Below are 57,671 nucleotides of genomic sequence, written 5' to 3'. Positions count from 1 at the left end.
CTGCTTCGCCGCGAAATTCCCGAACGCGACATATCCGATCAGCACCGCGATCACCGCGATGCTCATGACGACCCACACCGCGCTGACGGTAATCAGCAGCCACAGCGGCCGCGGCGGCGCGTGTCCAGTTTCGGGATCGCGCAGGACGGCGCGCCGCCTGCGTTCCAGCCGTATGAGCGCGGCGGCAATGACCGCCACCAGCAGGAACGTCACCAGGCAGTTCATCGCGATGGCGGTGCTCAGGCTGGCGTTCAGCGAAACGGGCAGGCGGTCCAGCACCCACACGACGACGATCAGGGGCCCCAGCACATGCGGGAACCAGCGCATTTTCCGCGCGATCGCATCCGGAATGTCCGGCAGCCGCCAGGAGGGCCGGGACGGGGATATCAGCGCCAGGCCCAGGCCGGTGACATAGCCTCCCATGCACAGGATGCCGGCAAAGCCGGAAACCAGCGATTGCGTGGAGTCCGACAATTGCCCTTGCCAATCCAGGCCGATATATAAAAGCTGTCCGATCGCGCCCGGCACCACTGTCGCGACCAGGACGACGATCAAGGCATGAAAAGAGCGGCGCAGGCGGCCCGCCGGCACACGGGACGCCGTAAACCGCCGCACCACGCGCGCGATCGCCACCGATATCGCGACGACCGTGGCCGCCAGCGCCAGCAGCAGCGCCCACACCCATGCCGGCGTTCCGCTCAGCGCGGCGGCCACTTCGTCGCGCAGGCTGGCGAAACGGCTCAGGTCGCGCGGCAGGTCGTCCTTGAGGTCGTCGCGGAATTGGGCGCCCAATATCGAGGGCCGGCGCTCCCCGAGCCTGGCCTGGAACTGCGCGCGCCGCATGGTCGACACCATTTCGGCCGTCTGCACGCCTTCCACGGACAACAGCCGGGCCAGCTTGATCTGCGCATCCAGCGTCGACCGGGCTTTTTCCAGGTCGGCGCGTTGGGCCGCGACGTCGCGTGCCTCCTTGCCGGTATCGGCGGCCGGTCCGAGTTCAGTCAGGCGCGCCTGCACCGAGGCAAGTATCGGCGTGAGCTTGTCGGCGATGGCATCGGCGCGGGACTGGATATCCATGGCCGCGGCGCGCCGGCGCAGCAGTTCCGCGTCATCCGTCTGCTCGGCCAGGTTTTTGCGCAAGGCCTCCATTTCCTTGCGCGCGGTATCCAGCGACTTGTCGATTTCCTGCTGCGGAGCCGGCGCCTGGGCATGGCTCCACACCGGTGCCATGGCGAGGAACAGCGCCAAAAACAGGCGGATGGCCAACACGTGCAAAACGCCGGCGCCGATCTGGCGCGGCTGGACGAGCAACGGCCGGGGGATCGCGGCGCGGCGATGGACAAAGGGGGAGAAAGAAGTGAGACGCATCGGGGCCATGCAAGTCAAGGACGCGGGAGCATACCGCGCGGCAGAGTGCACGGCTGCAACAAATTATGCGGCGCGCTCGCGGTGGCGTCAGGGTTTGTCCCGCTTCATCCGGCAAATATATTTAGGATATCTTGTGGGTTTGTATCGAACACGATACAGGCGTGCGCGCGTCCTTGCGCCGCGCGACGGACCAACCAGGGGAATGCGCCATGCAGCGCCGCGAGTTTCTGAAAAAGTCGGCCGTGACGGCCGTGGGTATGTCGGCGGCCGGGCGCCTCTCGCTGGCGGCCGCACAGTCTTCCGGCACGTTGGCGATGATGACCTGGGGCGGCCTGTGGGGCAACGGCATGGCGCAGTACGTGGATGCGCCGTTCGCCAAAAGCACCGGCTACGCCATCACGCAGGATCGCGGCCCCTCGCCGGTCGAGCGCGTGACCAAGCTGAAGATCAATCTGTCCAGCCAACCCTACGACCTGGTGCAGCTGCACGATGGCGTCGTACCGCTGGCCGAGGCGCAGGGCGTACTCGAACCGCTGGATCCCGCGTCGCCCAATCTCTCGTTCCTGAAGGATATTCCGGCGCGATTCAAGCGTCCCGGCTGGGTCGCGATGATCTATTCGGCGCTGGGCATCGTCTACAACCCCAAGGAAGTGAAGAATCCACCGCGCAGTTACGCGGACCTCTGGCGTCCGGAATTCCAGGGCCGCATCGTCCTGCCCGAGATCACGCACTCCATCGGCCCTTACATCATTCCGATCGGCGCGATGGCGGCCGGCAAGGATCCCAAGGACGAAAAGGCCGGCTTCGACATGCTGCGCAAGATGGTCAAGCTGGACCCGATCTGGGCCAAGGACACGGATACCATCATGAGTTCCCTGCAGACGGGCGAGGCCGTCGTCGGGCTGCTCTATAAATCGCAGACCTACACCGTGCGCGAAAAGGGCGGCCAGGCGGAATGGGTCTTCCCCGCCGAGGGCGCGATATCCTATCTGGCGGGCACCGGCATCGCGAAGGGGACGAAGCACAAGGCGCTGGCCGAGCAATACGTCAATATGACGCTGAACCCGGAATACCAGACGTGGGTCGCGAAGGTATTCAATTACGCCGGCTCCAACCCCGCCATGATCAAGCTGCTATCGCCAGAGCTGCAGCAGCGCGTCCAGTTCTCCGACGCGGAAGTATCCCGCATCATCGACCTGGACCAGGCTTTCATTTCGGGGCGTCGCGGCGACTGGACCGATCAATGGAACCGCGTCATCAGCGGCGCCTGAGGCCTGCCGGCATCTGAAGGAGTTTGCATGGCGTCCCGGCTTTCCTGGTCGCGGCACGGCGATACCCTGGGCATCGCCGTGCTCGCGCACCGCGCCTGCGCGCGCGGTCATGCCATCCGTCTCACGCCGGACGGCTACGCGGGGCCGGACGCGCTCGCGCCGGCCGCGCGTCGCGCGGGCCTGCCCGGCGCGGCGATCGCCGATGGCGCGGTATCGCCGGCCAGGGACGAATCCGCCATCGCCTTGCCCCGCATCGTGCTGTATTGCGGCGCTGCCATCGGCTATCCCTACTACGCGTATTACTCGCACTGCCTGTGGAGTCTCGGCCTGCCGTATCGGCGCGCCAGCGCGGCCGATATCGCCGGCGGTATTCTGGACGACGCGGACGTCCTTATCCTGCCGGGCGGTTTCGCTACCTGGGGGTTGGACCGCATCGAAGGCCAGGCCGGTGTCGACGACGCGATCCGCGGCTTCCTGGCGCGCGGCGGGGCGGGCATCGGCTCCTGTGGCGGGGCCTATTATTTTTCGCAGGGGCGCCCGCACTGGCTGGGCGTGCTCGACGCCAAGCCGCGCTATACCCACGAGTACCTGTATACCGGCGCCGGGCTGCTGAACGTCCGGCTGGACGATGCCGCGCTGCGCCGCGATCTCCCGGAAACGATGGAGCTGGCGTACTACCACGGGCCTGTTTACGAGCCCGGCCAGCGCCGCGCCCGCGTCGGCGGCCGTTTCGAAAGCCACATCATGTCCACGCGGCTCTTCATCGATAACCCGCTGGACGCCGACCGTTTCGACCGCGTGATGCGGGACCGCGTGGCCATCCTGTCGAGCGATGGGGGCGATGCTCGCGTGGTGGGCTTTTCGCCGCATCCCGAAATGGGCGAATTCCTGCGCAAGGCCATGGCGCTGGACGGCTACGTGCGCCACTATCTGCCGATCCGCGGTCGCAAGACCATGGACGAAACCTTGCGGTTCTATGCCCGCGAAGACTGCCTGAGTTTCCGGCTCGTCCTTAACGCGGCCTTGATGCTGGGCGCGTTCGATGGCGACGGCCGTCCGGCCGCCACCGCGGCGGCGACGCCGGCGCGGTCGCTGGAGGCCGACCTGCGGCACGCGCGGCAGGCCTGGGGCACCGCCGCGCAGGCACTGGCCGGCCGGCTGGGCGGGGAAGAGCCCGCCTTGGCCGACCTTATGGGTGCGATGCTGCGCGACCTTACCGACGAATGGGAACACCTGTCGGCATCGCCTGACCTGCCCGGCCTGGACGGCGCGCTGGCGGACGAGCTGGGACAGGTGCTGGAGGACGCGGTGCTCGCCCTGCAAGGCCCGCCGCGGCGGGCCGTCGAGACGATGGTGCTGCTGGAGCTGCCGGTGCGCCTGCTGGCGGCCGTGGCGCGTATTGCGCGGTTCGACCGCGTCATCAAGGAGTCGATGTGAGTGTGGTGGCAAGCGCGGCGACCGATCGCCCCGCACGGACGGCGGATTCCGTTTCCCTGGACGTGCGCTTCGATGGCGTGGAAAAGCGGTTCGGCCAGACCGTCGCGCTGCATCGGCTGGATCTCGATATCGAACGGGGGACTTTCTTTTCCCTGTTGGGCCCCAGCGGCTGCGGCAAGACGACCACGCTGCGCCTGATCGCGGGCTTCGAACAGCCGACCCGTGGCGATATCCATATCCGCGGCAAGCGGGTGACGGGCGTGCCGGCCCACAAGCGGAACTTCGGCATGGTGTTCCAGAGCTTCGCCCTGTTTCCGCATCTGACGGTGGCCGAGAACGTCGCCTTCGGCCTGAAGATGCGCCGCGTCGATAAGTCCGATATCGCCCGCCGTGTGGCCGGCGCGCTGGAGATGGTGGCGCTGGGCGGTTTCGGGCAGCGTTACCCCAGGCAGTTGTCCGGCGGGCAGCAGCAACGCGTGGCGCTGGCCCGCGCCATCGTATTCGAGCCCGATGTCCTGCTGCTCGACGAGCCCTTGTCCGCCCTCGACAAACTGCTGCGGGAACAGATGCAGGTCGAATTGCGGCAGTTGCAACGGCGCCTCGGCACTACGACCGTGTTCGTCACGCACGACCAGGAAGAAGCCCTGACCATGTCCGACCGCGTGGCCGTCATGAAGGACGGCCGCATCCAGCAGGCCGGCGCGCCGCGCGACATTTATGAACGACCCGGCACCGAGTTCGTCGCGACCTTCCTCGGGGCCAGCAATATCCTGCGCGGCGAAGTGCGCGGCCATGACGGCGACAAGCTGATGGTCGGCGTGGCGGGTACCTGCGTGACGGTGGATCCGCCCGCGGCGTCGGCGGGCCCGCGCCATGCCGTCGGCGACGCCATCGACCTGGCGCTGCGTCCCGAAAAACTGCGGCTGGATCCACACGGCCGCCTTGCGGCCACGTTGAGGGAAGTGGTTTACCGCGGCGCGCAAACCCATCTGCTCATGGAAACCGAAAGCGGGCCGGTGGCGGCCCATCTGCCGAATGACGGCGTCGGCGCCGTCAGCCTGGCGCCGGGATCGGTCGTCCGTCTTGCCTGGGACGACGCCAGTGTCGTGGCGCTGGCCGCCACGCCCGGCGATATGGACCTGCAAGGCCGTGGCGCCGGCCTCTTCGATGCGGCCTCATCGGCGTCGGGCGGGCGCGCCACCGGTCGCGCACCGGCCGGGACGCCGATGTCCGGCGGGAACGGGCAAGCATGAGCCGCGCCCTCGCCACGCCACGCGCGGGCCGCCTGGATGGCGACCCCACGCCGCGCCGCCTGCTGCCGCGCACCGGATTGATGTGGGCGGTCGCGGCGCCGCCGGTGCTGCTGTTGCTGGTCTTCTTCGTCCTGCCGCTGGCATATCTGCTGTTCGTCAGCTTCATGACGAACTCGCAGACCTCGCTGTACGAACTGGAGCCGACGCTGCGCAACTATGTGGAGGTTGCCACCGATCCCTTTTACCTGCTGATCATCCAACGCACGCTGCTGGCCACGGGCGTGGTGCTGATCGCCTGCCTGCTGCTGGGCTATCCCGTCGCGCTGTACGCATCCCGCCTGTCCCCGCGCGGCCGCATGGTCATGCTTCTGTTGATGATGTTCCCGCTGATGGTCAGCAACGTCGTGCGCGCCTATGGCTGGGTCAGCATCCTGGGGCGCACGGGCATACTCAGCGTGACCTTGCGCGAAGCGGGCCTGACGGACCGGCCGATCCAGTTCCTGTACTCATTCGAGGCGGTGGCGATAGGGCTGCTGACCATTCTGCTGCCCTTCATGGTCGTGTCCATCACGAATTCCCTCACGGCGATCGACCAGCGCTATACCGAGGCCGCCCAATCCCTGGGCGCCGGGCCGTGGCAGACGTTCTTCCGTGTCACGCTGCCGCTGTCCAGTCCGGGCGTGACGTCGGGGCTGATGCTGGTCACCTTCCTGATGCTTAGCGCCTACGTCACCATCGCGCTATTGGGCGGCCCGCGCTTCAAGCTGCTGGTGAGCCTGGTATTCGATAGCGCGGCGACGTTCCGCTGGCCTCGCGCGGCGGCCCTGTCCTTCGTGCTGCTGGCTATCGCGCTGGCCATCGCGGTCGTCATCCAGATCCTGATGCGACCGCAAAGAGTGCAGGGGAAGGGCGCATGAGTGCCGGCCGATTCCTGTTGCGCCTCGTCACCGGTATCGCGCTGGTACTGATCCTCGGGCCGATCCTCGTCATCTTCCTGTTCGCTTTCAGCGCGGCCGATACGCTGGTATTTCCCCCGCCCGGCTTTTCCCTGCGCTGGTTCCAGGCATTCTTCACCATCCCCGAAATGCGCCAGGCTTTCGGCCTGAGCCTATGGCTGGCCTTCGTTTCCGCCACGCTGGCGGGCCTGCTCGGCTTGCTGGCCGCGATCTATGCGTCGCGTCGCCGCGGCTGGCTGCCCAATCTGCTGCAGATGCTTTTCATGGCGCCGCTGGTGTTTCCCACCATCATCCTGGGCCTGGCCCTGCTGCTTTTGTATCGCACCCTGGGGGTTTCCATACTGCCAGGGTTGCTGATCGCCCATGTGGTCGTATGCCTGCCCTATGCGTTCCGAACCATCGTCGCGGCGCTGCAGGCATTCGATACCGCGCTGGAGGAAGCCGGCCAAAGCCTGGGAGCCGGCCCGGTCAAGTCCTTCCTGCTGATCACCATGCCTATTATCTGGCCGGCGCTCCTATCGGGCTGGCTGTTCGCTTTCATCGTCTCGTTCGGTGAATTGAACGCCGCGCTGTTTCTTACCGGACCCGGCATCGTCACGCTGCCCATCGAGATATTCAGCTATCTTCAATTCCAGGGCAGCCAGCTGGTTGTGGCCGCCGCATCCGCGCTGCAGGTCATTATGATCATCCTGATCCTGGTGCTGGCCGAGCGCATCGTCGGCGCGCGGCGTATCGTCCAGCGCTGACGGCGCGCGGGCGGGCGCGCCGGTTCCCTCCTGGCGACGGGTACAGCGTTTGCTAAGCGTCGTCTTTCCCGTTGGAGATGCATCGATGGCACCTTACGACCTTTGGTATTGGGACGGCATTCCGGGACGCGGCGAGTTCGTGCGTCTGGCGCTGGAAGCTGCCGGCATTCCGTATCGGGACAGGGCGCGCGAACCCGGCGGCGATGCGGCCATCGTACGGGACATGAAGACTCGCGATCACCATCCGCCTTTCGCGCCGCCTTACCTGGTCGGGGAAGGCATATCCGTGGGCCAGACGGCCAACATCCTGCTTTTCCTGGGCGAAAAGCATGGCCTGGCGCCGCAAGACCTGGCCGGCCGCCTTTGGGTGCACCAGATACAGCTCACCATCGCCGACCTCGTCGCCGAGGCGCACGATGTACACCATCCCATCGCCAACAGCCTCTATTACGAGGATCAGAAAAAAGAGGCCGCGCGCCGCGCGAAGCATTTCCGCGAGGAGCGTATTCCCAAGTTCCTGGCCTGGTTCGAACGCGTTCTGGTGCACGAAGGCTTATGGCTGGCGGGCGGTGAAAAATGGACCTATGCCGACCTGTCGCTATTCCAGCTGATCGATGGGTTGCGCTTCGCCTTCCCCAAGCGCATGGCCACCCTGGCGGGCCAGTACCCGAAGGTCCGGCGCCTGTACGAGCGGGTGGCCGCGCTGCCGGAGTTGCAGGGCTATCTGTCCAGCGATCGCCGCCTGCCCTATGGCGACGGAATATTCCGCCACTATCCGGAGCTCGATGCGGCCTAGGGACGGTGGACGCCGGAGTCGCCCCGCCCAGGGCGCGGGCAACACGGCGATCGTCGCGCCACGCTTGCCCGCGTGCGGCGCGAGCCCGGGGCGGTTGCCGCGCCGGGAGGCGTTATGAACGCGCGTTCACGGACTTCGCTCCCTGAGCAGTTCCGACCGCGAGATTTCCAGTTCGTCATGCATCCACGTCCGTAACGCCTGCAGCGGCGGCCAGTCGCGCAAGGCGGGGGGATACACCAGGTGATAGGCGCGCGCGCCTTCGTAGTCCACCGAGATGGGTGACAGCCGAACCAGGTGCCCATCCCGCAACGCATCGGCGGCCAGGAGTTCGCGTACCACGGCAAGCCCCAGCCCTTGCTCCACCGCCGAAAGCAACAGACCCGCATCGTTGAACACCGCCACCGGCGTCACCTTGCGGCGCAGCCCGGCGGCCGCCAGCCAGTGCTCCCATAAGGCGCTTTCGCCCAGCAATGGCTCATCCAGGTAGGCCTCCGGCGACGCGCCGGCCAGCCTGCGCGCCGCGGCTGGGTTCCCAACCAGAATCATGGACATCGATCCATCGAACAGGCGTTCGGCCGCCAGTCCGGGCCAATTGCCCAGGCCCTGCCGCAGTGCCGCATGAAAACCCTCGCGTTGCAGATCCGCCACCTGTTGCGAGGTTTCGATTTCCAGGGCCAGGTCGGGGTGCTTTTCGCGCCATCGCCCCATGCGCGGCAGCAGCCAGCGTTGCGCAAAGGAGGGCAGCACGCTGATACGCAGTCTCTGCGCCGACGACCCCGCCGCCGCGGCGGCTGCCTGGACGCCTTCGTCCAGCAGCGCCAGGGCGCCCTGGACACTGCGCAGCAGGGCCGCGCCTGACGAGTTGAGGACGACCCGCCGTCCGCGCCGGTCGAACAAGGCATGGCCCAGCCGGGTCTCCAGCAAACGGATCTGCTGGCTGACGGCGCTATGCGTCAGGTGCAGCGCATCGGCGGCGGCACGCAGGTTCTGGGTTTCCGCGACAGCGCGGAAGACCGGCAGCGTATTCAAGGGCAAGCGGGCCATGGGTGCGTAGCTGGTTAGAAAAACCGACCAGAATGACCAAAAAATATGGATTCCTGTCGCCATACTGGTTCGATATTCTAACCACCGTCGCGCGAGGCGCGATCACGGCTTATCCCCCGGCAGGGCAGACCGCCGGGCGAGAGTGCCATGCGCGTTGCGCCGGCCGGGCAGGCGCCCGTCTGATCGCGGCAAAAGAAATCGGCCCGCGGTGGAGGCATCGATTCGACGACGGGATCGCAAGGGGGCGATCTCCGGAATCGAGCACGGATAGCGGCATCTCTTCCTGCGTTGGGATGCCCGGGCTTGCCGGTTATTCAGTCCGGTTGAGCTTGCGCCATCTGCCCCTGACGGAACCGGCGCGCGTGCGGAGGGTACTTCCAGCCGCTTGTTGCCCGACGGTTTCAACGACACCCCTTTGTGTTCTTATTCAGGAGCCCTTCAATGTCCGATATCTCTACCCCCGTGGCCGCCGCTTCCCCCGTTGCCGCGGAATGCCCTGGGGTCTGGCGTACGCTCGGTGGCCTGCTGGCGTTGCCGTTCGTAGCGCTGTGGAAGAGCTGGTCCGCGCCGAACACCGTTCTGGATCTGCGTCAGTACAGCAGTGCAGAACTGCTAGATATGGGGGCGTCGCCGGAGATGCTGGCCGAAGCCGAGGCGCTGAGGGAATTCGAACTAAGCCGGGCCAACGCGCTCATGCTCTATTACTGGTAAGTGGAAGGCTGTGCGCGGTTCGCGCCGCGCACAGCGGCCGGCGTTTGCGTTTGCGTTCGCGGCCCGGCCGGGTTCCCGCCATTCAGCCCAATTCGGCGGGTGTCCCTTCCGGTGGCTGGATATCGAAAGCGCCCAGCGTCATGGCGATCAAGGTGTAGTAGCCGGCGATGCTCACAAGGTCGATAACGCCGGATTCTCCCAGCACATGCACGATGCGGTCATACAGTTCCTGCGGGGTCCGGCGGGTTTCGTGCAGAACCTTCAGGAATTCGTGGACCAGCGCTTCGTCGGCATGCGTGTATTCGATGGGCGTGCCGTCGCGCAAGGCAGCGATCATCGTTTCGCTCACACCGGCCTTGATGGCCCGGGGCTTGTGGGCCCACCACTCGTACTCCGATCCCCAGTGGCGCGCCATGATCAGGATCGCCCATTCCGACAGCCGCGTGGGCAGGCTGGTTTCATAGCGGCAGTACTGGCCCAGGGCCTGCGCATGCTCCGCCATCGCGGGACGGTGCAGCCAGACACCCAGCGGCCCGCGCACCTGTCCGCGAGGTCCGGCAGTGATCACATCATGGATGCGCTTCTGTTCGGGACTCATCTGCGCGGGTTCCAGCAAGGGAACGCGGGGCAAACGGGGGGTGCTCATGCAGGTCTCCAGGTCTGTCCCATACAGATATATCGCGCCGGCTCAGGGAGTGCGCCGCGAAAGGAACAGCGGGTCTATCGGATCGATATTGTGGCGGGTGCGCGCCTACATCGATCTGAAACGGGCCAATCTCCGTTCGTGTGCGGATCCACGCGCCTTTTGCACTCCGCCCCATTGCACGCGTCGACGCCGTGGGATAGCGCGCGGGAACGGCGTTTCTCCGGGGCAGGCTTCTTTGTCGGGTTGACCATACAAGCGTAAGCCTTTCCACGCACGTGCATCCCATGCGATCTTGCTCCGCCCGGTCTTCCGTGCCGGCTCTTCCATGCTGGACGTTGCATGCAGAATCTTGGATGCCGAATCTTCCGCGCCAAGTCCGCAATGCGGGAGCCATAGCCGTGCACCCCGGCACCATCACGCGTGTGCTATAGTCGCGCCCCTTCGCTGTTCGCGAACCGGTCACGACACCGGCGACGCGGAAGCACCACGGTGGTGGTTCTCAACGGACTGCCGGCGCGGGTGATTCCGGTGCCGCTTTGGGAGTCGCGGTGGACGATAAGTGAAGGCGGGAAAGTGAAGTCAGGTTGTCGAGTGCGCGGGTGTGAAGTCGAAGCGAGCTTGATTTGACAGCCCAAAAAAATGTCTTCATAATCTCGTTTCTCTGCTGCTGGCACAGCAAACGACGCGAAGCAAAACGGTGGAAACACCGGGTGGAAACACCAGCGACGCGGCAGGCGAAGTCAGCGGGGGTTGCAAGACCTCCCGGGTAGCGAGCCCACCTGTTCTTTAAAAACTAAACAACCGATAAGTGTGGGCGCTTGATGGATGGCGGCGCACTCGTCCGGGATCGGCACGCAAGTGCAGGGTCTTGGATGGGGCCGAAGAAATCAAGTGCTCATATAAGTAAGTGTCAGGAATCAGGCGAAGTCAAATTCGTCTGGGTCCTCACTTCCTTTGAGAGCGCTAGCGAAAGACAGTCCCGTGTCGGAAGACGCGTGGGCTGTACGAAACAGAGATTGAACTGAAGAGTTTGATCCTGGCTCAGATTGAACGCTGGCGGGATGCCTTACACATGCAAGTCGAACGGCAGCGCGGACTTCGGTCTGGCGGCGAGTGGCGAACGGGTGAGTAATGTATCGGAACGTGCCCAGTAGCGGGGGATAACTACGCGAAAGCGTAGCTAATACCGCATACGCCCTAAGGGGGAAAGCGGGGGATCTTCGGACCTCGCACTATTGGAGCGGCCGATATCGGATTAGCTAGTTGGTGGGGTAACGGCTCACCAAGGCGACGATCCGTAGCTGGTTTGAGAGGACGACCAGCCACACTGGGACTGAGACACGGCCCAGACTCCTACGGGAGGCAGCAGTGGGGAATTTTGGACAATGGGGGCAACCCTGATCCAGCCATCCCGCGTGTGCGATGAAGGCCTTCGGGTTGTAAAGCACTTTTGGCAGGAAAGAAACGGCGCCGGCTAATACCTGGCGTAACTGACGGTACCTGCAGAATAAGCACCGGCTAACTACGTGCCAGCAGCCGCGGTAATACGTAGGGTGCAAGCGTTAATCGGAATTACTGGGCGTAAAGCGTGCGCAGGCGGTTCGGAAAGAAAGATGTGAAATCCCAGGGCTTAACCTTGGAACTGCATTTTTAACTACCGGGCTAGAGTGTGTCAGAGGGGGGTGGAATTCCACGTGTAGCAGTGAAATGCGTAGATATGTGGAGGAACACCGATGGCGAAGGCAGCCCCCTGGGATAACACTGACGCTCATGCACGAAAGCGTGGGGAGCAAACAGGATTAGATACCCTGGTAGTCCACGCCCTAAACGATGTCAACTAGCTGTTGGGGCCTTCGGGCCTTGGTAGCGCAGCTAACGCGTGAAGTTGACCGCCTGGGGAGTACGGTCGCAAGATTAAAACTCAAAGGAATTGACGGGGACCCGCACAAGCGGTGGATGATGTGGATTAATTCGATGCAACGCGAAAAACCTTACCTACCCTTGACATGTCTGGAATCCCGAAGAGATTTGGGAGTGCTCGCAAGAGAACCGGAACACAGGTGCTGCATGGCTGTCGTCAGCTCGTGTCGTGAGATGTTGGGTTAAGTCCCGCAACGAGCGCAACCCTTGTCATTAGTTGCTACGAAAGGGCACTCTAATGAGACTGCCGGTGACAAACCGGAGGAAGGTGGGGATGACGTCAAGTCCTCATGGCCCTTATGGGTAGGGCTTCACACGTCATACAATGGTCGGGACAGAGGGTCGCCAACCCGCGAGGGGGAGCCAATCCCAGAAACCCGATCGTAGTCCGGATCGCAGTCTGCAACTCGACTGCGTGAAGTCGGAATCGCTAGTAATCGCGGATCAGCATGTCGCGGTGAATACGTTCCCGGGTCTTGTACACACCGCCCGTCACACCATGGGAGTGGGTTTTACCAGAAGTAGTTAGCCTAACCGCAAGGAGGGCGATTACCACGGTAGGATTCATGACTGGGGTGAAGTCGTAACAAGGTAGCCGTATCGGAAGGTGCGGCTGGATCACCTCCTTTCAGAGCAAGTGCTGTTGTCTGTTAAGCGGCCACACTTATCGGTTGTTGAAAAAGACTGGATCGATAGCGGATCCGATGCGAATTGGGTCTGTAGCTCAGTCGGTTAGAGCACCGTCTTGATAAGGCGGGGGTCGTTGGTTCGAATCCAACCAGACCCACCACAGTTTATCTGGGGGTGTAGCTCAGCTGGGAGAGCGCCTGCTTTGCAAGCAGGATGTCATCGGTTCGATCCCGTTCACCTCCACCAGTTTCGTTTGGTGGTGCTGTGCTTGGCGCCCGACTCGGGGGCTGGGGCGGCGTGAGGCCGGGTCCGCGAGAAAAGAGAGTTCAACGGTCAGTGTCTGCCGGTGTTTGTTCCGTGAAGCGGGGCGAGCGGCCGGGGTATTGAGCGTTGAGTTTTTGGCTCGACAGTTTTATTCGTTCTTTAACAATCTGGAAGAAGCACAACGAGAAGTATTGGCGGTGCATTGATATTTGATGCGCCGTTGGATACGGGTTGTGATTGCATGATAGTTCAAACTCAAGTGTATTGAGGATTTGAACGGCACAAACGCGAAGTAATCATGTCAGAAGCAAGACGGTTGCTTGAAGAGGTTTTATAGCCATTAGCGTTATAGGATCAAGCGACTAAGTGCATATGGTGGATGCCTTGGCGATCACAGGCGATGAAGGACGTTGTAGCCTGCGAAAAGCTGCGGGGAGCTGGCAAACAAGCATTGATCCGCAGATATCCGAATGGGGAAACCCACCGCCGCAAGGCGGTATCCTGGGCTGAATACATAGGTTCCAGGAAGCGAACCGGGTGAACTGAAACATCTCAGTAACTCGAGGAACAGAAATCAACCGAGATTCCGAAAGTAGTGGCGAGCGAAATCGGAAGAGCCTTTACGATTTAGCGCGTTGTATAGTCGAACGGGATGGAAAGCCCGGCCGTAGCAGGTGATAGCCCTGTAGGCGAAATGCAATGCGTGGAACTAGGCGTAAGAGAAGTAGGGCGGGACACGTGAAATCCTGTTTGAAGATGGGGGGACCATCCTCCAAGGCTAAATACTCGTGATCGACCGATAGTGAACCAGTACCGTGAGGGAAAGGCGAAAAGAACCCCGGAAGGGGAGTGAAATAGATCCTGAAACCGTATGCATACAAACAGTCGGAGCCTCCTTGTGGGGTGACGGCGTACCTTTTGTATAATGGGTCAGCGACTTACATTCAGTGGCAAGCTTAACCGGATAGGGAAGGCGTAGCGAAAGCGAGTCCGAATAGGGCGTTCAGTCGCTGGGTGTAGACCCGAAACCAGATGATCTATCCATGGCCAGGTTGAAGGCACGGTAACACGTGCTGGAGGACCGAACCCACTAGTGTTGAAAAACTAGGGGATGAGCTGTGGATAGGGGTGAAAGGCTAAACAAATCTGGAAATAGCTGGTTCTCTCCGAAAACTATTTAGGTAGTGCCTCAAGTATGACTGCGGGGGGTAGAGCACTGTTATGGCTAGGGGGTCATGGCGACTTACCAAACCATGGCAAACTCCGAATACCCGCAAGTCCAGCTTGGGAGACAGAGCACCGGGTGCTAACGTCCGGACTCAAGAGGGAAACAACCCAGACCGCCAGCTAAGGTCCCCAATTATCGCTAAGTGGGAAACGAAGTGGGAAGGCTTAGACAGTCAGGAGGTTGGCTTAGAAGCAGCCATCCTTTAAAGAAAGCGTAATAGCTCACTGATCGAGTCGTCCTGCGCGGAAGATGTAACGGGGCTAAGCGATAAACCGAAGCTGCGGGTGTGCAGGTCAAACTGCACGCGGTAGGAGAGCGTTCTGTAAGCCTGTGAAGGTGACTCGTAAGGGTTGCTGGAGGTATCAGAAGTGCGAATGCTGACATGAGTAGCGATAAAGGGGGTGAAAAGCCCCCTCGCCGTAAGTCCAAGGTTTCCTGCGCAACGTTCATCGGCGCAGGGTGAGTCGGCCCCTAAGGCGAGGCAGAGATGCGTAGCTGATGGGAAGCTGGTTAATATTCCAGCACCGTCGTACAGTGCGATGGGGGGACGGATCGCGGAAGATCATCAGGGTGTTGGAAGTCCCTGTTGCTGCATTAGAGAGGGCGCTTAGGCAAATCCGGGCGCGTGACTCAAGGGTGTGGCACGAGCGAGCATGTCTCGCGAAGTGATTGGAAGTGGTTCCAAGAAAAGCCTCTAAGCTTCAGCTGTACGAGACCGTACCGCAAACCGACACAGGTGGACGGGATGAATATTCCAAGGCGCTTGAGAGAACTCGGGAGAAGGAACTCGGCAAATTGATACCGTAACTTCGGGAGAAGGTATGCCCCGGTAGTGTGAGGCGCCTGCGCGCTGAGCATGATGGGGTCGCAGAGAATCGGTGGCTGCGACTGTTTATTAAAAACACAGCACTCTGCAAAGACGAAAGTCGACGTATAGGGTGTGACGCCTGCCCGGTGCCGGAAGGTTAAGTGATGGGGTGCAAGCTCTTGATCGAAGCCCCGGTAAACGGCGGCCGTAACTATAACGGTCCTAAGGTAGCGAAATTCCTTGTCGGGTAAGTTCCGACCTGCACGAATGGCGTAACGATGGCCACACTGTCTCCTCCCGAGACTCAGCGAAGTTGAAGTGTTTGTGATGATGCAATCTACCCGCGGCTAGACGGAAAGACCCCATGAACCTTTACTGTAGCTTTGCATTGGACTGTGAACCGGCCTGTGTAGGATAGGTGGGAGGCGCGGAAACCGAGTCGCCAGATTCGGTGGAGCCAACCTTGAAATACCACCCTGGTCTGTTTGCGGTTCTAACCTTGGCCCGTTATCCGGGTTGGGGACAGTGCATGGTGGGCAGTTTGACTGGGGCGGTCTCCTCCCAAAGCGTAACGGAGGAGTTCGAAGGTACGCTAGGTACGGTCGGAAATCGTGCTGATAGTGCAATGGCATAAGCGTGCTTGACTGTGAGACTGACAAGTCGAACAGGTGCGAAAGCAGGACATAGTGATCCGGTGGTTCTGAATGGAAGGGCCATCGCTCAACGGATAAAAGGTACTCTGGGGATAACAGGCTGATACCGCCCAAGAGTTCATATCGACGGCGGTGTTTGGCACCTCGATGTCGGCTCATCTCATCCTGGGGCTGTAGCCGGTCCCAAGGGTATGGCTGTTCGCCATTTAAAGAGGTACGTGAGCTGGGTTTAAAACGTCGTGAGACAGTTTGGTCCCTATCTGCCGTGGGCGTTGGATACTTGACGGAGCCTGCTCCTAGTACGAGAGGACCGGAGTGGACGTACCTCTGGTGTACCGGTTGTCATGCCAATGGCATTGCCGGGTAGCTATGTACGGAAGAGATAACCGCTGAAGGCATCTAAGCGGGAAACTCGTCTGAAGATTAGGTATCCCGGGGCCTCGAGCCCCCTGAAGGGTCGTTCAAGACCAGGACGTTGATAGGTCGGGTGTGGAAGCGCAGTAATGCGTTAAGCTAACCGATACTAATTGCCCGTGCGGCTTGATCCTATAACCCTGATGGTTAGACCCCCATCGAACAACCCTTGCAGCTGACCGCAAGCCGGCGCCTGTTGCCTCGCGCAACCTGCCCCGTGACTTGCCCTGATTGCTTGGCGTAGACGTGCCAATGCGGATCGCTTGCGATCCGCCACGCAGTCCCAACCCGAATCCTGTGCCCAGCCCCCCGCGCGAAAGCGCCAGGCTGGCCACCCCAATACCCTCGCCCGGACCTCACCGCCCGGCGTGCTTCATCCAGATTGGCGTGACGCGCAGCGTCCTTACCGGACCGCGCGCGGCGCGCAACCCTTTACGCCTGACGACCATAGCAAGGTGGTACCACTCCTTCCCATCCCGAACAGGACAGTGAAACGCCTTCGCGCCGATGATAGTGGACGGACGTCTGTGAAAGTAGGTCATCGTCAGGCTCTTATCCCCAAAACCCCGCTGGGCTCCCCAGCGGGGTTTTGCTTTTGCGGCCAGCGGCGGCTGCTTCCAGGGTGAAGCAACTTCCGGAGTTTTGCGGCCCGCTTGCGCGCGACGAAGGAGGGTTCGGACCGCTGCGATGCGACTGCGAGGACCGGTCGCTAGCGTTGGTCCCCGTCGACGTACAGCCAACGGCCGTTTTCCCGGACGAAGCGGCTGGTTTCGTGCATGCGTTGGCCTTTGCCATGCAAACGGCTGCGCGCGACGAACTCCACCTCCGCGTGTTCTTCGTCCTTGACCGTGTGGTGCTTTACCTGCAGACCCAGCCATTTCAAACCGGGCGGGTTGGGCTCCATATGCGTCGGCCGCGTGGCCGGATGCCAGGTGTCGCGTATATAGTCGAGCAGATCGAGCACATAGGCGCTGTATCGCGAGCGCATCAGGGCTTCGGCGGTCGGGGCCTGTAAATGATGCGGTCCCTCGTGCCATTTGCCGCAGCAGGCGGGATAGGTTCGGCCTGTGCCGCAGGGACAAGTCATGGCGGAATCGGTCAAGGTCGTGCTACCTGGTCGGGTCTACGCTAATGCTTCTGTCAACGGTCGGTTTGCCCGTTAACGCCGCCGCCGATGTATTGGCGCGATCGGCCACGCATTATGCCAATGCGTCGGCCTGGCCCTTAACGCTTACCCGGGAATGAGCCCGTTTAACCGTCAACGCTTATGCCAACGCAGGCCGGTCCCGCGCGACAGAGCCTATGCCAGCAGGTCGGCGTATTCCGGGTGGCGTTGGAAGTACGCGGCGGCGTAGGCGCACTGGGGCGCAATCTTCAAGGCATGCGAACGTGCGTATTCGATCGCCGCGACGGTCAGATGGCCCGCAATGCCGCGGCCGCCGACCTCGGGTGGAACGATGGTGTGGAGAATCGCCATGACGCCATCCCGCAATGCGTACTCCAGGTGGCTTTCATGCTGGTCCACGATGGCCTTGAAGCGGTGCGATGCAGGGTCGTGGGTAACCGAAATATCCATCCGGGAGTCTCCTGGCAGGCGTTTCCGGAACGGAAACGTGTCGCTCACTTTAACGCTTCGCGCCGTCCGTATGTATATACCGCCATACCAACGCGGTGCCGATTCCGTATAGCGTTCCCATGGTGCCGAAGGCCAGGACCAGGGAAATATGCCAATCCGCATAGGCGTGCAGGATAGTCCCCATGACGGCCACGCCGACCAGTACGCCGATCTGCCGGTTGGCATTCAGGCACGCGGCCGCGATATTGGCGTGGGACTGCCCGGAGATCTGCATGACCACCGCGGTCATCGCCGGAACGGCAATGCCGACGCCCAGGTTGATCAACGAGACGATAGCGGCGAACAGCCAGTAATCCGTTTCGGGACGGAGTATCCAGGCCGTCGCCGCACTGGCCGTCGCGCACAAGGTCATGCTGCCCATCAGGGCCGCGCGCGGGCCGAAGCGCACCACGAGGCGAGGGGCCGACAGGTTGCCGAGCGTGAACAGCATCATGGTGGGCAGCAGTTGCATGCCGGCCGTCAGGGGCGTGGCGCCGCGTGCTTCCTGCAGGAAGAGGCTTAGCAGGAACAACTGTCCATAGCCGCCGAAATTGATCAGGAAGCCCAGCATATTGGCGGCGGGGAACCGCGCTGTCCTGAAAAGCTCCCGCGGTAGCAGGGGCGTGGCAATACTGCGTTCGCGCTGGACGAAGGCCGCGGCCGCGACCAGCATGACGGAAGCTCCGCAAAGAATGGGAAGCGACGTCCAGCCGTGCACCGGCCCTTCGATCAGCGTGAAACTCAATCCTGCCAACGCCGTGACGCCCAGCAGATGGCTGGGCGCATTCAATGCGCGGGAGTGGCGCACGGATCGCGGGATGATGTTTTGCGCCATTGCCAGCCCGATCAATCCGATGGGAAGGTTGACCAGGAAGATGCTGCGCCAGCCAAACCGGTCGATCAATATGCCGCCCACGAGCGGCCCGGAAACGCCGGCGACCGATACGATGGCCGACCATAGCCCCAGCATGCGGGCACGCACCCGGTCGTCGGGATAGGCGCGAGTCAGCAGGCTCAAGGAGCTGGGCATGAACAGCGCGGCCCCCAAGCCCTGGAGGAAACGTGCGATGACCAGCGTCGTGCCGTTGGCGGCCGCCCCGCACAGCAGAGAGGCCAGGACGAAGACCGCCAGGCCGGTCTGGTAGACGTTCTTCGCGCCGAAGCGGTCTGCCAGGCCGCCGCCGACCAGCAGCATCGCGGCGAAAGTGAGCGTATAGCCGTCCACCACCCAGACCAGGCCCGACAACGGCACTTGCAATTGACCGGCGATATTGGACAGGGCGACGTTGACGACCGTGACGTCCAGGGTGGCCATGACGAACCCCATGGCCAGGGTGATCAAGGGCAGATAGCGGACACGCGGCTCGGGCGCGACGGAAACGGAGGAAGTCAGTTCGGGCATGGGCGGGTATGGGACAGCCGGCGTGTCGGCCAGTGTCTTGGGCGCGGCTTGGGCACGCATTTCTCCTTAGGCGCGAATCATATCTTCTGTCTGCTGATGCAAAAATACGTAGAATTGCGTTTGGGCAATGCAAATTTGCATCGGCATGGACTGGGACGACGCGCGAATACTCCTGGCGATCTATCGTGGCGGCACGCTGCGCGCCGCGGCGGCCTTGTTGCACGTGGACCAGGCCACCGTCGGCAGGCGACTGCGTGCGCTGGAGCAAGCGCTGCACGCCCGCTTGTTCCTGCATACGCCGCGCGGGTACGTGCCGACGCGCGCCGCCGAGCTGGCGTTGCCGGCGGCCGAGGCCATGGAAAGCGCGGCCGATCAATTGGAACGCCTGACGCAAGGCACCGATGAAAGGGTATCCGGGACAGTGCGGGTGACCACGTCCGACACTATTGCCCGCGCGTTCATGATGCCGGCCATCCAGAAGTTGCGCGACGCCCATCCGGATCTGCGCATTGTGCTGACGGCATCCACGCAACTGAGCAACCTGACGCGGCGCGAGGCCGACATCGCGGTTCGAAACGTGCGGCCCGACAGTCCCGATCTGATATCCCGGCGATTGGGCAGGCGCGAGCTCGGCTTGTATGCCAGCAAGCGATACCTGAAGCAGCACGGCGAACCGCGGCGGGGCACGGCTTTCGAGGGCCATTCGGTCGTGGTTTACCAGCGCGCGGTTTTTGGGGCACGTGCGGACACCCTCTGTGGCGAGCCGTTCGGCAACGCGCGCGTGGCGTTGGAGGTGAATTCAGGCTTGATGATGCTGGAAGCCGCCAATCGCGGCTTGGGCGTGGCGGAGCTGTCCACCTACCTGGCCCAGGACGCCTCCAGCCTGGTACGCATCTGGCCGGATTGCGCGCAGTTCTATGACCTGTGGCTGGTCATGCATGGAGACCTGCACCGGACCGCCCGTGTGCGAGCCGTGGCCGATGCCATCGTGGAGGTTTTCGAGCAGGGCCAGGAACAGCAGGCGACGACCGCCCGCTCGAAGAAAGCCTAGCACCGGGCCGGGGAAGCCAGGCACCCGATCGGAGCAAGCCCGGCCGCGGTCTTTGGAAAGCCAGTGCCCCGCGTCTTATCCACAAGGCGGCCGCTTCGCGCGATGTAGCCAAATCTGTCCACATTTACTGTGGACAACCATTTGGACATGTCACGGACAAAACCAAAATTCGCTGTAATCTCAATGAGATAAGGTTCGGGGATCACAAAGCACGCAACCCCGTCCCTTCACAATCTTTACAGGTTGTCCAGCTTTACTTCAAAGCCTCGGCGTGTGGCGGGACGTGCCATCATCGTCTCGTACCAGCGCTTGACATTGGGAAAGTCAACCAGGTCGACCTGATGCCGTTCGTGGCGCCATGCCCAGCCAACGATGGCGAAGTCGGCGATCGAAATATCGCCGGCGACGAACTCCACCTTGTTCAGCCGGCGATCGAGCACGCCGTAAAGGCGGCGGGTTTCGTCCACGTAGCGCTTGGCGCCGTAGCGCTTGTCGTCTTCGTTTTGCAGGCCGAGGAAATGATGCGCCTGTCCAGGCATCGGGCCGAATCCACCCATCTGCCACATCAGCCATTCCAGTACCGGAACGCGCGCGCCCAGCCCCGCGGGCAGGAATTTGCCCGTCTTTTCACCCAGGTACAGCAGGATGGCCCCGGATTCGAACACGCTGATCGGCGCGGCATCGGGCCCTTGCGGATCGACGATGGCCGGGATCCGGTTGTTGGGGCTGATGCGCAGGAAGTCCGGCTTGTGCTGTTCGCCATTGCGGATATCGACGGGATGTACCGTATAGGGCAAGCCCATTTCTTCCAGTGCGACGCTGATCTTGCGGCCGTTCGGCGTATTCCAGGTGTGGAGTTCTATGGTCATGATGGTGGTTGTCGGGTGATAGGTGCGGGAAACGGATACGGGATAGGGAAAAGCCCGTCGTCGACGGGCTTTCGGGGGATCAGGTCAATGCCGGTGCGATGTGGCGCTGGAAAGCCGGACGGCGCTTCAAGCCGTCGTACCAGGCCTGCAGATGCGGTGTATCGGGCCGCCGGATGCCGTCCAGGCCGATGAAACGCCGGCAATACGCGCCCAGCACGATGTCCGCCAGGGTAAAGGCCTGGCCTTCCAGGAATTCGCGTCCTTGCAGATGGAGATCCACCATCTGCCATAGCCTGCCGGCCTCGTCCGCGGATTTCTGGATGGCCGCCATGTCGCGCTTTTCCGGGGGCGTGCGTACCATGCCCCAGAACACGTTGCGCTCGACCGGCTGCAGCGTCGAAAGCACCCAGTCCATCCAGCGGTCGATCGAAGCGCGCAGGCGCGGCGCTTCCGGATACAGCCCGCTTTGCGCTCCGTATTGCATGGCAAGGTAGCGGATGATGGAGTTGGATTCCCACAGCACGAAATCGCCGTCTTCCAGCGTCGGAACCTTGCCATTGGGGTTCATCCCCAGGTATTCCGGCTCGTTGTTGCGGCCGAACTGCAGTCCGGCGTCGATGCGGTCATAGGGCAGCGACAGCTCGTCGCAACACCACAGCACCTTTTGCACGTTGACGGAGTTGACGCGACCCCAGATCTTGATCATGGCTATGTCCTATTGTCGGCACGTCTGCCGTGGATGCGAAGCGGTAAACGGACGAACCGTGCGGGCATTCAGTGGCGCAGTAGCAGGAGTGTCCATACGGTGATCATGGCAAGCAGGCCGACCCAGCATCCCGCCCACAGGCCCATGATCGGCCATTTGATTTCCATGGGGACATGGGCAGGATCGACGTGGGCGAGGTTGCGGTTGGCCTGTCCGAACAGTCCCTTGCGGGCACGCGGGAACATCAGGCGCAGGAAATAGTCCAGGAAGATACCCGCCTGGATGGCGCGCGGGAATTGGCGGAAAGGCCGGTGCTGCAGCAGCGGGTGCCGCAGCACGTCGTTGATGCGATCCAGCTTGAAAAACCAGATCGCCACGAGCGAGACAGCCGCCACGAAAAAGCAGGCGACGAAGATATTGAAGGCGGCGGTAAGCGCGACAATGTAAATGGATTCGTTCATGCCCGTAAGCATAACCTCGATGCGGATAGGGGCCGTCGTGCCCGATGGCGCGCCGGTGCGCGCCATCGAGGGGCTGCGTCCGTGCGGTCCGTCCGCGCAAACGCCGCAGCCCGCGTCGGCGCGGACCCGCTTACGTGGTCGGCCCTAAATGACGTACAGATCCACGTACTCGTGGACCGGCATGGCTTCCAGCTTCTTCTGGTCGAGCGATACGTCCAGGATGCGGTTTTGCTGCCGCGCCGGGAACTGCCGAGCCAGATTGGTGCGGAACTTGGCCTCCAGCAACGGGATGCCGTCCTGGCGGCGGCGCCGGTGCCCGATGGGATACTCGCACACCACTTCGCCCAGCGTGCTGCCGTCGTTGAACTCGATGGTCAGCGCGTTGGCGATCGAGCGTTTGTCCGGATCGTGATAGTCCCGCGTGAACGCAGGGTCCTCCACGCATTCGATTTTCTCGCGCAGCGCGTCGATGCGGGGATCGCGGGCGAACTCATCCTCGTAATCCGCCGCCGTCAGGTGGCCGAAGATCAGCGGCACAGCCACCATGTACTGGATGCAGTGATCGCGGTCCGCCGGGTTGTTCAGCGGGCCTTTCTTGTCGATGATGCGGATGCAGGCTTCGTGCGTGCGGATGGTGATCTTCTTGATGTCCTTGGCCTGCTTGCCCTGCGCGGCCATCTGCTGGTGCAGCTGCATCGCGCATTCCACCGCGGTCTGCGAATGGAATTCGGCGGGATAGGAAATCTTGAACAGCACGTTCTCCATCACGTAGCTGCCGTACGGGCGCTGGAACTTGAACGGCTGGCCCTTGAAAGAGACGTCGTAAAAGCCCCAGGTCTTGGCGGTCAGCACGGACGGATAGCCCATCTCGCCGGTGCGGGCGATCAGGGCCAGGCGCACGGCGCGGCTGGTGGCATCGCCCGCCGCCCAGCTCTTGCGGCTGCCCGCGTTCGGGGCGTGCCGATAGGTGCGCAGGCTTTGGCCATCGACCCAGGCCAGTGACACCGCATTGATGATCTCTTCGCGGCTCAGGCCCAGCATTTCGGCGACCACGGCCGTGGAGGCCACCTTGACCAGTACGACGTGGTCCAGCCCGACCTTGTTGAACGAGTTCTCCAGCGCGATGCAACCCTGGATTTCGTGGGCCTTGATCATGCCCGTCAGCACGGTGCGCATGCTCAGGGCGGGCTTGCCCGCGGCGACCGCGTTGCGCGACAGCCAGTCCGCCGTGGCCAGGATGCCGCCCAGGTTGTCCGACGGATGGCCCCACTCGGCGGCCAGCCAGGTGTCGTTGAAGTCCAGCCAGCGGATCATGGCGCCGATGTTGAACGCCGCCTGTACCGGATCGAGCTGGAACTGCGTGCCGGGCACCTTCGCCCCATTGGGCACCACCGTGCCGGGAACGATGGGCCCCAGCAGCTTGCGGCAGGCCGGATATTCCAGCGCTTCCAGCCCGCAGCCCAGCGTGTCGATCAGGCAGTTGCGCGCGGTCTCGTAGGCCAGCTCGCTCTTGATTTCATAGTTCAGGACGTAGTCGGCGATGTCGACCAGGACCTGGTCCGGCTGCGGCCGGACATTGGAGATATGCGAGGACATGATGTTGCCTTCCCGTTGCGTGAGGCGGATTACTTGCGCTTTTCCAGGGGGACGAATTTGCGGTCTTCCGGCCCCACGTAGTTGGCCGTGGGCCGGATGATCTTGTTGTCCACGCGCTGTTCGATGATGTGCGCGGCCCAGCCCGCCGTGCGGGCGATCACAAAGAGCGGCGTGAACATCGCCGTGGGCACGCCCATCTTGTGGTAGCTGACCGCGGAATACCAGTCCAGGTTGGCGAACATCTTCTTGGCGTCCCACATCACGCTTTCGATGCGTTCGGCGATGTTGTACAGATGCATGCTGCCGCTGTGCTTGGACAGCTTGTGCGAGATCGCCTTGATGACTTTGTTGCGCGGGTCAGAGACCGTATAGACCGGATGCCCGAAGCCGATGACCACTTCCTTGTTCTCCACGCGGCGGCGGATGTCCGCTTCGGCCTCGTCCGGCGTCTCGTAGCGGCTTTGCACTTCGAAGGCGACCTCGTTGGCCCCGCCGTGCTTGGGACCGCGCAGCGCGCCGATGCCGGCGGAGATCGCCGAATACATATCCGAACCGGTCCCCGCGACGACCCGGCAGGTGAAGGTCGAGGCATTGAACTCGTGCTCCGCGTACAGGATCAGCGAGCTGTGCATGGCCTTGACCCAGTCATCGCTGGGCTGCTCGCCGTGCAGCAGGTGCAGGAAATGGCCGCCAATACTGTCGTCGTCGGTCTCGACGTCGATGATGCGCCCATTGTGGCTGTAGTGATACCAATACAGCAGCGCCGAGCCCAGGCTGGCCATGAGGCGGTCGGCGATATCGCGCGCGCCCGGCTGATTGTGATCGTCCTTCTCCGGCAGGATGCAGCCGAGCACCGACACGGCCGTGCGCATCACGTCCATGGGATGGCTGGACGCGGGCAGGGCCTCCAGCGCAACCTGCAACTGCGCCGGCAGGCCGCGCAGCGCCCGCAGTTTGCGCTTGTAGGCTTGCAGTTCGGCTTTATTCGGCAGCTTGCCGTGGACCAGCAGGTGGGCGATCTCCTCGAACTCGCTGGTGTCGGCGATGTCCAGGATGTCGTAGCCCCGGTAGTGCAGGTCGTTGCCGCTGCGGCCCACCGTGCACAACGCCGTGTTGCCGGCCACCACGCCCGATAGCGCGACCGATTTCTTCGGCTTGAATCCGGGTTTTTGCTGTTCTTGTTCGGAAGTGCTCATGTCTGCTCCTTTCCTTTCCTGAGGGGACCTATCGCGCCGCTTCGTGGGCGACGCCATGTCGTTTCGATGCGTACCTGCCGCGTGGGACGTCCGCCCGGCGGCGGCTCGAAGCCGGGTGTATCGAACCGGGAAAAGCGACTGTCCTGCCCCAAACCGGCCAAAAAAAGGCCCGCACGGTACGGGCCTTTTCTTTGGCGCTGGCGGGTTACTTCAGCAAGTCTTTCACGCCGTCGCGTTCTTCGAGCAGTTCCTTCAGCGTCAGGTCCATGCGCTCGCGCGAGAAAGCGTCGATTTCCAGCCCGGTGACACGGGTGTACTTGCCGTTCTCGGTGGTGACCGGCACGCCGTAGATGATGCCTTCCGGGATGCCGTAGGAGCCGTCGGACGGAATGCCCATGGTGACCCACTTGCCGTTGCTGCCCAGGACCCAGTCGCGCACGTGGTCGATGGCGGCGTTGGCGGCCGAAGCGGCCGACGACAGGCCGCGCGCATCGATGATGGCGGCGCCGCGCTTGCCCACGGTCGGGATGAAGACGTCGCGGTTCCACGCGTCGTCGTTGATCAGCTTGGCCAGGCTTTGGCCGCCGACGGTGGCGAAACGGATGTCCGGATACATCGTGGGCGAATGGTTGCCCCAGACGATGAGTTTTTCGATGTCGGCCACGGCCTTGCCCGACTTGGCGGCCAGTTGCGACAGGGCGCGGTTGTGATCCAGGCGCAGCATGGCGGTGAAATTCGCGGCCGGCAGATCCGGCGCGGACTTCATGGCGATGTAGGCGTTGGTGTTGGCGGGGTTGCCGACCACCAGGACCTTGACGTCGCGCTTGGCGACTTCGTTCAGCGCGCGGCCCTGGGCCGTGAAGATCTGCGCGTTGACCGTCAGCAGATCCTTGCGCTCCATGCCGGGGCCGCGGGGACGGGCGCCCACCAGCAGGGCGACGTCGGCATCCTTGAACGCGGTGCGCGGATCGCTGTGCGCGGTCATTTCCTGCAGCAGCGGGAAGGCGCAGTCATCCAGTTCCATCATGACGCCCTTCAGCGCCTTTTGGGCCTTCTCGTCCGGGATTTCGAGCAGTTGCAGGATGACAGGCTGGTCTTTGCCGAGCATTTCGCCGGAAGCGATGCGAAACAGCAGGGCGTAGCCGATTTGACCGGCGGCGCCGGTCACGGCGACGCGCAAAGCGGGCTTGGACATGAACATTCTCCGTAATGGTCGTCGAGAAAAATCTCGCCGGATAGTGTAATCGCTGCGTGCGCGGCTAGCGATGAGCGGCGCCGTAAACGGCCCCCATGCTAGGTCGACTTGACGTTAACGTCAATTGCCCATCGGGATAAAGGATGTATGGGTTTGGTTACCTTAGATTGCTCTAGCGGAGTGGCGGCAAGGGCTTATCTTGGCATCGACCGGGCAGCGTAAACGCCTGCAGCCGAACGTGACCCGGCAACCCTGGGCAAAACTACTGCGCCGCGGGCGCCAAGCGGACATGGAGGAAATCATCGTGAAAAGGCTTCGGACCTGGCTTGCGGTATCTGTTCTATTTTTGCCGTTATGGATGTGGGCGAGCAACGCCGTGGCATCCAAGGACTATACGGTGGTCATCGAAAATAATACCGACCTTACGACGACGCTGGCCAAAACCGCGTCGCACTGCATGTACGCGGACGGACCAAGCACTATTTCGGTGGATCCGAAACAGTCGAAGCAATTCCCGATGACGGACGACGACCAGCCACTTAGCGAGTGCTGGAGCGCGCCCAAGACCGTGACGTGGAAATTCGCGGATCCCCCCGAGGGCGGGCAGTTCTACTTCGATCACTCCAAGACCGGAAGCTGGTCGACCGCGTTTTGGCCGGAGGTCGCTGGATTGATGGCCATGACCGTATGGTGCGGCACCAAGGAGAATCCCAAGGCCGCGCAATGTTTCGGTCATGCCGTGAGCGGCGATTTTGACTATTTCACGATCTCGTATGCCCCGAAGGGGGCTGACGTGGTTGGAATGAGGTTTGTGCAGGGCGCCGAGGGCGACCTGACGCTCAAAAGGCTGAACAGCGTCAATATGGCGGATAACGGTCGCCCGGAAGCCACCTTCGCAAAGGAGGAGGATTTTTATATCCAGAAGGCCGCGGTCAAAACGGATTCCATCGTCAAATGGCAAGTATCCAATAGCAGGGGTTCAACGGTTTTGCATTACGTGAATTCATTTAGCGACAACAAGTGGCACACACAAATCCTGGTGGATTCCAATCCCCCATCGAATGCGCCCGAAGTCGAGACCGCGCTGTGCGACGGCAAAAACTGCCTGAGCAAAAGCGTTCCATACATCCCCAAGGCACTCTCCATCGAGTTCGGGGTGGCGGACTGAATCCACATAGCGTTATCGGCGCAGGGCAGAGCCGATAAGCGGGCGGGCGGGGAGGTCGGCTGTCGCGATGTCCCTGCGGGATTACGCGCTCCCGGTATGGGCGCGCGGGCTCGTCAGGGCGGCCTGGCGTGCCGGGACGCGAGGGCACGATCCAGGTATCGCCGCCGTGCCACTCTTCACTCTTATATAAGATATTGGACAGTGCTGGTTCGCTGTGCGACAATTTCGCGCTAAGTTCCCGCGCCGTTCGACTTCCGGCCACGTCGGCTTGCGCCGCTCACGACGTGGCTTTATCCGTACCCCATGGCAGACCCCCGGCCCGAAACCTCTTCGCGCACCAAAGGCGCCGCCGGTCCCGGCGGCGCGAGCGCCGCTTTCAGTCCGCTGTACCGCCAGATCAAGCAACTGCTGGTGCAAAGCCTGGACCGTGGCGAGTGGAAGCCGGGCGAACCGATCCCCAGCGAGATCGACCTGGCGGCGCGTTTCCAGGTCAGCCAGGGTACTGTGCGCAAGGCCATCGACGAGCTGGCCGCCGAACACGTGCTGTTGCGCCGGCAGGGCAAGGGGACTTTCGTCGCCACCCACCATGAGGCCCGAGTCCGGTTCCGCTTCCTGCGGCTGGCCAGCGACGAGGGCGCCGAGGGCGACACCGCCGAAAGCCGCATTCTGGAATGCCGCCGCGTGCGTGCTTCAGCGGAAGTGGCGCGGGCCCTGGAATTGCGGGCGGGCGAAACCGTGGTCGCGATCCGTCGGCTGTTGACCTTCGGCGGCGTACCCACGGTGCTGGACGATATTTACCTGCCCGGTTCCATCTTCCGCCGCCTGACGCTTGAGCTCTTGATCGCCAACAAGGCGCCCCTGTACGGCTTCCTGGAATCCGAGTTCGGCGTGAGCATGATCCGCGCCGACGAAAAACTGCGCGCGGTGGCCGCGACGCCGGAGGCGGCCGCCGCCCTCAACGTCGCGCCTGGCTCGCCGCTGCTGCAAGTGGATCGTACTTCCTACACCTATGGCGACCGGCCGATGGAGATCCGCCGCGGCTTGTACCTGACCGATCGCTACTACTACCGTAATAGTTTGAATTGATGGACTTTTTCTCGCGATTTGATAGCAACCCGTTACATGGGCGAAAATAATACGTTTTTCCCGCAAGGGCCAGGCACTCCCGCCGTTACGATTTTCTAGTTCCGAAACCCCGAGGCCGTCATGTCCGACTCAGCTGCCAAGCCGCGTCCGCAGTTTCGCAATATCAGCGTTGCGCAGATCCTAAGCTACCGCCTGCCGCTACCCGGCAAGGTATCGATCCTTCACCGCGCCAGCGGTGCGCTGCTGTTCCTCTGTCTTCCCTTGGTCCTGCTGCCGCTGCTCGCGGCCAGCCTGGCCTCGCAGGAAAGCTTTGCGAACGTCGCCGCGATCACCGGCAATCCCATCGTCAAGCTGATCCTGCTGGCTTTGATCTGGGGCTATCTGCATCACTTCTGTGCGGGCATCCGCTATCTGCTGCTGGACCTGCACAAGGGCGTCGACAAGGCGCCCGCGCAGCGCAGCGCCGGTGTGGTGCTGGGGGTCAGCCTGGCGCTGACCGTGGTGTTCGGTCTCAAACTGTTCGGAGCCTGGTAAGCATGGCTGTCACCAAGAATTATGGCGCCAAGCGCCTGGTCGTAGGCGCGCACTACGGCACCATGGATTTCATCGCCCAACGCATTACCGCGGTCATCCTGGCCCTGTACACCATCGTTCTGCTGGTGGGCATCCTGGTCATGCCGGGCTTCACCTACGAGAGCTGGAAGGCGCTGTTTTCCTTCCACGTGTTCGCCTTGCCGCTGGGCCAGGTGCTGGCCACGCTGGCCTTTGTCTCGCTGATCTGGCATGCCTGGATCGGCGTGCGGGATATCTGGATGGACTACGTCAAGCCGGTGGGCGTGCGCCTGCTGCTGCAAGTGCTGACCATCCTGTGGCTGGTGGGCTCCCTCGCTTACTTCGCGCAAATCATCTGGAGGCTCTAAGCCGTGGTCGCTGTCATGAATTCCTTGCCGCGCCGCCAATTCGATGTGGTGGTCGTCGGCGCCGGCGGTGCCGGCATGCGCTGTTCCCTGCAATTGGCCCAGGCGGGCCTGTCGGTGGCGGTGCTGTCCAAAGTGTTTCCCACCCGCTCGCACACCGTCGCCGCGCAGGGCGGCGTCAGTGCCTCGCTGGGCAACATGAGCGAGGACAACTGGTACTGGCACATGTACGACACCGTGAAGGGCTCGGACTGGCTGGGTGACCAGGACGCCATCGAGTTCATGTGCCGCGAGGCGCCGAGCGCGGTGTACGAGATGGAACACTTCGGCATGCCGTTCGACCGCAACCCGGACGGCACTATCTACCAGCGGCCCTTCGGCGGCCACACCGCCAACTTCGGCGAAAAGCCGGTGCAGCGGGCCTGTGCCGCCGCGGACCGTACCGGACACGCGCTGCTGCATACGCTGTACCAGCGCAACGTCGCGGCGCGCACGCAGTTCTTCGTCGAATGGATGGCGCTGGACCTGCTGCGCAACGAGAACGGCGACGTCGTCGGCGTGACCGCGCTGGAAATGGAAACCGGCGAAATCTACATCCTTGAAGCCAAGGCGACCGTGCTGGCCACCGGCGGCGCCGGCCGCATCTGGGCGGCTTCGACCAACGCCTTCATCAATACCGGCGACGGCCTGGGCATGGCCGCGCGTGCCGGCATCGCGCTGCAGGACATGGAGTTCTGGCAATTCCACCCGACCGGCGTGGCCGGCGCGGGCGTGCTGATCACCGAGGGCGTGCGCGGCGAGGGCGGGATCCTGCTGAACAAGGACGGCGAGCGTTTCATGGAACGCTATGCGCCCACGCTGAAAGACCTGGCGCCGCGCGACTTCGTGTCCCGTTCGATGGACCAGGAAATCAAGGAGGGCCGCGGTTGCGGTCCGGACGGCAGCTACGTGGTGCTGAAGCTGGACCATCTGGGCGCCGAAACGATCAACAAGCGTCTGCCCTCGATCCGCGAAATCGCGATCAAGTTCGGCAACGTCGATCCGATCAAGGAACCGATCCCCGTCGTGCCGACCATTCATTACCAGATGGGCGGCATCCCGGCGAACTACCACGGCCAGGTCGTGTCGTGGCAGAACGGCGAAAGCAAGATCGTCAACGGCCTGTACGCCATCGGCGAATGCGCCGCGGTGTCGGTGCACGGCGCCAACCGCCTGGGTACCAACTCGCTGCTGGACCTGATCGTGTTCGGCCGCGCCACCGGCAACCATATCGTCGGCGAGCATCTCGAACGCCAGCACACCTTCCAGACGGTGTCGCAGTCCTCCGTGGATTATTCGCTGGACCGCGTCAACAAGCTGGAATCGCGCACTTCGGGCGAAAAGACCCAGGACGTCGCCAACTCCATCCGCATGTCCATGCAGCGCCACTGCGGCGTGTTCCGTACCTTGCAGCTGCTGAACGAAGGCGTGGGACAGATCGAGGAACTGGCCAAGCAGGCGGATCACATCGCCTTCAAGGACAAGTCCAAGGTGTTCAATACGGCACGCGTGGAAGCGCTGGAACTGGCCAACATGACCGAAGTGGCGCGCGCCACCATCAAGTCGGCCGCCAATCGTACCGAAAGCCGCGGCGCGCACGCGCTGAACGACCACCCCACCCGCGACGACGAGAACTGGCTGAAGCACACCCTCTGGTATTCCGAGGGTAGCCGCCTGGACTACAAGCCCGTACAGATGCAGCCGCTGACGGTCGAGTCGTTCCCGCCCAAAGCGCGTACTTTCTAAGCAGGATGCCGGCATGAGCACCAAGCGAATCGTGAAATTCGAGATCTACCGCTACGATCCCGACAAGGACGAGCGTCCCTATATGCAGAAGCTGGAGGTCGAACTCCAGCCGACGGACAAAATGCTGCTGGACGCGCTCGTCCGCATCAAGAACGACGTCGACGACAGCCTCGCCCTGCGCCGTTCCTGCCGCGAAGGCGTGTGCGGTTCGGATGCGATGAACATCAATGGGAAGAACGGGCTTGCCTGTGTCACGAACCTGCGCGAACTGAAGGAACCCATCGTCCTGAAGCCGCTGCCCGGCCTGCCCGTGATCCGCGATCTGATCGTGGATATGACGCACTTCTTCAACCAGTACCACTCGATCAAGCCTTACCTGATCAACGACACGCCGCCGCCCGAACGCGAGCGCCTGCAGTCGCCGGAGGCGCGCGAAGAGCTGGATGGCCTGTACGAGTGCATCCTGTGCGCATGCTGCTCGACGTCGTGTCCGTCTTTCTGGTGGAATCCGGACAAATTCGTCGGCCCGGCCGGCCTGCTGCAGGCCTATCGCTTCATCGCGGACAGCCGCGACGAAGCCACCGGCGACCGCCTGGACAACCTCGAGGATCCGTACCGGCTCTTCCGTTGCCACACCATCATGAATTGCGTGGACGTCTGTCCCAAGGGTCTGAATCCGACGAAGGCTATCGGCAAGATCCGGGAACTGATGGTCCGTCGGACGGTCTAGTGATGAGTACGCGCGCGCCCTCGGTCCCGGTGCATGTCGCAAATCGGCGGCTGGGGGAGTAACGTGGTCGGACTTTCCGAACTGGAGCGTGCCCGCCTGCGTTGGCGGGCGCGCCGGGGTCTGCTCGAGAATGACCTCATCATTACGAAGTACCTGGATGCGTACGAGTCGCAACTGACCGACGCCGATGTAACGGCGCTGACGCAGCTGTTCGAACTGGGCGACAACGACCTGCTCGACCTGCTATTGGCGCGAAGTGAACCTGAAGGTGAGCTGGATACGCCGAGGCTACGCGGAATCATCGCCAAGATGCGCGAGCTGTAACTTTGAGAGGAATGCACGATGAAACAGTCAGACAAAAAAGCCACCCTAACGTTCTCGGACGGCAGCGCTCCGATTGAGTTCCCGATTTACCAGGGTACGGTAGGTCCGGACGTTATCGACATTCGCAAGCTCTACGGCCAGTCGGGCATGTTCACGTACGATCCGGGCTTTATGTCGACGGCGGCCTGCTCTTCGGCGATCACCTATATCGACGGCGACAAGGGCGAACTGCTGTATCGCGGCTATCCCATCGAGCAACTCGCGGTGAACTGCGATTTCCTGGATGTCTGCTACCTGATCCTGAACGGCGAACTGCCCACGCCCGAGCAGAAGAAAGACTTCGATTCCCAGGTGACGCATCACACCATGGTGAACGAGCAGTTGCATTTCTTCCTGCGTGGCTTCCGCCGCGACGCGCACCCGATGGCGGTGCTGACCGGGCTGGTGGGCGCGCTGTCGGCGTTCTATCACGACTCGCTGGACATCACGAATCCGCAGCATCGCCACATTTCGGCGATCCGCCTGATCGCCAAGATGCCGACCCTGGTCGCCATGGCGTACAAATATTCGCAAGGGCAGCCTTTCATCTATCCGCAGAACGACCTGTCGTACACCGGCAACTTCCTGCGCATGATGTTCGCGACGCCTTGCGAGGACTACAAGGTGAACGAAGTCGTCGAGCGCGCGCTGGACCGCATCTTCATCCTGCATGCCGATCACGAGCAGAATGCGTCGACGTCCACCGTGCGCCTGTGCGGCTCGTCGGGTACCAATCCCTTCGCCGCCATTGCCGCCGGCGTGGCCTGCCTGTGGGGCCCTGCCCACGGCGGAGCGAACGAAGCCTGCCTGCAGATGCTGGAAGAACTGCAGGCCAACGGCGGCGTCGCCAAGGTCGGCGAGTTCATGGAGAAGGTCAAGGACAAGAACTCGGGCGTTCGCCTGATGGGCTTCGGCCATCGCGTGTACAAGAACTACGACCCGCGCGCCAAGCTGATGCAGCAGACGTGCAAGGAAGTCCTGGCCGCGCTGAACCTGGAAAACGATCCGCTGTTCAAGCTGGCCATGGAGCTGGAACGCATCGCGCTGGAAGACTCCTACTTCGTGGATCGCAAGCTGTACCCGAACGTGGACTTCTATTCGGGCATCGTGCAGCGCGCCATCGGCGTGCCGACCGCGCTGTTCACGGCCAACTTCGCCCTGGCTCGCACCGTGGGCTGGATCGCCCAGTGGAATGAAATGCTGACCGATCCCGATTACAAGATCGGCCGTCCCCGCCAGCTGTTCACGGGTTCGCCCGCGCGCGACATCAAGCGCAAGAAGTAAGCAATCCGAGGGCGCCGGCCGCGAGGCGGGTGGCGGCCCTTATGGGGTGAATGCGGGGCCGCGCTAGCGCGGCCCTTGTTCTTTCCGGGCGTCGCGCCACGCGGGAAAAAGGGCGCCGCCGCGCGGCTCGCCATTCGTCCGCAATCCAGGCCAGGGGATGGAGAAGAGGGGCGGCATGAAGGCAGCTCCGTTCAAGTTCGTGCGTGGGACTGGCGTGTCGCGATTGCGAGGGACCCCGGCGATCTCCGTGTGCGTTGCCTCGCGGATGGATCATGCCCACGCCGACGGGGGCAGGGATGCTTGCGCGGTGTGCGCCGAGAGTTGGACGATACTGCCGTCCGTGCCGGCCACCCATCGGCTGGTGAATGCAATGAGGGGTACCAGGATCGCCCAACCGTGATAAGGATCCCGCAGCGCCACGGTATGCGCTTTCAGGTCGATCGCATCCACAATGACGAGATGGTTTCCGATCTCGCAGTTGACGGAAACGACAGCCGGACCGTGCTTGTCCAGTTGCTCCGCCAGCGCTTCGACGGTGCCGGGGCGCGATGTGACGGGGATATAGTCCGTGGCACCTTCGAGGTGCCGCAGGACTTGATCCGGATCCGCCGGGCTGTGGCGCCATGGCCTGTCCGTGTTTATCTTGCCGCCGTGGTCCGCGCTTAACATGGCGGAAACGCCGGCCGGGCAGGCGAACCGGCCTTGTTGCTGGATAACCGACCTGCCGTCCTCCAGGTAGCCGATGATCACTCCGCCCACGCTATCGATGCGTTGAACAGGGAAAATGTCCAGGATCTCTCTATCGTGGAAGAAATCCACCTTGTCCTCGCGAAGGACGGCGTTGCCGCGCCGGGTGTCCGCTGGGGAGGCGGGGGCATAGGATCGGATCAGCTTGCCGTTGACCCGGCTGCCTATGGAGCTGTCCATGACGGCGCGATCGATATTCGTGCCGCGTATGTGCGTGCCCCGCATATCCGTATGCAGGAAATCGCAGTGCTGCAGATCGAGGCCGTCGAGGTCGGCACAATATAGGTTTAGAAAACGCAGATCGAGACCGGCAAGCGCGGTCAATCCGGAAAGTGACCTTGCCGTCAGGTCGGCGGCATAGAGGGCATTCTCCCTGGCCCACGTGGGCAGGCTTTCATACGGGATGGCGTGGCAGGGAAGGTCCAGGGTCGTGAAGGCGGACATGCCCTGCGGAAAGCCCTGCAAGGGCTTCGGTAAAGGCGACTCCATGCACTGGGACCCCGCGCCGGGATAGCACTGCATTGCCGTTGCCAGGGCGACTTGCCTGGACTCCCCAGCGCGCAAGAGCAGTTGATAAAGGTGCTCCTGCGCATGCGCGGTATCGATGGGAAGGATGATGTCCCAGCCGGGGACATGCCGGATATGCGGGTCCCTGGCCTGCGTGGCGGCATAGGAAAGCCAGCACGTCCATTGCAGCAGGGCCCGGGTTCCCTTGGTACCGAGCCCGCACTTGCTGGCAAGCGATTGCAGTTCTTCGGTGGCGGCGCTCGAAGCCATCAGGCGCGGTCGGTCGGCCTCGTGGCGCGATGAGATGCAGGGGATGATGGATGACAGAAGTGGAAGCATGGCAAGCGGTACGGTCTTTGGAAAATATCGTCCTTTCCTATATCAGCATCCCCTCGCGCCATGCGGGCATAGGCTCCATGGGAGCGTAGTCATCTTGCGCGGTCTCCGGATATCGTGGCGGCGCCGAAGGCCGAGGCAGCGAGGCAGACGTGCCGGTTGCGCCTTTCCAGGCTGTAGCCGGAAGGATGGTGCCGCGGATTTTCGTGTTCGTGAGATTGCTGCCGCTGAGATTTGCCTCGAAAAAATTGGAGTCGCTTAGATCGCAACCTTGGAAATCCGCATCGGGCGCATACAAATAGCTCAAGTCCAGCCGGGCCAGCCCGGGCGTGTTGCGGCAGTCCTTGCCTGTCAGATCGGCAGCGGACAAGGCGACTTCCCTGAACGGTGCCGGCAGCATTTCGAAGGGGACGATTTGTTCCGGCAGGTCAGTCTGGGGCAATCTTCTGTGCCATTCCCGCCATGCCGTCTCGCGCAGCGAGGCGCCGACTGCGGGCGAAGAGCATGCGTTGCCATCGATCGCCTCGATGACCTCGCGTAGCGTCGGAATCGGATTGTTTTTGTAGAACGTGTCGACGGCATCCTGGGCCGTCTGCGCGGATTCGCCGGCGCGCAGCAGCAGCCGGTGCAGTTTCTGCTTGCAGCCCACGTCGTCGATCGGCAGGACGATGCGCCAGCCCGGTTGCTGGCTTAGGTGAGGGTCGTAGACGTCCAGCGCGGTGGCATAGGCCGCCCAGACGGACCATCGCAGCAGAGCCTGTTGTCCATCGCGGCCCAGCCTGGCTGTTTTGGCCACGGAGCGGACGGTATTCTCGATTCGACGAGCCAGGTTGTCGGCGGGGTCCGCATCGCTGGATCGGGCCTCGATGCATGGGATGAAAGTGGCGAGAGAAAGCTGCATGGTGACCGTGCCTGCGTTGGGGGAAAGGCAAGCCCGGATGAGCCGCTTTCCCTGGATGGGAGAGCGAGTTTCGTGGCGCGGGGGTCAAGGCTGTTCCATCTGCGGCCGTAGCGCCTGGATGATGCGATCGGGAAAGCGGATGCGGCTGGTCAGCGCGTTCAAGGAAATGGTGATCGCCCAGCCGTGATACGGGTCGCGCACGTGGGCTTTGCTGCCGTCCAGGATGATGCTGTGGTTGCCCATATCCAGGTCGAATATGCCGATTTCCGCCGGCCCGGCCGCTTTCACCTGGGCGGGGGTGCCGGCGGCGGATCTGCAGGACCGAGGCCGGTGATGGCGGACTGGATGGGACCGGGCATGGGGAGTTTGCCTCGCGTGGTCGGCAAGCGAGCGCTGCTCGCTACCCAGGTTGAAACACGTGGCAAGCTTGGTGTTGGCGATGCGGCAGCGGTTTCGCGCCCGCGGTTCGATAAACGACCGAGGCCGCCATGGTTCCCGCCGCTATGCGTCCATCAGCGGCCGATGCCGCGCGACATGAGGACGGCGAACAAAGGGAGGAAGCCGAACAGGTGTACCTGGATCATGACCCAGCGGCGGATGCGCTTGATCTCGGTATTGGTCGGCACGAAACCCGGCAGCATGCGGGCCTGGCGCCGCCATTTCAAGAAGGCGACAGTCGGGCGCAGCGATAGTAGTGCGATAAGGACGAACAGCCCCATCTTGGCGTGGAACCAGGGATTGGGCAGATAGAAGGATACGCCCTTGGCGCCATAGAAAAGCCGCAGCAGGCCTGTCGCGACGACCGCCACTGCGCACGCCAAGTAAAGGCGATCGTAGTTGGCAAGGCGCCGTACGACGGATGCCGGCATGTCGGGCCGCAGCAATACCGTCTCGGCGGCAAGCGGGACGATCAGGGTGAAGATTGCCAGGAAGTGCAGCCAGGCGAGCAGGGCGTCGGTCAGCATACGTGCTCCATGACACGCGGCATTGCGCCGCGGTTCGCCCTACGTTGTACCGCAAGAGGCAATCTCCTGGAAGACTATGCGCGCGAGTGTGCGCGATCGATCGCCCGCGGCACCTATGGCCGAAGTGTGCGCAGCCGGGAATGCAGCGAGATAGACTCCGGGTCGGGAAGCGCGATCTGGGTGATGACGGGGTTGGGGTCCCGCCATCGGCTGGTGAACGAGACCAGGGGCACAACGACCGCCCAGCCATGGTGGGGATCGCGTAGCCGCGCCACGTGGCGCGTAAGGTCGATCGTATCGACAATGACGTGATGCCCCCGGATCTCGTCGTCCAGGCTGATGATCGCCGGGCCTTTCGCGGCAAGCCTATCCGCCAGCATGCCGACGGAGCCGGCTTGCCACGTGACTGGGCGCATGCCAGCGGCAGCGATGTCCGATTGCACTTGCTTATCGTCGGCGTAGCCGCGTTCTGATAGCTGCTCCACGTCTATCTCGCCACCCTGGTCGGCGATCAACATGGCGGAGGCCGCGGCCGAGCTGCCCCATACGGTCTGTTGCTGGATGATGGACTTGCCATCGGCGGTATAGCCGATATCGATCCCCCCGGCCTGACGGGTGCTCGCGATGGGAAGAACCTGCAGGATTTCCCTGTCATGGAGGAAATCTTCTTTTTCCACCTTATGAAGATCCATCACGCCTTGAGCGGGATCGAACAGGCTAGGGCGGGGATAGGATCGCTCCAGGCTGCCATCGAACTGCCTTGTTGGTGCATCGATCGGCGTTGTTATCGCGCCCTGCATGCGATTGCCGTCAACGTAGGCGCGGGATGTATTCGCGCGACGCATATCCGTATGAGAAAAGTCGGAATTCCGCAGATCGCGATCGCTGAAGTCGGTGCCATAGGCGCTTAAGTGGCTTAAATCCAGGCCGTTGAGCCCCTCCACGCCGGCAAGCGATTTCCCCGTCAGGTCTGTGGCAAAGAGGGCGACCTCCCTGGCCCAGGCGGGCAGGCTTGCAAACGGCACTGCGTGTGCGGGAAGGTCTTTTGCCGCGAAATCGGCGATGCCATCCTGCGGCCGCTGCACACATTTCAGCGGCCTGGGCAGCAAGCGCGATTCCAATATGGGCGCATACATGAACGGATAGCACGCCATTGCCGTTTCCAGCGCAGTATCTTGCGGCTCACCGGCGCGCAGAAGCAGTTGGTAGAGGTGTTCCTGTGCGTGTTTCTTGTCGATGGGCAAGACAAGTTTCCAGCCGGGATCGGCCGTAAGATGGAGAGTCTTGGATTGTGCGGTGGCATAGGACAGCCAGCAGGTCCATTGGGTCAGGGCCAGGGTGCCCTTCTCACTGAGGTGGTATGCCTCGGCTAGCGCTTTCAGTTCTTCGGCGGCCTTGCCTGATAAAGCGAGATCTGGTTTAACAACAGGTTCGGAAGGCGTCCGGATCTGCGAACTAAAAGGGCTTATACCAGTAAGCATGGCAATCCGATGGGGCAGGTTCATTCGGGTGTATCGCGTCGCGCGATACGGCGGCCAGCCCGGTGAGTACGGAAACCGGCGCACACGTTCCCCCTGCATGGCCCATGCGATACACCGGTTTCGGCTGCGCGCGCGAAGAGCCGGGTTACGGGCAGAGATGGCGGCGGCAAGACCGCACCCGGCACGGGCGCGGTCTTGCCGCCGCGGGAGCATCAGCGCCGCTTCGCGGCCTCCGCCGCTTCCTGCTGCGCATCGACCACTGCCAGCGCCGTCATGTTGACGATGCGGCGCACCGTCGCGCTGTTGGTCAGGATATGCACGGGACGCGCCGCGCCCAGCAGGATCGGGCCCATCGCGATGCCGCGGCTGCCGGTCATCTTCAGCATGTTGTAGGTGATGTTGCCGGTATCCAGGTTGGGCATGATCAGCAGGTTGGCCGGCCCCTTCAACGAGCTGTCCGGATAGGACGCCATGCGGATCGATTCGGACAGCGCCGCATCGGCGTGCATTTCGCCATCCACTTCCAGCTGCGGCGCGCGTTCGGAAACCAATTGGCGCGCCCGGGCCATCTTGCTGGAGGACGCCGTGCTGCGGCTGCCGAAGTTCGAATGCGACAGCAGCGCAATTTTCGGCACTACACCGAAGCGCAGCATTTCGTCGGCCGCCTGGATGGCGATGTCGGCCACTTCCTCGGCGGTCGGGTCCTCGTTGACGTGCGTGTCCGCGATGAACAGCGTCTGGTCGGGCAGCATCAGCACGTTCAGCGCCGCGTATGCCTGGGTGCCCGGCTTGCGTCCGATGACTTCGTCGACGTACTTCAGCTGGTTGTCGTAGCGGCTGCCGACACCGCAGAGCAGCGCGTCCGCGTCCCCGCGCTGCAGCAGCATGGCGCCGATCAGCGTGTTGTGCTTGCGCACCATCGCCTTGGCGATGGCCGGCGTGACGCCCTGGCGGCCGCGCATCTTGTAGTAGCCGCTCCAGGTTTCGTTGAAGCGATCGTCGTCCTCGGGGTCGACGATCTCGATGTCATCGCCGGCAGCCAGGCGCAGGCCGAACTTGCGGATGCGCATTTCGATGACGGACGGACGTCCCACCAGGATGGGACGGGCCAGCTTCTCGTCGACGACCGTCTGCACCGCGCGCAGCACGCGCTCGTCCTCGCCGTCGGCGTAGATAACGCGCTTGGGCGATTGCTTGGCCTGATGGAAAAGCGGCCGCATCAGCGGGCCCGAGTGGTACACGAAGCCCATCAGCTTCTGGCGGTAGGCCTCCATGTCCTGGATGGGACGCAGCGCCACGCCGGAATCGGCCGCGGCCTGGGCGACGGCCGGCGCGATCTTGACGATCAGGCGCGGGTCGAAAGGCTTGGGGATGATGTAGTCCGGCCCGAAGCTGAGCTCCTGTCCGGCATAGGCCCGCGCCACTTCGTCGTTCTGCTCGGCTTCGGCCAGTTCGGCGATGGCCTTTACGGCGGCCAGCTTCATCTCTTCGGTAATGCGGGTCGCGCCGGCATCCATGGCGCCGCGGAAGATGAAGGGAAAGCACAGCACGTTATTGACCTGGTTGGGGTAGTCCGAACGTCCCGTGGCGATGATGCAGTCCGGCCGTGCCGCCTTGGCGACTTCCGGGCGGATTTCCGGATCCGGATTGGCCAGGGCAAGGATCAGGGGCTGTTCCGCCATGGTCTTGACCATGTCGGCGGTCAGCACGCCCGCGGTGGAGCAGCCCAGGAAAACGTCGGCGCCTTTGACGATATCCGCCAGGGTGCGCGTGTCGGTCTTCTGCGCGTAGCGTTTCTTGTTGGGCTCCATGTTGGGCTCGCGGCCTTCCCAGATGACGCCGCGCGAGTCGGTCACGAAGATGTTTTCCTGGCGGATGCCCAGCTGTACGAGCATATCGAGGCAGGCGATGGCCGCCGCGCCGGCGCCCGAGCACACCAGCTTGACCTGGTCCATGCGCTTGCCCACGACTTTCAGGCCGTTCAGGATGGCCGCCGACGAGATGATGGCCGTGCCGTGCTGATCGTCATGGAAGACCGGGATCTTCATGCGTTCGCGCAGCTTCTTTTCGATATAGAAGCATTCGGGCGCCTTGATGTCCTCCAGGTTGACGCCGCCCAGCGTCGGCTCCAGCGCCGCGATGATGTCGACCAGCTTGTCCGGGTCGGTTTCGGCCAGTTCGATGTCGAAGACGTCGATGCCGGCGAATTTCTTGAACAGGCAGCCTTTGCCTTCCATGACGGGCTTGGCGGCCAGCGGCCCGATGTTGCCCAGGCCCAGTACCGCCGTGCCGTTGGTGATCACGCCCACGAGGTTGCCGCGCGAGGTGTACTTGGATGCTGCCTCGTCGCCATTGGCGTGGATGGCCATGCAAGCCGCGGCCACGCCGGGCGAATAGGCCAGCGACAGGTCATCCTGGTTGGCCAGGGTTTTGGTCGGCATGACGGATATCTTGCCCGGCGTGGGGAAGGCGTGATAATCCAGGGCCAGTTTGGTGAGGGTGTCGTCCATTGCGGTACAGCCTTTATCAGGGAAAGGGGAAACGGTGCCAGGTGCGGACCGCCGGGCGCGCGCGGCGAGGCGCGGCGGCTGCGGCGGTCGGGCGGATCGGTGTCGCGGGGCGCCCGTGATCGGGGCGGGGCGGTCCAGGTTGCGGACGCAGGCGTGGCGACGTGAGCGGGCCGACCGCGTATTTCATCAGAAAGCGCCAGCGGAAGCTTGTTGCAGCGCGGCGTAAATTCGCCGCGGCTATACGCCTCGTACACCCTTGGCCGCCCATCTCGCCGCCTGACCGGTGCCTGAACCGGCCGGTTTGTCTCCGTCCTGCCACGAAATATGCGCAAAATGTGGCAGTCGGACGCGCCCCTTCGATCCCGCGGTAGGGTCGCCGCGCGGCCGGTCATACAAAGCGCTATACTGCTTTGATACGGCTATCAAGGCTTGTACGTGCCTTCTGCCCCCGCTATCCGCCAACCGGTTGAGCCGTGTCGCGGAAGGTTTTCCTGCATCGCAACGGGTGAAGCACCCGGTAAGGTGAAGCGTTATATGTCCACAGAGATCGAATCCAAGTCCACCTCATATCTGTTCGGGAGCAACGCTCCCTACGTCGAAGAGCTCTACGAAGCTTATCTCGACAATCCTGCTTCCGTCGGGGATAACTGGCGCAGCTATTTCGATTCGCTGCAGCACCTGCCCGCCACCGATGGCCAGGAAAGCACCCGCGACCAAGCCCACGCTCCCATCGTTGCCTCGTTCGCGCAGCGCGCGCGCACCAACGGTTTCGTGCATCGCGCCCAGGAGCCGGACCTTTCCGTCGCGTCCAAGCAGATTTCGGTGCAGCAGCTGATCGGCGCCTATCGCACGCTGGGCTCGCGCTATGCCGACCTGGACCCGCTCAAGCGGCAGGAACGGCCGACGATTCCCGAACTGGATCCGGCGTTCTACGGCCTGACGGAAGCCGATCTGGACCAGGTCTATTCCGCGACCAACACCTACTTCACGACCGCCAGCACCATGACGCTGCGCGACATCCTGAAGAACCTGCGCGACACCTACTGTCGCACCATCGGCGCCGAATTCATGCATTGCTCGGATCCGGCGGTCAAGCGATGGATCGAGGAACGGCTGGAATCGACCCTCAGCGCGCCCCCGGTCTCCGCGGAACATAAACGCCATATCCTGCAGCAACTGACCGAATCCGAAGGTCTCGAGCGCTTCTTGCACACCAAATACGTGGGCCAGAAGCGCTTTTCGCTGGAAGGCGGGGAAAGCTTCATCGCGGCCATGGACGAGGTGGTCAACCACGCCGGCGAAAACGGCGTGCAGGAAATCGTGGTCGGCATGGCCCACCGCGGCCGCCTGAACATGCTGGTCAACATCATGGGCAAGATGCCCGGCGACCTCTTCGCGGAGTTCGAAGGCAAGCACGCCGAAGGCCTGAGCGACGGCGACGTGAAGTACCACAACGGCTTCTCCAGCGACCTGTCCACGCGTGGCGGCCCGGTTCACCTGTCCCTGGCCTTCAACCCCTCGCACCTGGAGATCGTCAACCCGGTGGTCGAGGGCAGTGTCCGCGCCCGCCAGGAGCGCCGCGGCGACCATGAAGGCATGCAGGTCCTGCCGGTGCTGGTGCACGGCGATGCCGCCTTCGCCGGCCAGGGCGTGGTGATGGAAACCCTGAACCTGGCGCAGACACGCGGCTACGGCACGGGCGGCACGCTGCACATCGTCATCAACAACCAGATCGGCTTTACCACCTCCGATCCGCGCGATTCGCGCTCCACGCTGTATTGCACCGACGTGGTCAAGATGATCGAGGCGCCGGTGTTCCACGTGAACGGCGACGATCCCGAAGCCGTGGTCTTCGTGACGCGCCTGGCGCTGGACTACCGCGCCCAGTTCCACCATGACGTCGTGGTCGATATCGTCTGCTTCCGCAAGCTGGGCCACAACGAACAGGACACGCCGTCGCTGACGCAGCCGCTGATGTACAAGCGGATCAGCCATCATCCCGGTACCCGCAAGGCCTACGCCGACAGGCTGGTGGCGCAGGGCATCATCACGGACGCCGATGCCGATCAACTGGTCAAGGATTACCGCCAGCTGATGGAAGACGGCCATCGCACCATCGAACCGGTGCTGACCGACTACAAGAGCAAGTACGCGATCGACTGGTCGCCCTTCCTGGGTGCGAAGTGGACGGACCAGGCCGACACCGGCGTGCCGCTGGCCGAACTCAAGCGCATCGGTGAACGGATCACCACCGTGCCGGAAGGCTTCACGGTCCATCCGCTGGTGGCTCGCCTGCTGAACGACCGCCGCGCCATGGCGCGCGGCGAGCTGAACCTGGACTGGGGCATGGGCGAGCACCTTGCCTTTGCGACCCTGGTGTCGTCGGGCTATGCCATCCGCATTACCGGCCAGGATTCGGGCCGCGGCACGTTCACGCACCGCCATGCCGTGCTGCATGACCAGAACCGCGAACGCTGGAACGACGGCACCTATATCCCGCTGCAGAACGTGTCGGAAGGCCAGGCGCCGTTCGTCGTCATCGACTCGGTGCTTTCCGAAGAGGCGGTGCTGGGCTTCGAGTACGGCTACTCCAGCGCCGAACCGAATACCCTCACCATCTGGGAAGCGCAGTTCGGCGACTTCGTCAACGGCGCCCAGGTCGTGATCGACCAGTTCATCAGTGCCGGCGAAGCCAAGTGGGGCCGCCAGTCCGGCCTGACCATGATGCTGCCGCACGGCTACGAAGGCCAGGGCCCGGAACACTCTTCCGCCCGCATCGAGCGCTTCCTGCAGCTGTGCGCCGACAACAATATGCAGGTCGTGCAGCCCACGAGCGCGGCGCAGATCTTCCATCTGCTGCGCCGCCAGATGATCCGGCCGTTCCGCAAGCCGCTGGTCATCCTGACGCCCAAGTCGCTGTTGCGCAACAAGGACGCCGGCTCGCCGTTGTCCGACCTGGCGGGTGGCGGTTTCCGTCCCGTGATCGGTGAAGTCGACGAAAGCATCAAGGGCGCTTCCGTCAAGCGCGTGCTGGCGTGCTCGGGCAAGGTCTATTACGACCTGGTGAACGCGCGCAAGGAACGCGAGCTGGATAACGTCGCCATCATCCGCGTCGAGCAGCTCTATCCTTTCGCCCATAAGGCGTTCGAGGCGGAACTGCGCAAGTATCCCAATGCCACCGAAGTCATCTGGGTTCAGGACGAACCGCAGAACCAGGGGCCGTGGTTCTACGTGCAGCATCACTTGTACGAAAACATGGCCGACGGCCAGAAGCTGGCCTATGCCGGCCGTCCCGCTTCGGCTTCGCCGGCCGTGGGATATCTGGCCAAGCACCAGGAACAGCAGAAGGCCCTGGTGGAGCAGGCCCTGGCGGCCAAGTACAAGGGCTTCATGCTGACCAAGTAAGCGCGCATTGGCGCAGGGCCGTGCATCCCGGTGCGGACACGGCCCCGCGCGCGTAGATCTCACGAATATCTTCTTTTACGGAAAAAATAATGGCCAATACCGATGTCGTAGTTCCCCAGCTGTCCGAGTCCGTCTCCGAGGCAACGCTGATGACCTGGAAGAAGCAGCCCGGCGCAGCGGTCCAGGCGGACGAGATCCTGATCGAAGTCGAGACCGATAAAGTCGTGCTCGAAGTGCCGGCGCCGGCTTCCGGCGTGCTGGCCGAAATCGTCAAGGCCGACGGCAGCACGGTGACCTCCGGCGAAGTGATCGCCCGGATCGACACGGCTGCCAAGGCTGCCGCCCCCGCGCCCACCGCGCCCGCCGCCGAGGCTCCCAAGGCCGCCCAGGCCGCTGCCGCCGCGGCACCCGCCGCCGCGCCGGCCGCCGCCGCCAGCACGGTGGCTTCTCCCGCCGCCGCCAAGATCCTGGCCGACAAGGGCGTCTCGCCCGACAGCGTCTCCGGTACCGGCCGCGGTGGCCGCATCACCAAGGGCGATGCGCTGGAAGCCGGCGCCAAGCCCGCCGCCGCTCCCGCGCCGGCGCCGACCCAGCTGTCGCTGGATGGCCGCCCGGAACAGCGCGTGCCCATGAGCCGCCTGCGTGCCCGCGTTGCCGAGCGCCTGCTGCAGTCGCAACAGGAAAACGCGATCCTGACCACGTTCAACGAGGTCAACATGCAGGCCGTGATCGACCTGCGCAACAAGTACAAGGACAAGTTCGAAAAAGAGCACGGCGTCAAGCTGGGCTTCATGTCGTTCTTCGTCAAGGCCGCCGTTGCCGCGCTGAAGAAGTACCCGGTGCTGAATGCGTCGGTCGACGGCAAGGACATCATCTATCACGGCTATTTCGATATCGGGATCGCTGTCGGCAGCCCGCGCGGCCTGGTGGTGCCCATCCTGCGCAATGCCGACCAGCTCAGCATCGCCGAGATCGAAAAGACCATCGGCGACTTCGGCAAGCGCGCCGGCGAAGGCAAGTTGGGCATCGAGGAAATGACCGGCGGTACGTTCTCCATTTCCAATGGCGGCGTCTTCGGTTCCATGCTGTCCACGCCCATCATCAATCCGCCGCAATCGGCCATCCTGGGCATCCATGCCACCAAGGAGCGTCCGGTGGTCGAGAACGGCCAGATCGTGATCCGTCCGATCAACTACCTGGCCATGTCCTATGACCACCGCATCATCGACGGCCGCGAAGCCGTGCTGGGCCTGGTCGCCATGAAGGAAGCGCTGGAAGACCCGCAACGCCTGCTGCTGGAGCTGTAAGCCGCGCACGCGGTCCCGGTGGATGTATCCCGGGACCGCGGGTTCCCCCTGGCGGCCGCGTGCCAAGGCGCCGCCAGGCGTGGGACGGAATCAACGCCTTGCGCCTCACCCCGTCGGTCGGCCGGCACCATGCCGGCCCGCACCGCACCAACCCGCGAGAAATTCATGTCCAAACAATTTGACGTCATCGTCATCGGCGCCGGCCCCGGCGGCTATATCGCGGCCATCCGCGCCGCTCAGCTCGGCATGTCGGTCGCCTGCATCGATGCATGGCAGAACGCGCAGGGCGGCCCCGCGCCCGGCGGCACCTGCACCAACATCGGCTGCATTCCGTCCAAGGCCCTGCTGCAGTCGTCCGAGCACTACGATCAACTGAATCATCACTTCGCCGAGCACGGTATCGAAGTGAAGGGCGCCAGCGTCAAGGTCGAGACCATGGTGGCGCGCAAGAATTCGGTGGTCAAACAGAACAACGACGGCATCCTGTACCTGTTCAAGAAGAACAAGATTTCCTTCTTCCATGGCAAAGGCGAATTCGCCGGCCAGGTCGAAGGCGGCTGGGGCGTCAAGGTAACGGGCCCGACCCAGGACGACCTGGTGGGCAAGCACATCATCGTGGCGACCGGTTCGGCGCCGCGCGCGCTGCCCGGCCTGCCGTTCGACGAAAAGAACGTCCTGTCCAACGACGGCGCGCTGTCCATCGGGGCGGTGCCGAAGAAGCTGGGCGTCATCGGCGCCGGCGTGATCGGCCTGGAAATGGGCAGCGTGTGGCGCCGCCTGGGTTCCGAAGTCACCATTCTGGAAGCGATGCCGGAATTCCTGGCCGCGGCGGACCAGCAAGTGGCCAAGGAAGCGCTGAAGGTCTTCACCAAGCAGGGCCTGAACATCCAGATGGGTGTGAAGATCGGCGAAGTCAAGGCGACGGCCAAGTCCGTGACGGTGCCCTACACCGACGCCAAGGGCGAGCAGCAGACCCTGACGGTGGACAAGCTGATCGTCTCCATCGGGCGCGTTCCGTATACCGACGGCCTGAAGGCCGATACGGTCGGCCTGAAGCTGGACGAGCGCGGCTTTGTCGCGGTGGACGCCGAATGCAAGACCAACCTGCCGAATGTCTGGGCGATCGGCGACGTGGTGCGCGGCCCGATGCTGGCGCACAAGGCGGAAGAAGAAGGTGTCGCGGTGGCCGAGCGCATCGCCGGCCAGCATGGTCACGTGAACTTCGATACCGTGCCTTGGGTGATCTATACGTCGCCCGAGATCGCCTGGGTCGGCAAGACGGAACAGCAGCTCAAGGCCGAAGGCCGCGAATACCGGGCCGGCAGCTTCCCCTTCCTGGCCAACGGCCGGGCCCGCGCGCTGGGCGATACCACCGGCTTCGCCAAGGTGATCGCCGACGCCAAGACCGACGAAGTCCTGGGCGTGCACATCATCGGGCCCATGGCGTCGGAACTGATTTCCGAAGCCGTGACGATCATGGAGTTCCGTGGCGCGGCGGAAGACATCGCGCGCATCTGCCATGCTCACCCGACCTTGTCGGAAGCCGTCAAGGAAGCCGCGCTGGCGGTGGACAAGCGTACGCTGAACTTCTAAGGCAGGGCTCGCCTTCCGGCCTTGCCGCGATACCTTCGCGGGGCCGCGCGGGGCGGGAAGGTGGCTGGACCAACGCCGGCCGCCCCATGACGGGGCGCCGGCGCGGCCGGGCGGATTTTGACGATCCGCTTTTTTTTTGGGTTTTCGGGAACACCCCATGAATGTCCGCGAGTATTACGAGCATGCCCTGGCCGAGCGCGGCTATCGGTCCGACGCGGCGCAGGAACGCGCCGTGGATCGCCTGCAGAAGTACTACGACGACTGGGTGGGGTTCAAGGCCTTGCGTTCCAACGCCCTGAAAAAGCTGTTGAATCGCCCCGACGTACCGCGCGGGGTGTATCTGTGGGGTGGGGTGGGGCGCGGCAAGAGCTTCCTGATGGATGCCTTCTATGCCACGGTGCCGGTGGTGCGCAAGACGCGCGTGCATTTCCATGAATTCATGCGCAGCGTCCATCGGGAACTGCAGGAAGTCAAAGGCATGCAGGATCCGCTGGATGAAGTCGCCCGGCGGGTGTCCAAGCGCTACCGGCTGATCTGCTTCGACGAGTTCCACGTTTCCGACGTGGCCGACGCGATGATCCTGCATCGGCTGCTGCTCAAGCTGTTCGAAAACGGCACGTCCTTCGTGATGACGTCGAACTACGAGCCGGACAAGCTGTACCCCGAAGCACTGTACCGCGAACGCATCCTGCCGGCGATCGCACTGATCAAGTCGCGCATGGATGTACTGAACGTCGATGCCGGGGTGGATTATCGCCGGCGCACGCTGGAGCAGGTACAGGCCTACCATACGCCGCTGGGACCGGAGGCCGACGCGGCCCTGCGGCTGGCTTTCGACAAGCTGGCGGACCGCCCGCCGGAAAAGCCCGTGCTGCATATCGAGCATCGCGAGCTGCAAGCCAAGGCGCTGGCCGGCAGCGTGGTGTGGTTCGACTTCGCCACGCTGTGCGGCGGGCCGCGTTCGCAGAACGACTATCTGGAGCTGGCCAGCCGCTTCCAGGCAGTGATCCTGTCCGATGTGCCCAGGATGGCGCCGCGCAATGCCTCCGAGGCGCGCCGCTTTACCTGGCTGATCGATGTTTTCTACGACCATCGCGTCAAGTTGATCATGTCGGCCGCGGTGGAGCCGGAACTGCTGTACACGGAAGGTTCGCTGGCCAACGAGTTTCACCGTACCGTATCCCGGATCATGGAAATGCAGTCCAGGGAATACCTGGAGTCGACACGGCGCGATACGGTGGCGCTGTAAACTTGCCCTTTGTTTTATTCGTGCGAACGCCATGCATACCCGCGTCCTTACCGGTATCACCACTTCCGGCACACCCCACCTGGGCAATTACGCCGGTGCCATCCGCCCCGCCATCCAGGCCAGCGAGCAGCCCGGCGTGGACGCGTTTTTTTTCCTGGCGGACTATCACGCGCTGATCAAGACCACCGAGGATCCGGCGCGCGTGGCACGGTCCCGGCTCGAGATCGCGGCCACCTGGCTGGCAGCCGGGCTCGATCCCGAACGCGTCACCTTCTATCGTCAGTCGGACATTCCGGAGATCCCGGAGCTCTGCTGGTTGCTGACTTGCGTGACGCCGAAGGGGCTGATGAACCGCGCGCACGCCTATAAGGCGTCGGTGGACCAGAACACCGCCAAGGGCGTGGACCCGGACGACGGTATCAGCATGGGGTTGTTTTCCTATCCCGTGCTGATGGCCGCGGATATCCTGCTCTTCAACGCGCATAAGGTGCCGGTCGGCCGCGACCAGATCCAGCATCTGGAGATGGCGCGTGACATCGCGCAGCGTTTCAACCATATATACGGCGCCGATTATTTTGTCTTGCCGGAAGTGGTGATCGCCGAAGACGTCGCGACCTTGCCGGGCCTGGACGGCCGCAAGATGTCCAAGAGCTATAACAACACCATTCCGCTGTTCGAGGGCGGCGCGTCCGCCTTGCGGGCCGCCGTCATGCGCATCGTGACGGATTCGCGCCAGCCCGGCGAGCCCAAGGACGCCGAGAACTCGCACCTGTACACGCTGTACCGGGCCTTCGCGCCGGCGGACAAGTCCGGCGCTTTTCGCAAGGCGCTGGAAGACGGCATGGGCTGGGGCGATGCCAAACAGGCCTTGTGCGAGCTGTTGGAGGCCGACCTGGCGCAGATGCGCGAGCGATATGTCGAATTGATGGGCCGGCCCGAACGCATCGAGGACATCCTGATGGCGGGCGCGGAAAAGGCCCGCAAGCTTGCCATACCTTTCATCGCGCGGCTGCGCGATGCGGTCGGCCTGCGCCGCCTGGTGGCCGTGAAACCGGCCGCCACGGGCCAGGGCGGCAAGAAGGCTGTTGCCCGGGGGCCGCGGTTCGTCAGCTTCCGCGATGAATCGGGCAGCTTCCGTTTCCGTCTGCTGGCCGCGGATGGCGAGGAACTCTTGTGCTCGATACCCTACGCCGATCCCAAGGCGGCGGGCGCGGTGATGCGTCGCATGCAATCCGAAGCGGTGGATTTGCGGGATTCGACGCAGCAGCAGGGCGCGGCCTTTGTCGCGCTCCTTGACGGCGAGGAAGTGGCGCATGGGCCGCATCAGGCGGACGCGGCGGCGCGAGATGCCGCGATGGCGCGCGTGCGCGCCGCGCTGGACGCGCTGGCGCAAGCCATGCGCGATTCGGCATCCTGACGGCCGCTAGATGCGACATCACTAGGAACTTCGTCCGCTTCGTATCGACCCACGGCGGCATGGGCGTCATCCGCCCATGACCCGCGCCGGCCGGCGAATACCTCCGGCCGGTACGTTTGTCGAGGGCGCGCGTTGAGTGAAACAGTCGCACGCGTGGCGGCCGGATGGCCCGTCACGCACGAATTCATGGATCGACAGATGCGGAGACGCGTCCGGCTCGATGGCGCTGGACGACGACTCCTTGCCGGCGCCGACGACCCGTCGCGTCAGCGCAATCCATCTGTCGAGGTGCCGATTGAGTGTCCAGGTTCGGGGGGCGGGTACGACCGTCCAGGGCAGTGTCCATGATTTCAATACTACGCGGGGACACGATGACGCAGCGGTCGCCACCATGGGCAAGGACATGGCACAGCTGCTCGCGACGGTGGCCCCGGCCAGGGATGCTGGCGCGGCAAAGGCGACCGACGGCACGCCATCGTTCGCGCGTGATGGCGGGCGGCCGGGCGCCCAGGCTGGGGGCGATTCGCCGGCAGCGCGCGCGCTCGGGCATGCCGATGTCCTGAAACCGCTGCCGCATGGCGCGCCGGCCGCGGAGCAGGCGTCCGAATCCGGCGCCGATATCGCGGTGCCCGAAGAGATCGACGGGGATGGCCGGCGCCGGATGCTGTTCAAGTTGGGCGTGCTGGCCGCGCGCGAGCTGGCATTGGATACGGGCGAGCTATCGGCGCAGGACCTGTTGGCCCTGGGCCGGCAGACGGTGGCCGATCATATGATGGCGGGCACGGCCGACAATGTCCTCCTGGCCATGGCGCGCGCCGAAGGCAAGGTGGACGACACGGCGTGGAAGGCCCGCGATAGCGAGAAGATCGCCGAACAGGTCGATGCGTTCGTACGCACCGAGTTCAAGGACGAGATCGCGTTGCACCGGTCGCTGGCGGGGCTGGCGGCCGAGCCGCCCTTGCTGGGACGGCGCGAGCTGGCCGATGCCTTGTTGCGCGAGCAGGGCATCGATACGGAGGCTCGCCTGGGCGGCCACGATGTGAGCGCCGAGGAGTTGGCGCAGGGGGAACTGGATTACGAGCACAGCAGCATCGCGGGATCGTCGGCGCCGCTGATTCGCAAATGGCGGGCCGGGCAGGAGTATTTCAACCGGGACACGCTTACGGCAGGGCTGCTGCGCAAGATGCGCATGCGCGGTGGCGGCCCGCCGGGCGAAGACGACATCGCGCGGATACTTCGGGCCTTGCCGGCGTCGCTGGACGGGGAGTTCACGCGCCGCTTCGACGCGCATCAGCGCAGGATGTCGGGGTACTTGTCGGACTGGATCGCCGCGCGGCTGTCCCTGCACGCCAGGGAACACGGCATCGATATGGCCGGCACGACGGTGACGGTGTCGCGCGCCACACTGCGGTTTCTCAGGTCCATGGCGACGCTCGGCGGCCGATATTCGGCCCAGAACGCCATCGTCAAGCCCTTGTGCGGTTTCACGATCGCCATCCAGGGCCGGGATAAGACCTCACATTGCTTTATTTCGAGCCGTACCGGCGCTGTCCATGCGGTGCCGCCCGATACGTCCATGGAGTCGTGGCTGAGAGAGCATCACGAGCTGGCCTTCGAGGACGCGGAGACGCGCGCCGAACTGGATGCCCGTCCCGGACGGTGGGTCAGCAGCATCAGGGTGGAGGAGGCGGTCTCGGGGCCGCATGACACGATCCAGGAACGCCTGGCCGGCATGTTCCATGGGGAGATCGAGCAAGGTCGCGAATCCGCCCGCGGCGAGAACCTGACCGAGGGGCTGATCGATGGGCTTCTCAACCTCATTCCGTTCCGGGCAATGGTGGTATCGCTGCGTAAGGGCGATATCCCGGCGGCGATCATGATGGGTGCGCTGGATGTGCTGTCCTTGCTACCGCTGGTTGGCGCGGGGGTACGCCTGGGAGGCGCGGCGGCGAAGTCGGCGGCGCCCTGGGTGGCGATGGGGATGCGGTTCGGCGGTACGGCGGGGCGGCAGGGATTGAGCAGCGGCCTGCGGCGCGCGGCCGCCGGCATAGGTACGGCTTCGGCGCGGTATGACGGTATCAGGACAAATCTGGCGTTGACCGCGATACGCGGATGGGGACGTTTGCGCCCGCTGGACTTGCAGCGGATCGTGGCGGCTTTACGCGCGACGTCCCCCAAGCTTGCCGACCTGCTGGGCGGGATTGCCGCGCGCGCACGCGGCGAGACGATTCCCGCCGGCGTCTGGCGCGTCGGCGGGCACGCCGCGACCGCCGCCGAAGCAGGGCATGCGATCGGCGCGATATCGCCCGTCAGCGCGCGCAGCCTGGGTGGCGCGAGGCTGCAACTGCTGCCCTACGGCAGCCGTGCCGGCGTTTATACGCAAATCGATGCCGTCGGACGGAGGGTCGGGGCGCTGCTGGTGTCCGATAGCGGGGGGTGGCTGCACCAGGCCCTGCCCGTGGACAGTCTGGAACGCTACCGCGTTGCCGCGCCGGATGTACTGGCCGCCTTGACGGACAAGCGCGCCGGACCGGACGGGACCGTGGCGTTGGGCGATACGCGCTATGTCCGCCTGGGAGACGACTACGTGGAGGTCATCCGCGATGTGGCCGTGTCGACGCCGGGGCGTTCCATATGGCGGGCGATGGCGCGCGCGCATATGGCGCCGGATGTCATCGCCCATCGACTCGCCTACGACGCGAACCAGGGCCTGTGGCACCAGGCCGACGTTGCGGGCCTGGCCGGTGGCGGAAAAGGCCTGTGCAGCGTGCCGGCGTGCGCAACGGTCAACGTCGAGACTGCTTCGGGCGCTGGGTTGTTGCCGGATGCCGCGCAACTGGCACGCTACCGGGCCACGCTCGCCGCCGGCATGCGCGGCGGGACGCCTGAACAGGTCCAGGCGTTCGAGGCACTGTTGGACCGGATCGGGAGCGATAAGCGCGGCGCCGCGATTCTGCGGGCGATGGCGGTCCACCACGAGCTGCTGGGGCAGGCGCCCGACATCATCCTGCGCCAGGCGACCGATGTACCGCGAGCTCGCGCGCAACCGCAAGGCGAGTCACAACCCCAAGACCAGCCAGAGCCGCAGCCACAGTCGCCTTTGCCTCTCCGGCCATCGCTGGATCGACCCGTGCCCGGCACTGCCTGGAATATCGATCTGGAAGCGCTCAGGTTCGGTACGACGGACGCGGCGGTCCAGGAGCTGGCGGCCGTCTACAACAACATGACCGGGCTCCTGCAGAACGAGGATCCCTACGCCGATATGCTGGCGCTGGGCCAGCCCGCGCTGGATCCGGGCCTGGAACAGCAGTGGGCGGACTGGATCGCAGAGGCGCCGAATTCGATCGAGCGCGTTTCGACCAGGAACTATCTTGCGAGGCAGTTGCGCGAGATGCGCTGCTATGGCGGATTGAGCCGGGAAACCTTCAAATCGCTGTTGAGAAACCAGCCGGGTACCTGGACCGTAAGAATCAAGCTTTCCTTCCGCGGCCTGACCAGCATACCGCCGTTGCCCCCCGATACGGACACGCTGATCGTTTCCCACAACCTTATCGAGGATTGGCGTCATCTGCCCAAGAAGCTGCGGGTCCTCCACGCGGACCACACGGGTATGACGAAATTGCCCGCGAACCTGTCCATCGACCTGGAAGAGCTGAATGTGTCCGGTAACTTCCTGCGCGACGCTTCGCTGGCGCTGCCGCCCAAACTCAAACGCCTGGAGATCGCGGGAAATAATCTGAAGACTGCGCCCGCGCTTCCAAACTCGCTGGAGGAACTTGTCATCTATGACAACGCCATCCAGGAACTGCAGCGCCGTCTGCCACCCGGGCTGCGGCTGCTCGACGTGTCGGGCAATGCGCTGACCCGCGTGCCGAACGAGTGGCCGTCCAGCCTCCGGCAGCTTTATCTCGCGAATAACCGGTTGACGGACTTGCCCGATCTCTCGCATACCGGTTTGCTGGAGCTGGACGTATCTTCCAATAATCTCCAGACCCTGGCGTCGCTGCCCGACACCTTGGTCGAACTGGATGCCAGCGGCAATGCGCTCACTGAATTGATCATCGACCTGCCGCGCGACCTGCGGCTTATGCGCGTGGACCGGAATCGCCTGACGCGTGTGCCCAATCTATCGCGCACGCGATTGGAACAGGTTGATTTTTCCGACAACAGCATCGAGACATTGCCGGCACTTCCGGATACCTTGCGCACGCTGGTCGCGGATGGAAACCTGTTGAGCGAGCTATCGGCGGGCCTGCCGCGCGGATTGAAGGTTATCCGGGTTTCCGGCAATCAGCTCAGGCGCTTGCCGGACGATCTGCCCACGGGGTTGACTATTCTCTCTCTGGAAAGAAACCTGCTCGGCCGGCTTCCCCTGAACATCACCGAACTGGAATCGTGCGAGATCTATCTGCATGGGAATCCACTGCCGATGGTCGGCATTCCGAGCGTGGCCGCCCAACGTGCCGGACCGAACTTTTTCCTGACGGCGCTGAGCTTCAGCGGTGGTGCGACGCATGCGGTACGTCCGCTGGCGCAGGCGGTGCGGCATTGGTGGAGCGAATCCATCGACGCCCAGGCGCGATGGAAGGTCATCGAGCAAAAGGTCGGAATGCAGCGCGACGCCATGGAGTTTTCCCTGTTCCTGGACAGGCTGCGGCGGACGGTCGGCTATCGGGACGAGGCATTCCGGGCCCAGGTCGCGGAATGGCTGGTGGAGTTGTCCAGGCCTGAACGCAAGGACTTGCTCGAACAAAGCCTGCAGACCTGCCTGGGGGCGACGGAGACCTGCGGCGACCGTGTTATCGCCACGTGGAACGATCTGCAAACCCTGCGCCGGAATGACGACATCGAACATGGTATGTACGACAACCGCGAGAAAGACGTCATACAGGTCGCGCGGGAGATGTTCCGTCTTGGCGTCCTGACCGATATCGCACGCGACAAGGAGCGCGAACTGACCAGTATAGGTTCGCCTGGAGGACGGGAGCCCGACGAGGTCGAGGTTTACCTTGCCTATGTGTTCGGCCTGCGCGAATCGCTGGGCCTGAGGACGATAGCGCCCTATATGCGGTTTCACCATTTATCCGGCGTGAGCGGGCAGGACCTGGCGACCGCGAGGGAAGCGGTGCTGGCGCAGGAACGCGTGGAGTTCGACGCGTTCCTGACGCTGGACTACAGGCCGTGGCAAACATTGCTGCGGCGCAAGAATGCCAGGGCGTATGCCGATGCGGAAGCCGCCGCGCTGCGGGCGCTGGAGGACCGATTCGAGTCCGAGCTGCAGCAGGAACTGGATAAGCTCGGTTTCGATGCCAACGACGCGCCTGCGCTGGCGGACGCCCGCAAGCGGCTGGGGCCGGACGTCATGAGGCGGATACGCTACGACGCGATGGCACCGCTGACCCGGCAGGCGCGGGCCGAAGGGGATGCACGATGAGCGCGCCAATCGCCGGTGTGAGCCTCGCGAGCCCCGCGTCGGCGCGCGATGTTTCGAACAGCGCTTGCGCGAGGAATCGGACAAGCTGGGGCTGGATCCGCGGGACGAGGCCTGGCTGGCGGATGCGCGCAAGGACCTCGGCCCAGCCATCATGCGCGATATCCGCTATCGCGCGTTCAGGCCGCTGAGCGTAAGCCATCTGCACCGCGCCGTTCCCAGGCCGGCCGCCGATTAGTCCAGCGCATCCGCAAGGAGTTCAAGCACGACATTGCTATCGACGAGGCGCCGGGATAGCGCGGCGCCGACCGCGGATGACGCGCTGGAATAAGTCCTTTGATTCCGTATCCTGTTTATCGAGGTTCAAGAGTGAGCACGCAAGTCGCGGGCAGAATCGGCAGCGTGCTGCCTCCGCCCCTCGAGTATCCCGACGCGAACCGGACTGCCGCGTCGCTCGGCCCGGAGTCGGCCGGGAATCTATTCGCGCAAGTCCGCGCGCCGGCCGGCGCCGAGTCGAAGGCGCAGGCGACCTCGGACGGTTGGGAAGTCAGCAAACCCATCTCGCCGCGGCGCGCGCCCCGCGGCGCCCCACCGACCGACGTGCCGGATATCGCCATCCCGGATTCGGTCGGTCGGGATGGCCGCCGACGGATGGCCTACAAACTCGGCGTGCTGGCGGCACGCGAGCTGGGGCTGGATGCGGCCGCGATCGGCGCGCAGGACCTGATGGCCCTGGGCGGGCAGGCCGTGGCGGACCATGCGCTGTCCGGCACGCCTGAAGGCCTGCTCGTCGCGGTCGCACGCATGGAAGGCAAGGTGGACGACGGAGCCTGGGCAAGCGGGGACAAGGACAGGATCGCCGCGCAGGTCGACGACTTCCTGCGCGCCGAATTCAAGGACGAGATGGATCTTTACCAGGCGCTGGATGCGCTGGCCGCCGAGCCGCCCTTGCTGGGGCGCGGGGAGTTGGCCGACGCGCTGTTGCGCGAGCAGGGCGTCGATCCCGAAGCCCTTCTGGAGGGACCCCGGTTCGACGCGGAGTATCCCAGCGTTTCGGCCTCGTCGCCGCCGCTGGTGCGCAGCCAGCGGGCGGGGAACTACTACTTCAATCGCGACAAGCTGACCGCCGACGGGGTCCGCAGGATGAGAACGAGCGCTGGCGCGACCCTGACGGACGAGCATGTCGAGCGGGTGTTGCGCGCGCTGCCCGATTCGCTGGATGCGGAATTCACCCGGCGCTTCGACAGTCAACAGCAACGCATGTCCGCGCTGCTGGCGCAATGGCTGTCCGCCCGCCTGTCCTTGCATGCGAGCGAGGCCGGTATCGGCCTGGCCGGCGCGACGGTAGCGATATCGAGGGCGACAATGCGTCTTTTCGCGCCGGCTCCGGGCATGCGGATAGGCAACGGGGGCAAGTACTCCGAGGTCTATGGCACCCGGCCGTCGCGCGGCTTCCTGGTGTCCATCCAGAGCGCCGGCAAGACGCACCAGTGCTTTGTGTCCAGCCAAACCGGCGCGGTGCGGGTGCTGCCCGAGGATGCGTCGGCCGAATCCTGGCTGCGCAAGGAGCACGAACTGGCATTCGACGATGGCGCGGCGTTGGCCGCGCTGGCGGCGACTCCGGGCCGCTGGCTTGCCCGCGTGACGGTGGAAGAGAAAGCATCCGGTCCTTCCGATTCCATTCGGGAATGGCTGCCCGCTATGTTTCATGCCGAAATCGAAAAGGGACGCGAAGCCGCTCGCGGGGAAACGCTTGCGGAGGCAGGCGTGGATGCCTTGTTGAACCTGATCCCGTTCCGCGCCATGGTGGTCGCGCTGCGCAAGGGCGACATCCCCACATCGATCGTGATGGGTGCGTTGGATATGCTTACCCTGATCCCGCTGGTCGGCGCCGGGGTGCGGTTGACCGGCGCGGCGGCGAGGTCGGCGGCGCCCTGGCTCGCCATGGGCGTGCGGTTCGGCGGCGCGGCGGCCCGCCCTGGCTTGAATGGTTTGCGGCGCCTGGCTGGCGGGGTACCGCAGCTGCGCGACCGCATCAAACAAAGCCTGGTGGGCTCCGCCGCCCAGGGCTGGGGGCGCCTGCGGCCGCTGGATGTCCAGCGGGTGGCGCAGGCGCTTCGGCCCACCGCACCGGGGCTGGCCGATATCCTGGACGGCGTCGTCGCCCGTTCACGCGCGGCGGCCGTCCCCGATGGCGTGTGGCGCGTTCGCGGCGCGGCCGCGGCCACGGCGGAGGCGGGCGATACGATCACC

General features: G+C 63.7%; 42 protein-coding genes, 2 tRNA genes and 3 rRNA genes (2 of these 47 only partly in view). 29 read left to right on the top strand and 18 right to left on the bottom strand.

From position 1 onward, the window contains the following. Window positions 1-1,230: the 5' portion of a DUF3772 domain-containing protein gene (locus CAL28_RS20535; RefSeq protein WP_094844749.1), read on the bottom strand. 1,146 nt of this gene lie to the left of the window's left edge; only the first 1,230 of its 2,376 coding nucleotides appear in the window; the start codon lies at window positions 1,228-1,230; its stop codon lies off the left edge, out of view. 347 nt (window positions 1,231-1,577) lie between these two features. On the opposite strand from CAL28_RS20535, the gene CAL28_RS20530 reads away from it, so the two are divergent. The 6 genes from CAL28_RS20530 (at window position 1,578) to CAL28_RS20505 (ending at window position 7,827) form a co-directional block, all read left to right on the top strand. Beyond that, window positions 1,578-2,639: an ABC transporter substrate-binding protein gene (locus CAL28_RS20530; RefSeq protein ID WP_094843069.1), complete on the top strand. Its 1,062-nt coding sequence runs from the start codon at window positions 1,578-1,580 to the stop codon at window positions 2,637-2,639. A 27-nt stretch (window positions 2,640-2,666) separates the two neighbouring features. Continuing rightward, window positions 2,667-4,076, top strand: a complete 1,410-nt coding sequence (locus tag CAL28_RS20525) for a hypothetical protein (protein ID WP_094843068.1) — start codon at window positions 2,667-2,669, stop codon at window positions 4,074-4,076. A 56-nt stretch (window positions 4,077-4,132) separates the two neighbouring features. Next, window positions 4,133-5,329 (top strand): ABC transporter ATP-binding protein, encoded by a 1,197-nt coding sequence (locus CAL28_RS20520; RefSeq protein ID WP_094844748.1) that lies wholly within the window; start codon window positions 4,133-4,135, stop codon window positions 5,327-5,329. Further along, window positions 5,326-6,246, top strand: coding sequence for an ABC transporter permease (locus tag CAL28_RS20515; protein ID WP_094843067.1), 921 nt, complete (start codon window positions 5,326-5,328; stop codon window positions 6,244-6,246). Before CAL28_RS20520 ends, CAL28_RS20515 begins: the two co-directional genes overlap by 4 nt. Beyond that, window positions 6,243-7,031 (top strand): ABC transporter permease, encoded by a 789-nt coding sequence (locus CAL28_RS20510; protein WP_094843066.1) that lies wholly within the window; start codon window positions 6,243-6,245, stop codon window positions 7,029-7,031. The genes CAL28_RS20515 and CAL28_RS20510 overlap by 4 nt, the downstream gene beginning before the upstream one ends. A gap of 85 nt (window positions 7,032-7,116) precedes the next feature. Then, entirely contained in the window at window positions 7,117-7,827 is a 711-nt protein-coding gene (locus CAL28_RS20505; RefSeq protein ID WP_094843065.1) for a glutathione S-transferase, read from the top strand. Window positions 7,828-7,953: 126 nt separating this feature from the next. Here CAL28_RS20505 and CAL28_RS20500 read toward each other — a convergent pair whose 3' ends face one another. Beyond that, a complete protein-coding gene (locus tag CAL28_RS20500; protein ID WP_176464051.1) occupies window positions 7,954-8,871 on the bottom strand; it encodes a LysR substrate-binding domain-containing protein in 918 nt (305 codons plus the stop codon). Between the two features lie 441 nt (window positions 8,872-9,312). On the opposite strand from CAL28_RS20500, the gene CAL28_RS20495 reads away from it, so the two are divergent. Further along, the gene (locus tag CAL28_RS20495; RefSeq protein ID WP_094843063.1) at window positions 9,313-9,582 is read left to right on the top strand and encodes a hypothetical protein; all 270 of its coding nucleotides are present in this window, start codon (window positions 9,313-9,315) and stop codon (window positions 9,580-9,582) included. 82 nt (window positions 9,583-9,664) lie between these two features. Here CAL28_RS20495 and CAL28_RS20490 read toward each other — a convergent pair whose 3' ends face one another. Then, a complete protein-coding gene (locus CAL28_RS20490) occupies window positions 9,665-10,228 on the bottom strand; it encodes a carboxymuconolactone decarboxylase family protein (protein ID WP_176464050.1) in 564 nt (187 codons plus the stop codon). A gap of 1,018 nt (window positions 10,229-11,246) precedes the next feature. Here CAL28_RS20490 and CAL28_RS20485 point away from each other — a divergent pair. From CAL28_RS20485 to rrf, 5 genes are all read left to right on the top strand, one after another. Beyond that, window positions 11,247-12,777: ribosomal RNA gene (locus CAL28_RS20485) — 16S ribosomal RNA — on the top strand. Window positions 12,778-12,861: 84 nt separating this feature from the next. Next, window positions 12,862-12,938, top strand: a tRNA-Ile gene (locus CAL28_RS20480). A 10-nt stretch (window positions 12,939-12,948) separates the two neighbouring features. Next, window positions 12,949-13,024 (top strand) — tRNA-Ala (locus CAL28_RS20475). Window positions 13,025-13,394: 370 nt separating this feature from the next. After that, window positions 13,395-16,279 (top strand): 23S ribosomal RNA (locus CAL28_RS20470). 303 nt (window positions 16,280-16,582) lie between these two features. Then, window positions 16,583-16,695 (top strand): 5S ribosomal RNA (gene rrf, locus CAL28_RS20465). The 16S, 23S and 5S rRNA genes sit together here with 2 tRNA genes alongside, the layout of an rRNA operon. A gap of 159 nt (window positions 16,696-16,854) precedes the next feature. Here the strand turns inward: rrf and CAL28_RS20460 are convergent. The 3 genes from CAL28_RS20460 to CAL28_RS20450 all read right to left on the bottom strand — a co-directional run bounded on the left by CAL28_RS20460 (window position 16,855) and on the right by CAL28_RS20450 (window position 19,222). Then, on the bottom strand, window positions 16,855-17,232 hold the full coding sequence (locus CAL28_RS20460) for a YchJ family protein (protein WP_094843062.1): 378 nt from the start codon (window positions 17,230-17,232) through the stop codon (window positions 16,855-16,857). A gap of 213 nt (window positions 17,233-17,445) precedes the next feature. Then, window positions 17,446-17,721: a GNAT family N-acetyltransferase gene (locus tag CAL28_RS20455; protein ID WP_094843061.1), complete on the bottom strand. Its 276-nt coding sequence runs from the start codon at window positions 17,719-17,721 to the stop codon at window positions 17,446-17,448. Between the two features lie 49 nt (window positions 17,722-17,770). Then, window positions 17,771-19,222: an MFS transporter gene (locus CAL28_RS20450; RefSeq protein WP_440588406.1), complete on the bottom strand. Its 1,452-nt coding sequence runs from the start codon at window positions 19,220-19,222 to the stop codon at window positions 17,771-17,773. Between the two features lie 85 nt (window positions 19,223-19,307). Here CAL28_RS20450 and CAL28_RS20445 point away from each other — a divergent pair, with 85 nt between their 5' ends. Further along, entirely contained in the window at window positions 19,308-20,213 is a 906-nt protein-coding gene (locus CAL28_RS20445) for a LysR family transcriptional regulator (protein WP_094844745.1), read from the top strand. A gap of 236 nt (window positions 20,214-20,449) precedes the next feature. Here the strand turns inward: CAL28_RS20445 and CAL28_RS20440 are convergent, their stop codons facing one another. The 6 genes from CAL28_RS20440 to CAL28_RS20415 form a co-directional block, all read right to left on the bottom strand. After that, a complete protein-coding gene (locus tag CAL28_RS20440) occupies window positions 20,450-21,082 on the bottom strand; it encodes a glutathione S-transferase family protein (protein WP_094843060.1) in 633 nt (210 codons plus the stop codon). A gap of 79 nt (window positions 21,083-21,161) precedes the next feature. Continuing rightward, a complete protein-coding gene (locus CAL28_RS20435) occupies window positions 21,162-21,788 on the bottom strand; it encodes a glutathione S-transferase family protein (protein ID WP_094843059.1) in 627 nt (208 codons plus the stop codon). Between the two features lie 68 nt (window positions 21,789-21,856). Continuing rightward, window positions 21,857-22,249, bottom strand: coding sequence for a hypothetical protein (locus CAL28_RS20430; RefSeq protein WP_094844744.1), 393 nt, complete (start codon window positions 22,247-22,249; stop codon window positions 21,857-21,859). Between the two features lie 144 nt (window positions 22,250-22,393). Further along, a complete protein-coding gene (locus CAL28_RS20425) occupies window positions 22,394-23,845 on the bottom strand; it encodes a bifunctional 2-methylcitrate dehydratase/aconitate hydratase (protein WP_094840438.1) in 1,452 nt (483 codons plus the stop codon). Window positions 23,846-23,874: 29 nt separating this feature from the next. Beyond that, window positions 23,875-25,041: a bifunctional 2-methylcitrate synthase/citrate synthase gene (gene prpC, locus CAL28_RS20420; RefSeq protein WP_094843058.1), complete on the bottom strand. Its 1,167-nt coding sequence runs from the start codon at window positions 25,039-25,041 to the stop codon at window positions 23,875-23,877. 205 nt (window positions 25,042-25,246) lie between these two features. Then, window positions 25,247-26,236 (bottom strand): malate dehydrogenase, encoded by a 990-nt coding sequence (locus CAL28_RS20415; RefSeq protein ID WP_094843057.1) that lies wholly within the window; start codon window positions 26,234-26,236, stop codon window positions 25,247-25,249. A 199-nt stretch (window positions 26,237-26,435) separates the two neighbouring features. On the opposite strand from CAL28_RS20415, the gene CAL28_RS20410 reads away from it, so the two are divergent. The 8 genes from CAL28_RS20410 to CAL28_RS20375 all read left to right on the top strand — a co-directional run bounded on the left by CAL28_RS20410 (window position 26,436) and on the right by CAL28_RS20375 (window position 33,569). After that, window positions 26,436-27,404: a hypothetical protein gene (locus CAL28_RS20410; protein WP_141218221.1), complete on the top strand. Its 969-nt coding sequence runs from the start codon at window positions 26,436-26,438 to the stop codon at window positions 27,402-27,404. Between the two features lie 303 nt (window positions 27,405-27,707). Then, entirely contained in the window at window positions 27,708-28,490 is a 783-nt protein-coding gene (locus CAL28_RS20405) for a GntR family transcriptional regulator (RefSeq protein WP_094843055.1), read from the top strand. A gap of 120 nt (window positions 28,491-28,610) precedes the next feature. Further along, window positions 28,611-29,024 carry a succinate dehydrogenase, cytochrome b556 subunit gene (gene sdhC / locus CAL28_RS20400; RefSeq protein WP_094843054.1) on the top strand — a complete coding sequence of 138 codons (414 nt, stop codon included), beginning with the start codon at window positions 28,611-28,613 and terminating at the stop codon, window positions 29,022-29,024. 2 nt (window positions 29,025-29,026) lie between these two features. Continuing rightward, window positions 29,027-29,410, top strand: a complete 384-nt coding sequence (gene sdhD, locus CAL28_RS20395; protein ID WP_086066107.1) for a succinate dehydrogenase, hydrophobic membrane anchor protein — start codon at window positions 29,027-29,029, stop codon at window positions 29,408-29,410. 3 nt (window positions 29,411-29,413) lie between these two features. Further along, a complete protein-coding gene (sdhA, locus tag CAL28_RS20390) occupies window positions 29,414-31,192 on the top strand; it encodes a succinate dehydrogenase flavoprotein subunit (protein ID WP_094843053.1) in 1,779 nt (592 codons plus the stop codon). Window positions 31,193-31,205: 13 nt separating this feature from the next. Further along, window positions 31,206-31,922 carry a succinate dehydrogenase iron-sulfur subunit gene (locus CAL28_RS20385; protein ID WP_066638851.1) on the top strand — a complete coding sequence of 239 codons (717 nt, stop codon included), beginning with the start codon at window positions 31,206-31,208 and terminating at the stop codon, window positions 31,920-31,922. A 63-nt stretch (window positions 31,923-31,985) separates the two neighbouring features. Further along, window positions 31,986-32,246 (top strand): succinate dehydrogenase assembly factor 2, encoded by a 261-nt coding sequence (locus tag CAL28_RS20380; RefSeq protein WP_094844743.1) that lies wholly within the window; start codon window positions 31,986-31,988, stop codon window positions 32,244-32,246. A gap of 18 nt (window positions 32,247-32,264) precedes the next feature. Further along, window positions 32,265-33,569, top strand: coding sequence for a citrate synthase (locus tag CAL28_RS20375; protein ID WP_094843052.1), 1,305 nt, complete (start codon window positions 32,265-32,267; stop codon window positions 33,567-33,569). 270 nt (window positions 33,570-33,839) lie between these two features. On the opposite strand, the gene CAL28_RS20370 is transcribed toward CAL28_RS20375, so the two are convergent. From CAL28_RS20370 to CAL28_RS20345, 6 genes are all read right to left on the bottom strand, one after another. Continuing rightward, window positions 33,840-35,093 (bottom strand): pentapeptide repeat-containing protein, encoded by a 1,254-nt coding sequence (locus CAL28_RS20370; protein WP_176464049.1) that lies wholly within the window; start codon window positions 35,091-35,093, stop codon window positions 33,840-33,842. Window positions 35,094-35,199: 106 nt separating this feature from the next. Beyond that, window positions 35,200-36,060, bottom strand: a complete 861-nt coding sequence (locus CAL28_RS20365; RefSeq protein ID WP_094843050.1) for a pentapeptide repeat-containing protein — start codon at window positions 36,058-36,060, stop codon at window positions 35,200-35,202. An 84-nt stretch (window positions 36,061-36,144) separates the two neighbouring features. After that, window positions 36,145-36,303, bottom strand: coding sequence for a hypothetical protein (locus CAL28_RS29825; RefSeq protein WP_176464048.1), 159 nt, complete (start codon window positions 36,301-36,303; stop codon window positions 36,145-36,147). A 269-nt stretch (window positions 36,304-36,572) separates the two neighbouring features. Beyond that, window positions 36,573-37,025: a DUF2214 family protein gene (locus CAL28_RS20355; protein ID WP_094843048.1), complete on the bottom strand. Its 453-nt coding sequence runs from the start codon at window positions 37,023-37,025 to the stop codon at window positions 36,573-36,575. Between the two features lie 113 nt (window positions 37,026-37,138). Next, a complete protein-coding gene (locus tag CAL28_RS20350; RefSeq protein ID WP_141218220.1) occupies window positions 37,139-38,530 on the bottom strand; it encodes a pentapeptide repeat-containing protein in 1,392 nt (463 codons plus the stop codon). A 188-nt stretch (window positions 38,531-38,718) separates the two neighbouring features. Then, complete coding sequence (locus tag CAL28_RS20345; RefSeq protein WP_094843046.1) at window positions 38,719-41,016, bottom strand: NADP-dependent malic enzyme; 2,298 nt, start codon at window positions 41,014-41,016, stop codon at window positions 38,719-38,721. A 534-nt stretch (window positions 41,017-41,550) separates the two neighbouring features. Between CAL28_RS20345 and CAL28_RS20340 the strand changes: the two genes are divergently transcribed. From CAL28_RS20340 to CAL28_RS20310, 8 genes are all read left to right on the top strand, one after another. Then, window positions 41,551-44,421, top strand: coding sequence for a 2-oxoglutarate dehydrogenase E1 component (locus tag CAL28_RS20340; RefSeq protein ID WP_094843045.1), 2,871 nt, complete (start codon window positions 41,551-41,553; stop codon window positions 44,419-44,421). 89 nt (window positions 44,422-44,510) lie between these two features. Beyond that, window positions 44,511-45,728 carry a 2-oxoglutarate dehydrogenase complex dihydrolipoyllysine-residue succinyltransferase gene (odhB, locus tag CAL28_RS20335; protein ID WP_094843044.1) on the top strand — a complete coding sequence of 406 codons (1,218 nt, stop codon included), beginning with the start codon at window positions 44,511-44,513 and terminating at the stop codon, window positions 45,726-45,728. 165 nt (window positions 45,729-45,893) lie between these two features. Further along, window positions 45,894-47,321: a dihydrolipoyl dehydrogenase gene (gene lpdA / locus CAL28_RS20330; RefSeq protein WP_094843043.1), complete on the top strand. Its 1,428-nt coding sequence runs from the start codon at window positions 45,894-45,896 to the stop codon at window positions 47,319-47,321. 157 nt (window positions 47,322-47,478) lie between these two features. Continuing rightward, window positions 47,479-48,570 carry a cell division protein ZapE gene (gene zapE / locus CAL28_RS20325; RefSeq protein WP_094843042.1) on the top strand — a complete coding sequence of 364 codons (1,092 nt, stop codon included), beginning with the start codon at window positions 47,479-47,481 and terminating at the stop codon, window positions 48,568-48,570. A gap of 31 nt (window positions 48,571-48,601) precedes the next feature. Continuing rightward, window positions 48,602-49,987, top strand: a complete 1,386-nt coding sequence (locus CAL28_RS20320; protein ID WP_094843041.1) for a tryptophan--tRNA ligase — start codon at window positions 48,602-48,604, stop codon at window positions 49,985-49,987. 403 nt (window positions 49,988-50,390) lie between these two features. Next, the gene (locus CAL28_RS20315; protein ID WP_141218219.1) at window positions 50,391-55,421 is read left to right on the top strand and encodes an NEL-type E3 ubiquitin ligase domain-containing protein; all 5,031 of its coding nucleotides are present in this window, start codon (window positions 50,391-50,393) and stop codon (window positions 55,419-55,421) included. Window positions 55,422-55,485: 64 nt separating this feature from the next. Then, complete coding sequence (locus tag CAL28_RS29820) at window positions 55,486-55,656, top strand: hypothetical protein (RefSeq protein WP_176464047.1); 171 nt, start codon at window positions 55,486-55,488, stop codon at window positions 55,654-55,656. A gap of 131 nt (window positions 55,657-55,787) precedes the next feature. Further along, a protein-coding gene (locus CAL28_RS20310) for an NEL-type E3 ubiquitin ligase domain-containing protein (RefSeq protein WP_094843039.1) crosses the window boundary here: on the top strand, window positions 55,788-57,671 show its beginning. The gene runs 2,883 nt beyond the window's last position; 1,884 of the gene's 4,767 nt are visible here — the first part of the coding sequence; it begins with the start codon at window positions 55,788-55,790; its stop codon lies beyond the right edge, outside the window.

Source organism: Bordetella genomosp. 11 (assembly GCF_002261215.1).
In the GTDB taxonomy this organism is placed as follows: Bacteria; Pseudomonadota; Gammaproteobacteria; order Burkholderiales; family Burkholderiaceae_B; genus Bordetella_C.
This window is presented reverse-complemented; position numbering and strand designations above follow the sequence as displayed.

Excerpts from the sequence above, each read along its gene's own strand:
- CAL28_RS20530 (WP_094843069.1), top strand. The coding sequence starts at position 1,578 with ATGCAGCGCCGCGAGTTTCTGAAAAAGTCGGCCGTGACGGCCGTGGGT.
- CAL28_RS20525 (WP_094843068.1), top strand. The coding sequence starts at position 2,667 with ATGGCGTCCCGGCTTTCCTGGTCGCGGCACGGCGATACCCTGGGCATC.
- CAL28_RS20515 (WP_094843067.1), top strand. The coding sequence starts at position 5,326 with ATGAGCCGCGCCCTCGCCACGCCACGCGCGGGCCGCCTGGATGGCGAC.
- CAL28_RS20510 (WP_094843066.1), top strand. The coding sequence starts at position 6,243 with ATGAGTGCCGGCCGATTCCTGTTGCGCCTCGTCACCGGTATCGCGCTG.
- CAL28_RS20505 (WP_094843065.1), top strand. The coding sequence starts at position 7,117 with ATGGCACCTTACGACCTTTGGTATTGGGACGGCATTCCGGGACGCGGC.
- CAL28_RS20500 (WP_176464051.1), bottom strand. The coding sequence starts at position 8,871 with ATGGCCCGCTTGCCCTTGAATACGCTGCCGGTCTTCCGCGCTGTCGCG.
- CAL28_RS20495 (WP_094843063.1), top strand. The coding sequence starts at position 9,313 with ATGTCCGATATCTCTACCCCCGTGGCCGCCGCTTCCCCCGTTGCCGCG.
- CAL28_RS20490 (WP_176464050.1), bottom strand. The coding sequence starts at position 10,228 with ATGAGCACCCCCCGTTTGCCCCGCGTTCCCTTGCTGGAACCCGCGCAG.
- CAL28_RS20460 (WP_094843062.1), bottom strand. The coding sequence starts at position 17,232 with ATGACTTGTCCCTGCGGCACAGGCCGAACCTATCCCGCCTGCTGCGGC.
- CAL28_RS20455 (WP_094843061.1), bottom strand. The coding sequence starts at position 17,721 with ATGGATATTTCGGTTACCCACGACCCTGCATCGCACCGCTTCAAGGCC.
- CAL28_RS20450 (WP_440588406.1), bottom strand. The coding sequence starts at position 19,222 with ATGCGTGCCCAAGCCGCGCCCAAGACACTGGCCGACACGCCGGCTGTC.
- CAL28_RS20445 (WP_094844745.1), top strand. The coding sequence starts at position 19,308 with ATGGACTGGGACGACGCGCGAATACTCCTGGCGATCTATCGTGGCGGC.
- CAL28_RS20440 (WP_094843060.1), bottom strand. The coding sequence starts at position 21,082 with ATGACCATAGAACTCCACACCTGGAATACGCCGAACGGCCGCAAGATC.
- CAL28_RS20435 (WP_094843059.1), bottom strand. The coding sequence starts at position 21,788 with ATGATCAAGATCTGGGGTCGCGTCAACTCCGTCAACGTGCAAAAGGTG.
- CAL28_RS20430 (WP_094844744.1), bottom strand. The coding sequence starts at position 22,249 with ATGAACGAATCCATTTACATTGTCGCGCTTACCGCCGCCTTCAATATC.
- CAL28_RS20425 (WP_094840438.1), bottom strand. The coding sequence starts at position 23,845 with ATGTCCTCGCATATCTCCAATGTCCGGCCGCAGCCGGACCAGGTCCTG.
- prpC (WP_094843058.1), bottom strand. The coding sequence starts at position 25,041 with ATGAGCACTTCCGAACAAGAACAGCAAAAACCCGGATTCAAGCCGAAG.
- CAL28_RS20415 (WP_094843057.1), bottom strand. The coding sequence starts at position 26,236 with ATGTCCAAGCCCGCTTTGCGCGTCGCCGTGACCGGCGCCGCCGGTCAA.
- CAL28_RS20405 (WP_094843055.1), top strand. The coding sequence starts at position 27,708 with ATGGCAGACCCCCGGCCCGAAACCTCTTCGCGCACCAAAGGCGCCGCC.
- sdhC (WP_094843054.1), top strand. The coding sequence starts at position 28,611 with ATGTCCGACTCAGCTGCCAAGCCGCGTCCGCAGTTTCGCAATATCAGC.
- sdhD (WP_086066107.1), top strand. The coding sequence starts at position 29,027 with ATGGCTGTCACCAAGAATTATGGCGCCAAGCGCCTGGTCGTAGGCGCG.
- CAL28_RS20385 (WP_066638851.1), top strand. The coding sequence starts at position 31,206 with ATGAGCACCAAGCGAATCGTGAAATTCGAGATCTACCGCTACGATCCC.
- CAL28_RS20375 (WP_094843052.1), top strand. The coding sequence starts at position 32,265 with ATGAAACAGTCAGACAAAAAAGCCACCCTAACGTTCTCGGACGGCAGC.
- CAL28_RS20370 (WP_176464049.1), bottom strand. The coding sequence starts at position 35,093 with ATGGCTTCGAGCGCCGCCACCGAAGAACTGCAATCGCTTGCCAGCAAG.
- CAL28_RS20365 (WP_094843050.1), bottom strand. The coding sequence starts at position 36,060 with ATGCAGCTTTCTCTCGCCACTTTCATCCCATGCATCGAGGCCCGATCC.
- CAL28_RS29825 (WP_176464048.1), bottom strand. The coding sequence starts at position 36,303 with ATGGGCAACCACAGCATCATCCTGGACGGCAGCAAAGCCCACGTGCGC.
- CAL28_RS20355 (WP_094843048.1), bottom strand. The coding sequence starts at position 37,025 with ATGCTGACCGACGCCCTGCTCGCCTGGCTGCACTTCCTGGCAATCTTC.
- CAL28_RS20350 (WP_141218220.1), bottom strand. The coding sequence starts at position 38,530 with ATGAACCTGCCCCATCGGATTGCCATGCTTACTGGTATAAGCCCTTTT.
- CAL28_RS20345 (WP_094843046.1), bottom strand. The coding sequence starts at position 41,016 with ATGGACGACACCCTCACCAAACTGGCCCTGGATTATCACGCCTTCCCC.
- CAL28_RS20340 (WP_094843045.1), top strand. The coding sequence starts at position 41,551 with ATGTCCACAGAGATCGAATCCAAGTCCACCTCATATCTGTTCGGGAGC.
- odhB (WP_094843044.1), top strand. The coding sequence starts at position 44,511 with ATGGCCAATACCGATGTCGTAGTTCCCCAGCTGTCCGAGTCCGTCTCC.
- lpdA (WP_094843043.1), top strand. The coding sequence starts at position 45,894 with ATGTCCAAACAATTTGACGTCATCGTCATCGGCGCCGGCCCCGGCGGC.
- zapE (WP_094843042.1), top strand. The coding sequence starts at position 47,479 with ATGAATGTCCGCGAGTATTACGAGCATGCCCTGGCCGAGCGCGGCTAT.
- CAL28_RS20320 (WP_094843041.1), top strand. The coding sequence starts at position 48,602 with ATGCATACCCGCGTCCTTACCGGTATCACCACTTCCGGCACACCCCAC.
- CAL28_RS20315 (WP_141218219.1), top strand. The coding sequence starts at position 50,391 with ATGGCACAGCTGCTCGCGACGGTGGCCCCGGCCAGGGATGCTGGCGCG.